The 44,078-nt window shown below is 58.2% G+C and carries 37 protein-coding genes, 1 tRNA gene and 1 pseudogene; 16 read left to right on the top strand and 23 right to left on the bottom strand.

The window, feature by feature from the left end; translation table 11 throughout:
* Positions 1 to 318: RHS repeat domain-containing protein (locus AP059_RS02205; protein ID WP_131811511.1), on the top strand; the 318-nt coding region annotated here is incomplete at its 5' end.
* Positions 276 to 528, top strand: a pseudogene (locus AP059_RS21860) (transposase domain-containing protein); the annotation flags it as partial. The gene AP059_RS02205 and the pseudogene AP059_RS21860, both read left to right, overlap by 43 nt.
* 319 nt (positions 529 to 847) lie before the next feature.
* Here AP059_RS21860 and AP059_RS02195 read toward each other — a convergent pair.
* The 5 genes from AP059_RS02195 to dapA all read right to left on the bottom strand — a co-directional run bounded on the left by AP059_RS02195 (position 848) and on the right by dapA (position 4,545).
* Positions 848 to 937, bottom strand: a tRNA-Ser gene (locus tag AP059_RS02195).
* A gap of 92 nt (positions 938 to 1,029) precedes the next feature.
* Positions 1,030 to 1,743: a phosphoribosylaminoimidazolesuccinocarboxamide synthase gene (gene purC, locus AP059_RS02190; protein ID WP_059761667.1), complete on the bottom strand. Its 714-nt coding sequence runs from the start codon at positions 1,741 to 1,743 to the stop codon at positions 1,030 to 1,032.
* A 28-nt stretch (positions 1,744 to 1,771) separates the two neighbouring features.
* Positions 1,772 to 2,530: an MBL fold metallo-hydrolase gene (locus tag AP059_RS02185; protein WP_048398787.1), complete on the bottom strand. Its 759-nt coding sequence runs from the start codon at positions 2,528 to 2,530 to the stop codon at positions 1,772 to 1,774.
* A gap of 3 nt (positions 2,531 to 2,533) precedes the next feature.
* A complete protein-coding gene (bamC, locus tag AP059_RS02180; protein WP_059761666.1) occupies positions 2,534 to 3,649 on the bottom strand; it encodes an outer membrane protein assembly factor BamC in 1,116 nt (371 codons plus the stop codon).
* A gap of 17 nt (positions 3,650 to 3,666) precedes the next feature.
* Positions 3,667 to 4,545, bottom strand: coding sequence for a 4-hydroxy-tetrahydrodipicolinate synthase (gene dapA, locus AP059_RS02175; RefSeq protein ID WP_059761665.1), 879 nt, complete (start codon positions 4,543 to 4,545; stop codon positions 3,667 to 3,669).
* 326 nt (positions 4,546 to 4,871) lie between these two features.
* Here dapA and AP059_RS02170 point away from each other — a divergent pair, with 326 nt between their 5' ends.
* Positions 4,872 to 5,432 carry a glycine cleavage system protein R gene (locus AP059_RS02170; RefSeq protein ID WP_048365183.1) on the top strand — a complete coding sequence of 187 codons (561 nt, stop codon included), beginning with the start codon at positions 4,872 to 4,874 and terminating at the stop codon, positions 5,430 to 5,432.
* 12 nt (positions 5,433 to 5,444) lie between these two features.
* Entirely contained in the window at positions 5,445 to 5,918 is a 474-nt protein-coding gene (locus AP059_RS02165) for a peroxiredoxin (protein WP_059761664.1), read from the top strand.
* A 49-nt stretch (positions 5,919 to 5,967) separates the two neighbouring features.
* Here the strand turns inward: AP059_RS02165 and queF are convergent, their stop codons facing one another.
* Positions 5,968 to 6,798, bottom strand: a complete 831-nt coding sequence (gene queF / locus AP059_RS02160; RefSeq protein ID WP_059761663.1) for an NADPH-dependent 7-cyano-7-deazaguanine reductase QueF — start codon at positions 6,796 to 6,798, stop codon at positions 5,968 to 5,970.
* Between the two features lie 81 nt (positions 6,799 to 6,879).
* A complete protein-coding gene (copI, locus tag AP059_RS02155; RefSeq protein ID WP_059761662.1) occupies positions 6,880 to 7,416 on the bottom strand; it encodes a copper-resistant cuproprotein CopI in 537 nt (178 codons plus the stop codon).
* A 151-nt stretch (positions 7,417 to 7,567) separates the two neighbouring features.
* Here copI and AP059_RS02150 point away from each other — a divergent pair, with 151 nt between their 5' ends.
* Positions 7,568 to 8,248 (top strand): heavy metal response regulator transcription factor, encoded by a 681-nt coding sequence (locus AP059_RS02150; RefSeq protein WP_059761661.1) that lies wholly within the window; start codon positions 7,568 to 7,570, stop codon positions 8,246 to 8,248.
* The gene (locus AP059_RS02145) at positions 8,248 to 9,612 is read left to right on the top strand and encodes a heavy metal sensor histidine kinase (RefSeq protein ID WP_059761660.1); all 1,365 of its coding nucleotides are present in this window, start codon (positions 8,248 to 8,250) and stop codon (positions 9,610 to 9,612) included. The genes AP059_RS02150 and AP059_RS02145 overlap by 1 nt, the downstream gene beginning before the upstream one ends.
* A gap of 66 nt (positions 9,613 to 9,678) precedes the next feature.
* On the opposite strand, the gene AP059_RS02140 is transcribed toward AP059_RS02145, so the two are convergent.
* The 3 genes from AP059_RS02140 to AP059_RS02130 all read right to left on the bottom strand — a co-directional run bounded on the left by AP059_RS02140 (position 9,679) and on the right by AP059_RS02130 (position 12,927).
* A complete protein-coding gene (locus AP059_RS02140) occupies positions 9,679 to 10,923 on the bottom strand; it encodes a lipoprotein-releasing ABC transporter permease subunit (protein ID WP_059761659.1) in 1,245 nt (414 codons plus the stop codon).
* 62 nt (positions 10,924 to 10,985) lie between these two features.
* Positions 10,986 to 11,669, bottom strand: a complete 684-nt coding sequence (lolD, locus tag AP059_RS02135; RefSeq protein ID WP_165599907.1) for a lipoprotein-releasing ABC transporter ATP-binding protein LolD — start codon at positions 11,667 to 11,669, stop codon at positions 10,986 to 10,988.
* A gap of 7 nt (positions 11,670 to 11,676) precedes the next feature.
* Positions 11,677 to 12,927 (bottom strand): lipoprotein-releasing ABC transporter permease subunit, encoded by a 1,251-nt coding sequence (locus AP059_RS02130; RefSeq protein WP_059761657.1) that lies wholly within the window; start codon positions 12,925 to 12,927, stop codon positions 11,677 to 11,679.
* Positions 12,928 to 13,021: 94 nt separating this feature from the next.
* Between AP059_RS02130 and AP059_RS02125 the strand changes: the two genes are divergently transcribed.
* Together AP059_RS02125 and AP059_RS02120 are read left to right on the top strand one after the other, a co-directional pair.
* Complete coding sequence (locus AP059_RS02125) at positions 13,022 to 13,609, top strand: PilZ domain-containing protein (protein WP_059761656.1); 588 nt, start codon at positions 13,022 to 13,024, stop codon at positions 13,607 to 13,609.
* 38 nt (positions 13,610 to 13,647) lie between these two features.
* Positions 13,648 to 14,370 carry a glycerophosphodiester phosphodiesterase gene (locus AP059_RS02120; protein ID WP_048365173.1) on the top strand — a complete coding sequence of 241 codons (723 nt, stop codon included), beginning with the start codon at positions 13,648 to 13,650 and terminating at the stop codon, positions 14,368 to 14,370.
* A gap of 42 nt (positions 14,371 to 14,412) precedes the next feature.
* Here the strand turns inward: AP059_RS02120 and sthA are convergent, their stop codons facing one another.
* A complete protein-coding gene (gene sthA, locus AP059_RS02115) occupies positions 14,413 to 15,807 on the bottom strand; it encodes a Si-specific NAD(P)(+) transhydrogenase (protein WP_048365172.1) in 1,395 nt (464 codons plus the stop codon).
* Positions 15,808 to 16,129: 322 nt separating this feature from the next.
* Between sthA and AP059_RS02110 the strand changes: the two genes are divergently transcribed.
* Together AP059_RS02110 and AP059_RS02105 are read left to right on the top strand one after the other, a co-directional pair.
* On the top strand, positions 16,130 to 16,693 hold the full coding sequence (locus tag AP059_RS02110) for a chalcone isomerase family protein (RefSeq protein ID WP_059761655.1): 564 nt from the start codon (positions 16,130 to 16,132) through the stop codon (positions 16,691 to 16,693).
* Positions 16,694 to 16,846: 153 nt separating this feature from the next.
* Positions 16,847 to 18,136, top strand: coding sequence for an MFS transporter (locus AP059_RS02105; protein WP_059761654.1), 1,290 nt, complete (start codon positions 16,847 to 16,849; stop codon positions 18,134 to 18,136).
* A gap of 160 nt (positions 18,137 to 18,296) precedes the next feature.
* Here AP059_RS02105 and AP059_RS02100 read toward each other — a convergent pair whose 3' ends face one another.
* Entirely contained in the window at positions 18,297 to 19,760 is a 1,464-nt protein-coding gene (locus AP059_RS02100; protein WP_048365169.1) for a glyceraldehyde-3-phosphate dehydrogenase, read from the bottom strand.
* A 287-nt stretch (positions 19,761 to 20,047) separates the two neighbouring features.
* Between AP059_RS02100 and mfd the strand changes: the two genes are divergently transcribed.
* The gene (gene mfd, locus AP059_RS02095; RefSeq protein WP_059761653.1) at positions 20,048 to 23,497 is read left to right on the top strand and encodes a transcription-repair coupling factor; all 3,450 of its coding nucleotides are present in this window, start codon (positions 20,048 to 20,050) and stop codon (positions 23,495 to 23,497) included.
* 24 nt (positions 23,498 to 23,521) lie between these two features.
* A complete protein-coding gene (locus AP059_RS02090; RefSeq protein WP_059761652.1) occupies positions 23,522 to 26,224 on the top strand; it encodes a DEAD/DEAH box helicase in 2,703 nt (900 codons plus the stop codon).
* Positions 26,225 to 26,319: 95 nt separating this feature from the next.
* On the opposite strand, the gene AP059_RS02085 is transcribed toward AP059_RS02090, so the two are convergent.
* The 3 genes from AP059_RS02085 to AP059_RS02075 all read right to left on the bottom strand — a co-directional run bounded on the left by AP059_RS02085 (position 26,320) and on the right by AP059_RS02075 (position 28,959).
* A complete protein-coding gene (locus AP059_RS02085) occupies positions 26,320 to 27,057 on the bottom strand; it encodes an S-methyl-5'-thioinosine phosphorylase (protein ID WP_059761651.1) in 738 nt (245 codons plus the stop codon).
* Positions 27,058 to 27,069: 12 nt separating this feature from the next.
* Positions 27,070 to 28,068, bottom strand: a complete 999-nt coding sequence (nagZ, locus tag AP059_RS02080; protein ID WP_173426965.1) for a beta-N-acetylhexosaminidase — start codon at positions 28,066 to 28,068, stop codon at positions 27,070 to 27,072.
* 183 nt (positions 28,069 to 28,251) lie between these two features.
* Positions 28,252 to 28,959, bottom strand: a complete 708-nt coding sequence (locus AP059_RS02075; protein ID WP_059761650.1) for a TetR/AcrR family transcriptional regulator — start codon at positions 28,957 to 28,959, stop codon at positions 28,252 to 28,254.
* Between the two features lie 260 nt (positions 28,960 to 29,219).
* On the opposite strand from AP059_RS02075, the gene lexA reads away from it, so the two are divergent.
* On the top strand, positions 29,220 to 29,828 hold the full coding sequence (lexA, locus tag AP059_RS02065) for a transcriptional repressor LexA (RefSeq protein ID WP_048365162.1): 609 nt from the start codon (positions 29,220 to 29,222) through the stop codon (positions 29,826 to 29,828).
* 13 nt (positions 29,829 to 29,841) lie between these two features.
* The gene (gene sulA, locus AP059_RS02060) at positions 29,842 to 30,315 is read left to right on the top strand and encodes an SOS-induced cell division inhibitor SulA (protein WP_059761648.1); all 474 of its coding nucleotides are present in this window, start codon (positions 29,842 to 29,844) and stop codon (positions 30,313 to 30,315) included.
* A gap of 72 nt (positions 30,316 to 30,387) precedes the next feature.
* On the opposite strand, the gene AP059_RS02055 is transcribed toward sulA, so the two are convergent.
* The 7 genes from AP059_RS02055 to AP059_RS02025 form a co-directional block, all read right to left on the bottom strand.
* Positions 30,388 to 30,621 (bottom strand): hypothetical protein, encoded by a 234-nt coding sequence (locus tag AP059_RS02055; protein ID WP_019408701.1) that lies wholly within the window; start codon positions 30,619 to 30,621, stop codon positions 30,388 to 30,390.
* A gap of 118 nt (positions 30,622 to 30,739) precedes the next feature.
* The gene (locus AP059_RS02050; protein WP_059761647.1) at positions 30,740 to 31,261 is read right to left on the bottom strand and encodes a DUF6586 family protein; all 522 of its coding nucleotides are present in this window, start codon (positions 31,259 to 31,261) and stop codon (positions 30,740 to 30,742) included.
* Positions 31,262 to 31,622: 361 nt separating this feature from the next.
* Complete coding sequence (gene topA / locus AP059_RS02045; RefSeq protein ID WP_059761646.1) at positions 31,623 to 34,250, bottom strand: type I DNA topoisomerase; 2,628 nt, start codon at positions 34,248 to 34,250, stop codon at positions 31,623 to 31,625.
* Positions 34,251 to 34,364: 114 nt separating this feature from the next.
* Positions 34,365 to 34,601, bottom strand: a complete 237-nt coding sequence (locus tag AP059_RS02040; RefSeq protein WP_059761645.1) for a DUF1653 domain-containing protein — start codon at positions 34,599 to 34,601, stop codon at positions 34,365 to 34,367.
* Between the two features lie 87 nt (positions 34,602 to 34,688).
* A complete protein-coding gene (fadA, locus tag AP059_RS02035) occupies positions 34,689 to 35,864 on the bottom strand; it encodes an acetyl-CoA C-acyltransferase FadA (RefSeq protein ID WP_048365157.1) in 1,176 nt (391 codons plus the stop codon).
* 27 nt (positions 35,865 to 35,891) lie between these two features.
* Positions 35,892 to 38,039 (bottom strand): fatty acid oxidation complex subunit alpha FadB, encoded by a 2,148-nt coding sequence (gene fadB, locus AP059_RS02030; RefSeq protein ID WP_059761644.1) that lies wholly within the window; start codon positions 38,037 to 38,039, stop codon positions 35,892 to 35,894.
* Between the two features lie 413 nt (positions 38,040 to 38,452).
* Entirely contained in the window at positions 38,453 to 38,890 is a 438-nt protein-coding gene (locus AP059_RS02025) for a hypothetical protein (protein WP_048365155.1), read from the bottom strand.
* A 106-nt stretch (positions 38,891 to 38,996) separates the two neighbouring features.
* On the opposite strand from AP059_RS02025, the gene AP059_RS02020 reads away from it, so the two are divergent.
* Positions 38,997 to 39,452 carry a universal stress protein gene (locus tag AP059_RS02020; RefSeq protein WP_059761643.1) on the top strand — a complete coding sequence of 152 codons (456 nt, stop codon included), beginning with the start codon at positions 38,997 to 38,999 and terminating at the stop codon, positions 39,450 to 39,452.
* A 75-nt stretch (positions 39,453 to 39,527) separates the two neighbouring features.
* Here AP059_RS02020 and AP059_RS02015 read toward each other — a convergent pair whose 3' ends face one another.
* Entirely contained in the window at positions 39,528 to 41,441 is a 1,914-nt protein-coding gene (locus AP059_RS02015; protein WP_059761642.1) for an ATP-binding cassette domain-containing protein, read from the bottom strand.
* Positions 41,442 to 41,657: 216 nt separating this feature from the next.
* Between AP059_RS02015 and AP059_RS02010 the strand changes: the two genes are divergently transcribed.
* Positions 41,658 to 43,586, top strand: a complete 1,929-nt coding sequence (locus AP059_RS02010) for a transglycosylase SLT domain-containing protein (protein ID WP_048398755.1) — start codon at positions 41,658 to 41,660, stop codon at positions 43,584 to 43,586.
* Positions 43,587 to 44,078 lie beyond the last annotated feature (492 nt).

Raw genomic sequence — 44,078 nt, 5'->3', positions numbered from 1 at the left:
GAACGCCCGGACGGCCGTCTCGACCGCTATGAGCGCGACAGCGCCGGCCAGATCATCGCTTACACCGACCCCGCCCAGCAGACCACCCGTTACCAGTACGACCTCAGTGGCCGCTTCAAACAGCGCACCGATGCTCAGGGCTATACCGTCCGTTTCAGCTACGACGCCTATGGCCGACTGAAAAAGCTGACCAACGAAAACAACGAAGCCTACGCCTTCGGCTGGGATGCGCTGGATAGGCTGATCGCCCAGAGCGACCTCGATGGCAGTGGGCGCTCGATAACAACGCCGCTGAACGCGCTATCCGCCTCTTCGTGATCGGACGCAAGAACTGGCTGTTTAGCGACACGCCCAAAGGCGCAACGACCAGCGCTCAACTATACAGCCAGGTCGAGACTGCCAAAGCCAACGGCCAAGAGCCCTATGCGTGGCTTCGCCACGCACTTGAAGGCCTGCCAACGGCGACGTCGCTTGGAGATTACGAAGCCTTTGCTGCCTTGGAACTGCGAAACTCGACTTCACAGCTAAGCGCTTTACCCATCTTTAGCCCGGCGGGGTTTATGGAGCGCTTACTATTAATCGCGCAGTTAAACCATGCAGTACGTGGCAAACATGGACTGTTTGAAAAACACAGATGGTTTGCAGAAAATACTGCACGCCCCGTCAATCAAATCGTTCTGACCCGTCTAAACATAGGGGCCATAGCATCATCATGCCCCTTCTTAATGGGCATGCCGTCGGGTACGTGATTTTTGGTACAGCGGAAGGGGAATCTGCGGCTTTTTTACGTACAACCAAAAAACAAAAAAGCCCCTGAAACCATTGATTTCAGGGGCTTTCATTTGTATGGCGGAGAGATAGGGATTCGAACCCTAGGTACTGTCGCCAGTACAACGGATTTCGAATCCGTCCCATTCGGCCACTCTGGCATCTCTCCAACGGCGCGCATCATAACAGCTGTTTTGATTTAGGCAAACCTTATTTTCAAAAAAACTGCGTGCTATCAGATGCTTGCGCGTTTTTTACGGTTTAAAGCGGTACACCCAGACGCTGTGCAACTTCTTCGTAGGCTTCGATCACGCCGCCCAGACCCTGGCGGAAGCGGTCTTTGTCCATTTTCTTGCCGGTGGCCTTGTCCCACAGGCGGCAGCCGTCCGGGCTGAATTCGTCGCCCAGCACGATGGAGCCATCGTGGAAAACACCAAACTCCAGTTTGAAGTCGACCAGCATCAGGCCAGCCTCATCGAACAGTTTGTTAAGTACGTCGTTAACCTTGAGCGACAGTTCTTTCATGCGAACCAGTTGCTCGGCCGTGCCCCAACCAAACGCCACGACGTGGGATTCGTTGATGAACGGGTCGCCCTTGGCGTCGTCTTTGAGGAACAGCTCGAAGGTGTAGGGGTTGAGCTTCATGCCCTCTTCCACACCCAGGCGCTTGACCAGACTACCTGCCGCGTAGTTACGCACAACGCACTCGACGGGGATCATGTCGAGTTTTTTGACCAGGCATTCGTTGTCGCCCAGCAGTTTGTCGAATTGAGTCGGTACGCCGGCTTCTTCGAGTTTCTGCATGATGAAGGCGTTGAACTTGTTGTTCACCATACCTTTGCGATCAAGCTGCTCAATACGCTTGCCGTCGAACGCCGAGGTGTCGTTGCGAAACAGCAGGATCAGGCGGTTTTCGTCATCGGTCTTGTAAACCGATTTCGCTTTACCGCGATAGAGTTCTTCACGTTTTTCCATGATGGGCTCCGCATGCTAAGTAGGTGGGCTAGGCGATTGTGCGCCAGTCGAGCCCTGAATCTTGATCGGCCAATTGCAGCCAGTCCGGGTCGCACCCCAGGGTGTCGACAAAACATTGCCGGGCCAGCTGCGGCAGGTTGTTCTTGCTGCTGAGGTGAGCCAGTACCAAGTGTTGCAGGTCTTGCCAGCCCAGCTCGGCCACCAGGCTTGCAGCCTGATGGTTGTTCAAATGTCCTTCCTGGCCGCCTACCCGCTGCTTTAAAAAGTACGGGTAGTGACCACGGGCAAGCATGTCGCGACAATGGTTGGCTTCGATCATCAACGCATCCAGGCCCCGGTAACTGTCCAGTACCCCGTCACAGTACGACCCCAGATCGGTCAACAAGCCAAAGCGTCGCTGACCATCACTGAAGACGTATTGCGTGGGCTCTTGGGCATCATGCGCAACCCGGGTGACGCTGATGCTCAACGCGCCTATCTGCAACGTCTCGCCACCTGCCACGAAGCCTGCAGGCTCAAGCGGTTTGCGCATCCCGCGCTGGGTGCCACGGCTCATGTACACCGGCAAATTGTAACGCCGAGACAGTAAACCCACGCCATGCACGTGATCGGCATGTTCGTGGGTTACCAGAATCGCGCTCAGTTGGTGTGGGCTAACCCCCAACCGAACCAGACGGCGCTCGGTTTCTCGCAAGGAGAAACCGCAATCGACCAGTACATACGTGCTGTCGCTGGCTATCAGCGTGCCATTCCCTTGGCTACCACTGCCGAGAACGGCAAAACGCATAGGTCAGCCCAGGTTGTCTTGGATCACGCCCAACACTTTGCGCGCCATTTCTGGCGAGGCAACGGTGTTGATGTTTTCTTCGACCGTCACCTGTACTGCATCGCCAACCTTGCTCAGGCGAACCTGATAACGCTGAGCACGGGCTTCAACTTCTTCCTTGTCCGGTTTGCTGCCAAAAAGACCGGCGAAGAAGCCAGGCTTCTCGTCTTTCTTCTGGGCTTTTTCGGCCAGGTTGATGTAGTAAAGGCCCAAGGTGCGGTTGATGTCTTCAACGCGCCATTCGCCTTGCTCAAGCGCGCGACCAACACTGGACCAGGCACGGTCCAGGTCTTCGTTGAGGGTCAACACCGGGTTGCCGCTGCCGTCTTCGCTCAAGGTGACGCGTGTCGGGGTGTCGAAGTCTCGTGCCGCCAGCAGCGACACAGTGCCGCCCTTGTCCGCGCTGCGGCTCATGCTGATCAGCATTTCGTCGACCAGCGCCGCGTCCAGACCGGTGTTAACCGAGCGGTTGGTGAAGTCGACATTAGCCGTGCTGCCCGCAGGACGGTTGGCACTGACCACATACACTTCGCTGGTGTTGCGCTGCACGCCTGGCTCGATGCGCACCCGCAGACGGGTTTCGCTGTCGGCGGCCAGACCGCTGCTGCCCAAGTGGCGCGCCATCGGAGCAGACAACTCGCTCGCGCCCTGCCAGGTCGTCGTGAACTCGCCGGTTTGCGGGCGCTGCTCGTCAATGCGAAAGCCATTGTCCTGGAAGAATTGCAATGCCAGAGGCCACACCTCGGACGGAGCACGCTGCGCCATCAGCCAACGGCTGTCACCGCTTTTTTGCAGGCTGAAATCGCTTGCACTGGAGGTCGCTACCAAAGGTTGCGGACGAGGTACTTCAAACTCACCCTTGACGTTGTCATTGGGCACGTTGCTCGGGATCGGCAACAGTGGCACCAGGCGCTTGTCAGTCTGGACACCCGGCGGCAACTGCATGGGCGCAGTTTGTTGCGCTTCCAGGTAATCGCTGCCACGGTCCCGGAAGTAACCCTCTGGACCCCACAGCCAACCGCAGCCGCTGGTGCTTGAAATAATCACGGCTAGTGCGGAAAGTCCGGCCAATCGCTTCATGCGTAGTGCTTCCTCAATTAAACCAATACGCCGCATTGGCGCAGGGCCTGACGCAGCGGTTCGTGGCAGGCTTCGCTGAGCCAGGTGAGCGGCAGACGGATACCGTCCGGCATCAAGCCCATCTCATGCAGCGCCCACTTCACGGGGATAGGGTTGGATTCGATAAACAGGGTTTTATTGAGCGGCATCAGCTTTTCGTGGATTTCACGGGCTGTGACTGCGTCGCCGGCCATTGCCGCTGCACACAGGTCACTCATGGCACGCGGCGCAACGTTGGCGGTGACCGAGATGTTGCCCTTGCCGCCGAGCAGGATCAGCTCAACCGCGGTGGCGTCATCGCCCGAGTACACCAGAAAGTCGCTGCTGACACCGGCCAGGATGTCTTTGGCGCGTTGCAGGTCGCCGGTGGCTTCCTTGATACCGATGATGTTTGGCACGGTCGACAGGCGCACGACCGTGGCAGGCAGCATGTCGCACGCCGTACGGCCCGGCACGTTGTACAGGATCTGAGGAATGTCGACCGCTTCAGCGATGGTCTTGAAGTGCTGATACAAGCCTTCCTGGGTCGGCTTGTTGTAATACGGCGTGACCAGCAGGCACGCATCAGCGCCGGCTGCCTTCGCGTTGGTGGTCAGCTCGATCGCTTCACGCGTCGAGTTGGCGCCCGTACCGGCGATCACCGGAATACGTCCTGCGACTTGTTTGACAACGTGACGAATCACTTCGATGTGTTCGTTCACATCCAGCGTTGCCGATTCACCTGTAGTGCCAACGGCAACAATGGCGTTGGTGCCCTCTTGCAGGTGAAAGTCCACCAGTTTGCTCAGAGCGTCCCAATCCAGGCGACCTTGTGCATCCATAGGTGTGACCAGTGCCACCATACTGCCCGCAATCATGCAACCGCTCCTGCCGGAAAAAGAGAGCCGTAATGGTACTGGCGCCTTGACCCTTGCACAAGCAACAGCGCGCCCGATGAGCATTCCCCTTCGCGCCGCTTTTCGCTACCCTTCAGCCTTTGATGGGTACTGATGTGTGCATGAGCCTGTTTCCCTGATCCTTGTTACGCGCCCAAAGCCCCGCCCAAGCGCCACCACGCGTGGTTTGCAGCCAGTGCAAATCGTAGGTGACGGCCTTTTTGTGGAAGCTGGGCGAGTCACGACTACCCGGGCCAGGCCACCCCTGCACCGCACGTACCGACCACTCATCGTTTTAGGAAGGCTGAATGTCCACCCCCTCAGTTCGCGAACAATTCCTTGTCATCAGTGCCCTTGGCGCCAACCCCATGGAGCTGACTAACGTCCTGTGCCGTGCCAGCCATGAAAATCGCTGCGCCGTCGTGACCTCACGCCTGACTCGCCACGGCGAGTGCAGCGCACTGGTCCTGGAAGTCACAGGTAGCTGGGATGCGCTGGCGCGCCTTGAGGCTGGCTTGCCAGCACTGGCTAAAAAACACGCTTTCACCGTCAATGTGGTGCGCAGCGCCGCGCTGGAAACCCGCCCGCAAGCTCTGCCCTACGTGGCCTATGTCAGCTCGGCTTACCGCCCTGACATCATCAATGAGCTGTGCCAGTTCTTCATCGACCACAACGTCGAGCTCGAAAACCTGACCTGTGACACCTACCAGGCCCCACAAACCGGCGGCACCATGCTCAATGCCACGTTCACCGTGACGCTGCCGGCAGGCGTGCAAATCAGCTGGTTGCGCGATCAGTTCCTGGATTTCGCCGATGCGCTAAATCTGGACGCACTGATCGAACCGTGGCGTCCGCAGAACCCAATGTAAGGAAACCGCCTCATGGCCGTTGCAATTGACCAACCCGTAAGCGGCTTCCAGATCCCGGCCACCAGCGACAAAACCGTCGCGCTGTCGGATCTCAAGGGCAAGCAGGTGGTGATTTACTTCTACCCAAAAGACAGCACACCGGGTTGCACCACCGAAGGCCAGGGCTTTCGCGACCATTACGCGCAGTTTCAGGCCGCCAACACTGAAGTGTTTGGCGTGTCGCGTGACAGCCTCAAGTCCCATGAGAACTTCAAGGCCAAGCAAGGTTTCCCGTTCGAGTTGCTGAGCGACAAGGATGAGGCCCTGTGCCAGCTTTTTGAGGTGATCAAGCTGAAAAAGCTGTACGGCAAAGAGTACCTGGGCGTGGATCGCAGCACGTTCTTGATCGACAAGGACGGTGTATTGCGTCACGAGTGGCGCGGGGTGAAAGTGCCAGGGCATGTTGAAGCCGTGCTGGAGCAGGCGAAGGCGCTGAATAACGGCTGAGGCGCTTTACCCTAACCCTGCGCAGAGGGTTAGGGTGAGGGCTTTGCTTTTACTGACGCACCAGTCGCACGTTTTTGAACGCCACGGTTTCGGTTGAGCGGTACGGGTTGATGTCCAGCCCGCCGCGACGCACGTAACGTGCGTACACGGTCAGTTTTTCGGGCTTGAGCAGGCGTTGCAGGTCAAGAAAGATCCGCTCCACGCATTGTTCATGGAAGTCCGAGTGCTGGCGAAAGCTCACCAGGTACGCCAACAAACTGGCATGGTCCAGCGCCGCCCCACGGTACTCGACCACCACGGTGCCCCAATCAGGCTGGCTGGTGACCGGGCAGTTGGATTTGAGCAAGTGGCTGTAGACGCTTTCTTCGACAATCCGCGAAGCGTCACACGCCAACAACTCAGGACGCGGCTGCGCATAGTCGCTGACCGTGATGTCCAGATCATCAATGCACACACCCGGCAAAACACCTACGCCATCGGCCTGCACGTCATCCAGGCTGCGTACTCGCACGCTGACAGGCTTGCCAGAAGCGACTGACAAGTCGGCCTGCAAGGTGGCGACAAGGCTTGGCGTGTCGGCAAACACGCTCTGATTCAACGAGTTCAGGTACAGCTTGAACGATTTGGACTCAACGATATTGGGCGAGTCGGCAGCAAAGCAGAACTCACCAATGGCCACAACCGGCTTGCCCGAGGGCAGCAGCCACGACAGCTCAAAACAGGTCCAATAATCGACCCCGACATAAGGCAACGTTTCGGCGCTTAGCCCCAGCTCTGCCCATTTCGCCGCACGCGGGATCGGGAACAGCAAGGAGGGGGTGTAGGTACTGATGTATTCACTGGACTTGCCCAGCGGCGAATGTTCGGCTGCGGGATGCATGACAAAAACCTGGCTAGAAAAACCCGGCAATTCTAGCGGGTTTACGCCCCGCTTTCAGCGCCCGCAGACGAACTTCCCGATTTAAGGGTCAACTTTAAGCGTGCCCACCATGCCTGCCTGATAGTGGCCGGGGATATTGCAGGCAAATTCAAGGTTGTCCGCCTGGCTGAACGTCCACGTCAGCTCAGCGGTTTTACCCGGTTCGACCAGCACGCTGTTCGGGTCGTCATGCTTCATACCGGCCATGCCCATCGCGCCATGCCCCATCGCGCTGTGATCCATGCCATCGTGGCTCATGCCAGTAGGCGTCATCGCTCCGCTCTGCTGCATCTTGAGCATTTCTTTCTGATGCGCGGCATGCATCGCGGCATCGCCCAGGTTGAATTCGTGCAGCAATTGGCCTTTATTCACCAGCACAAAGCGCACCGTCTCACCGGCCTTGACTTGCAGGGCCTTGGGCGTGAAGGCGATATCCGTCATGTCAACTTCTACCGTGCGCGTCGCATTTGCCGCCGACGCAGGCTGGCCAAACGTGTAAGTGCCCGCGGGTGAGGCAAGAGCCGAAACACTCAGCACCAGTAAACCACCCGCGAGAGCTAAACGATTTCGTAGGGTCATGCGAACTCCTGAAAACTACTATTCAAACGTTGCCTGACTTTAAAGCACGGCGCTGGCAGCCAACTGACCGTAAGATTACAACTTTGTCAGTTTAGCCCTGCACCCTAAAGGCCACTGTATAAGGCTGAGGTTAATTGCTGATGGGTCGCCCATGAAACTGCTGATTGTCGAAGACCAGACCAAAACAGGCCAATACCTGCGTCAGGGCCTAAGTGAAGCAGGCTTTAGCACCGAACTCGCCACCGATGGCATCACCGGCCAGCACCTGGCCCTGACCGGTGATTATTCGCTGCTGATCCTCGATGTGATGTTGCCTGGACGTGATGGCTGGCAAATCCTGCAAGCGGTGCGCAGCGCGGGGCTGGACATCCCGGTGCTGTTTTTGACCGCGCGCGACGCCGTTGAAGACCGCGTACATGGCCTTGAACTGGGCGCCGATGATTACCTGGTCAAACCGTTCGCCTTCTCTGAACTGTTAGCGCGGGTGCGCAGCCTGTTGCGCCGTGGCAGCAGCACGACGCAGGAAACCAGCCTGCAACTGGCAGATTTGCGGCTGGACCTGATCCGTCGCCGCGTCGAACGTAATGGCCAGCGCATCGACCTCACTGCCAAGGAGTTTTCGTTGCTGGAGTTGCTGCTCAGGCGTCAAGGCGAGGTGCTGCCCAAATCATTGATTGCCTCACAGGTGTGGGACATGAATTTCGACAGCGACACCAATGTCATCGAAGTGGCCATTCGCCGTCTGCGCCTGAAAATCGACGACAGCCACGAACAGAAGCTCATCCACACCGTGCGCGGCATGGGCTACGTGCTTGAAGAGCGTGCCGATTGATGCGTCGCCTGTCACTGAGCAGCCGTCTGGCCTTGCTGTTTGCAGGCTGCACAGCCGTGGTTTCACTGTTTGCCGGCGTACTGTTTGGGCGCGCCAGCGAAGTGCATTTCGTCGAACTGGACCAGCAACTGATGGAAAGCCGCCTGGCAGGGCTACGCAGTACCCTGCACGGGGCCAGTACCCTGGAACAATTCACCCAACGCCTACCCCTGTTGTTGCAGGACCTCAGCCATCAACCCGACTTGAGCGTTCGGGTGCGCGGCCCCGACGGCCACGTGTGGTTCGACAGCTCAACGCAACTGCCTGACGAACTGCCGACAATACCGGGGCTGGTCAGCCTGCAAATCAGTGGCACCGATTACCGCGTGCTTAACCCGACGCCTGACTCACCCGGCGCACCCCGTCTGACCTTGCTGCTGGACATCACCCACCACCAGCATTTCTTACAGCGCATGCAGCGCCTGATCTGGATGACCGTCAGCCTCTCGGCGCTGGCCACCGCGATTCTCGGCGCCTGGGCAGCCCGTAGCGGCTTGCGCCCTTTGCGCCGCATGAGCGCGATTGCCGCCAGCGTCTCGGCCGACTCACTCAACGCACGCCTGCCGCAAGCACAGATGCCCGCCGAACTGGCCGAACTGGCCAATGCCTTCAACGCCATGCTCAGCCGACTGGACGCTTCATTTCAGCGGCTCTCGGCCTTTTCAGCCGACATTGCCCACGAACTGCGCACCCCGCTCTCAAACTTGCTGACACACACCCAAGTCACCCTCACCCGCCCGCGCGACATAGATGCCTACCGCGAAGCGCTGCACAGCAACCTCGAAGAGCTGCAATGGATGGCGCAACTGGTCAACGACATGCTGTATCTGGCCAAAGCGGACCATGGCTTGCTCACCCCCAAACGCGAGCCGCTGGACGTGGCCCATGAAGTTGACGCGCTGTTGGAGTTCTACGCGCTGTTGGCCGAGGATTCGCACATTCAGTTGAGCCACACAGGCAACGGTCAGATAGCAGGCGACCGCAGCATGCTGCGTCGCGCCCTGTCCAACCTGCTGGATAACGCTTTGCGCTACACACCGGCGGGCGGCGCGATCAAGGTGTTGATCAGCGGATCAGCGTCCAGTGTCAGCATCACGATTGAAAATACAGGGCCAGGCATCCCCGCTGAGCAGGTGCCACGCTTGTTCGACCGATTTTATCGGGCAGACCCGGCGCGCCGCGAAGGCAGCAGTGAACATGCCGGGCTGGGACTGGCAATTACCCAATCGATCATTCGCGCCCATGGTGGGCAGATTCGCTGTGAGTCGCAGGAAGGATTGACGCGGTTTGTGGTAGAGCTGCCCGCAAAACCAGCGATTTCGTAGGCGCTGGCGAAGACGGCGATCTTTTTGAAGGTCAAAGGTCGCCGTCTTCGGGGTAGAAGCAGCCGGTCAGGAATAACGCAACGCGTGCGCCGGTTGGATTTTGGCGGCCCGATACGCCGGGTACAGCGTCGCCAAAAAGCTCAACACAAACCCCGCCGTGCAGATGAGCGCCACGTCACCGCCTTGCAGTTCAGACGGCAGGTTACTGACGAAGTACACGTCAGAACTGAAGATGTGCTGCCCTGACACGCGCTCCATCCAGCCCACCAGCTCGCTGACATTCAACGCAGCAATCACCCCCAGCACACCACCGATCAGCGTACCGACAATGCCAATCACCGTGCCCTGAACCATGAAAATCGCCATGATCTGGCGCGGCGTAGCGCCGATGGTACGCAGGATCGCGATATCGGCGCCCTTGTCGTTCACCACCATGATCAGCGTGGCGATGATGTTGAACGCAGCCACGGCAACGATCATCAGCAGCAGCAAACCAATCATGGTTTTTTCCATTTTCATGGCGCTGAACAGGCTGCCCTGGGTGTGGGTCCAGTCATCAGCCCGGTAGCCCTCACCCAGACCTGCGGCCACATCGGCCGAGACTTTGGGCGCAGCGTACAAATCCTTGACTGCCAGGCGCACGCTTTGCACCTGGTTCGGCGCCCAGCGCTGCATCGCGGCGGCGTCTGCGACGTGGATCAGGCCCATGGAGCCATCCAGCTCAGCGCCGACCTTAAAGATGCCCACCACGTTCAAGCGCTGCAAGCGTGGGGTAATGCCGCCCGGTGCGGTGCTGGCCTCGGGCACGATCAAGGTGATTTTGTCGCCCACCCCCAAACGAAAGCGCCGCGCAGTGATGTCGCCGAGCACCACGCCATATTCACCGGGTTTAAGGTCTTCCATGCGACCTTGCACGATGTGCTGGGTCACGATGGACACCTCACCTTCGAGCGCCGGATCGACACCGCTGATCTGGATCGGCTGCATCGAGCCTTTGTAGGACAGCATCCCTTCCATTTCGGTGAACGGCACCGCCGCCGTCACTTCAGGGTTTTTCATCGCCGCTTCAGCCACCGGCCGCCAGTCATCAATCGGCTTTACGCCTACGATGGTGGCGTGCGGCACCATGCCGAGGATGCGGTTACTCATTTCACGCTGGAAGCCGTTCATCACCGACAACACCACGATCATGGCCAAAACGCCCAAGGCGAGACCGATCATCGAGGTCATGGAAATAAACGACACAAAACGATTGCGGCGCTTGGCGCGGGTATAGCGCGTGCCGATAAAAATCGATAACGGTCTGAACATTCGCGGGCACCGTATAAAAATAAAAGACCCGACGCCGGTCAAGGCGTCGGGTTGGGGGCCGATTAAATCGTGGTCAAGCGACCTTCTTGAAGGTGCAACACGCGATCCATCTGGCGGGCCAGGTTCATGTCATGGGTCACCACCAAAAATGCGGTGCGCATCGAGGTGCTGAGTTCCAGCATCAGGTCCTGAATGCCTTGCGCGGTGTGCGAATCGAGGTTGCCCGTCGGCTCATCGAGCATCACCAGCCCCGGATTGTTGACCAGCGCACGGGCGATGGCCACGCGTTGGCGCTCGCCACCGGAGAGTTCAGCCGGTTTGTGCTCCAGACGGTGGCTCAGGCCCACGCGGGTCAGCAGGGCTGTCGCCCGCTCACGCGCCTCGGGAATCGGTGTTTTGCCGATCAACAGCGGCATGCACACGTTTTCCAGCGCGGTGAACTCGGGCAACAGATGGTGAAATTGATACACAAAGCCCAACGAACGATTGCGTAACTGACCACGGGCCTTTTCGCCCAGCGCCGACAATTCTTCACCCGCCAACCAGACACTGCCGCGGGAAGGTGTGTCGAGGCCACCGAGCATATTGAGCAACGTACTTTTGCCCGAACCCGAGGTACCGACAATGGCCACGCGCTCGCCGGGGTGCAGTTCAAGCTGCAAGCCCGACAACACCACCACCGACTCCGGGCCTTCGTCGTACGACTTGCTCAGGTCGCGGCAACTCAACACTGCTTGTTCTTTCATGCCCAACTCACTCATAACGAAGCGCCTGCGCAGGCTGGGTGCGTGCAGCACGCCAGGCCGGGTACAAGGTCGCGAGGAAACTCAGAACCAATGCCGCACCGCACACCATCAACACGTCTTGTGCCTGCAATTGCGACGGCAAGTAGTCGATGAAGTACACGTCGGCGTTGAGAAACTTGTGCCCGATTAGGCCTTCAAGGCCCGAAATCGCCGCGCTCACATTGAGCGCCGCCAGCATGCCCAGCACCGCGCCGATGGCCGTGCCGACCACGCCAATCACCGTGCCCTGCACCATGAAAATCGCCATGATCGTGCCGGGAGTGGCGCCTAATGTGCGCAAAATCGCGATATCGCCCTTTTTGTCATTCACCACCATCACCAGCGTGGAAATGATGTTGAACGCGGCCACGGCCACAATCAGCAGCAACAGCAGACCGATCATGGCTTTTTCCATGCGGATCGCTTGATACAGATTGCCGTGGGTACGGGTCCAGTCGCGGGCGTAGTAGCGGTCTTCGCCCAACTGCTGGGCGATGTCCCATGCGGCACGCGGGGCCTGGAACAGATCGTCGAACTTGAGGCGCAAGCCCTGGACCTGATCGGGTTTCCAACGCTGCAAGCGCGCCAGATCCTGCAAGTTGGTGATACCCAGATAGCCGTCGATCTCACCGGCGCCGACATGGAAAATGCCCTGCACGGTGAAGCGCTTCATGCGCGGAAACATGCCCGCCGGGGTCACCGTGACTTCCGGCGCCACGAACGTCAGCTTGTCGCCAATGGCCACGCCGAGCTTTTTGGCGGCCTTGTCGCCAATGACAATGCCGAAACTGCCGGGCGTCAGGGCGTCGAGCTGACCCTGCAACATGAACTGGTCAATGATCGACACCTTGCGCTCTTGCGCGGGATCGATGGCATTGAGCAGCACTTTTTGCACATTGCCGTCATGGGTCAGCAGGCCTTGCATCTGGGTGTACGGCGCCACCGCCGCCACCTTCGGGTTCTGCTCGACCTTGGCGGCCAATGATTGCCAGTCGCTGATCGGTTGATCACCGACGATGGTCGCGTGGGGCACCATGCCCAGCACGCGGGTGCGCATCTCATGATCGAAGCCGTTCATCACCGAGAGCACAACGATCATCACGACCACGCCGAGAGCGAGTCCGATCATTGAAGTCAGAGAAATGAACGACACAAAATGATTGCGACGCTTTGCACGGGTATAACGCGTGCCGATAAATACGAAGAGAGGTCTGAACATGTCGGGGCTTGTTCGAGGGAAAAGAAGACGTCCTTGTGGCGGGGCCTGGTAAGCAGCTTTACACTCAGACCACAGCCGCCACCATGGGTTCGCCATGTCGACATTAGATGAAGCAGATCGCCGCGAATACTACCGTATCGATGATGTGATCGCACTGGAAATAACCCCGCTTTCGGCCCCCGAAGCCGCGAGCGATGAAGTGTTGCAGGATGCTTCGCCTTTATTCAATTTACTCAGCGAGTTGCACCTGAGTGAATTCGAGGCCCAGCACCTGCTGCGCCAGATCAGCGAGCGCGACCGTACGATCTCCAGCTACCTCAAAACCCTGAACAAACGCATCGACCTGCTCAGCCAGGTCGTTGCGCAAACCGTGCTGGGCAAAATCGGCGAACTGCAACCGGTCAAGCTGTCCGAAGGCGGCATCGAATTTCGCCACGCCAAAGCCTGCCCGGCGGGCAGCCATCTTTCGATCAAGATGGTGCTCATGCCTCAAGCGCTAGGGTTGCTGCTACGGGCTAAAGTCACTCACTGCGATGCGCGCGACGGCCATTACGAAATCGGCACGGAATTCGAAGCCATCACCGATGCGCAACGCCAGCTATTGGCGCGCTACATTTTGCAAAAACAAGCGCAGGCACGCCGCCTGGCCCTCGAACAAAACGAAACCGGCGAAGAAGAGTAAACACCTCTCAACGCTGCGACTTGTAGGAAGGAGCAATTGTGACCCTGATTTATGGCCATCGCGGCGCCAAAGGCGAAGCACCCGAAAACACCCTTGCCAGCTTTGAGCAATGCCTCAAGCACGGCGTTCGTCGCTGCGAACTCGACCTGCACTTGTCCAAAGATGGCGAGTTGATGGTCATCCACGACCCGACCCTCAAGCGCACCACCGACCGACGCGGCAAGGTGATCGAGCATACGGCCGCCGACCTCGCGACCTACGACGCACGCAAAGGCGGCCCGGGCTGGGTGCATCCATGCCCGATTCCACGGCTTGAAGAGCTGTTCGAAAAATGCAACTTCGAGCATTGGCAGCTTGAAGTTAAAAGCGCCTCACGTACCCGCGCAGCCACTACGGTGCTGGCGATCCGCGAAATGGCCCAGCGCCATGGCCTGATGGACAAAGTCACCGTGACCTCAAGCTCGCGCGAAGTGCTCAAGGCGGCCATCGAGTTGACGCCGGATTTATCCCGTGGGCTGGTTGCCGAATACGCTTGGCTCGACCCGCTGAAGGTCGCGCAAAGCTATGGCTGCGACATGCTGGCGTTGAACTGGACGCTGTGCACGCCCGAGCGTCTGGAAAAAGCCCAGCGCCAGGGCTTGCATGTGTCGGTATGGACAGTCAACGAGCCTGCGCTGATGCGCAGACTCGCTGATTTCGGCGTAGACAGCCTGATTACAGACTTTCCCGGTTTGGCCACTGCCACCCTTGGGAATGGCTGAAATCGGTCTCCCCGGCCGGCTCAGGCCACCGGCCGGAGCCGCTCAAAAAAGCCGGTTAAGGCCGTCGTAAGCGGCTACCCGATAGGCTTCAGCCATGGTCGGGTAGTTGAACGTGGTGTTGACGAAATACTTGAGGGTATTGAGCTCGCCCGGCTGATTCATGATCGCCTGACCGATGTGCACGATCTCCGATGCCTGATAGCCGAAGCAATGCACGCCCAGCACTTGCAGGGTTTCGCGGTGGAACAGGATTTTCAGCATGCCTTGCGGCTCACCGGCAATCTGCGCACGCGCCATGCCTTTGAAAAACGCCTTGCCCACTTCGTACGGCACTTTTGCCTGGGTCAGCTCTTGCTCGTTCTTGCCGATCGAGCTGATCTCCGGAATGGTGTAAATGCCGGTTGGCACATCATTCACAAAGCGCCAGCTGCCGTTGTCGACGATGCTGCCCGCTGCCGAGCGACCCTGGTCGTGCGCGGCACTGGCCAGGCTTGGCCAGCCGATTACGTCACCGGCGGCGAAGATGTTGGGCACCGTGGTGCGGTAGTTTTCATCGACGCTGATCTGGCCACGGCCATTGGCCTTGATGCCGATGTTTTCCAGGCCCAACTGATCGGTGTTGCCGGTACGGCCGTTGCACCAGAGCAAGGCATCGGCCTTGATCTTCTTGCCCGACTTAAGGTGCAGGATCACACCGTTTTCAACCCCTTCAACCCGCTCGTACTCTTCGTTGTGACGCACGGTGATGTTGTTGTTGCTGAAGTGATAGCTCAGCGCCTGCGAGATCTCGGAGTCGAGGAAGCTGAGCAGTTGTTCACGGTTATCCACCAGCTCAACCAGCACCCCCAGACCGCTGAAGATCGAGGCGTACTCACAACCAATCACGCCAGCACCATAAACGATCAGCTTGCGCGGGGTGTGACCCAGGCTGAGGATGGTGTCGCTATCGTAGATACGCGAGTGGGTGAAATCGATATCGGCCGGGCGATAAGGGCGCGAACCGGTGGCGATGATGACCTGCTTGGCCATCAGCGTTTCGACCACACCGTTGGCGCACACCACTTCAATGGTTTGCTCATCGGTGAAGCTGCCGGTGCCAAAGAACAGGTCAACGCGGTTGCGGGCATAGTAGCCAGTGCGCGACGTCACCTGTTTGGAGATTACTTTTTCAGCGCTTTTCAGCACGTCCGGGAACGAGAACCAGCGCGGTTCACCAATGGCCCGAAACATCGGGTTGGTGTTGAACTGCATGATCTGCCGAACCGAGTGACGCAAGGCTTTGGACGGGATAGTGCCCAAGTGCGTGCAGTTGCCGCCAACCTGGCGCCGGCTGTCAACCATTGCCACCTTGCGCCCTGCTTTTGCGGCGTTCATTGCCGCACCTTCTCCTGCCGGGCCAGAACCCAGTACCACTACGTCGTAGTTGTAGACAGCCATGCGTACTCCTCAGAACGGGCCGCGGCGCATTTTTAGGCGCCTGCGGCTAAATCATGACGCGGCCAGCGCCATGAAGGATCAAAACGTGGGGCACAGTCTATAGAAGCCTGAACGCTGCGAACATTAACCCTTGGTCTGGTCGTTGGCTATTTTTGTATTCACTACATCGGCGACTGAGCTTCACTCTTCGATGTAGTCGCTGCCGTAGGCTGCGAAGGGTTGCGCAGCAACCCGTATTCCTGGAAACGCCACTGAACCCCTCGCAGCCTTCGGCGGCGATTACAGCCCGGCGAACAAACCCATCGATCAGAGCACATCCATCATGCGCAAGTTATTGATCGTATTGTTGCTGCTCCATAGCGCCGCCAGCCCGGCAGACGAGGCTGCACGATTTAAGGAAGCCAACTTCCCCGCCCTGGCACAAGCCGACACAACACCAATGGTACGTAAAGGCCAGATCGTACTGACCTACCTATGGGCCGACATTTACGCCGCCGCCCTGTTCACGCCACCCGATATCAGCGCGCAGCAGGCTTTTGATCAGCAGCGCGACCTGCGTCTTGAGCTGTTTTATTTGCGCGACCTGGCTCACAGCGACATCACCCAGGCCTCAGCCGCCATCCTCAAACGCCAACAATCAGCGGCCACCCTGAGCGCCATCGACAGCCCGCTGAAAAAGCTGCAAGCGAGCTTTTCAGACATCAAGCGCGGTGATCGGTATGCACTGGACTACGACCCGGCGCGCGGTCTGAATCTGGAACGCAACGGCAAGGTCATCTTCAACAGCCCCGACCCCGAACTGGCAAAGGCCTATCTCGGTATTTGGCTCGCGCCCCACGGCTTACCTGAAAAGCTGCGCCAGACGCTGATGGCACAAACGCCCTGAGCATTGGGTAGTTACAACAATTGTTGCCTACATTTTCAGTTACACATATGGTTACAAAACTGTTTGCGGTAGGCCCGAAGGTCTCTAGCTGGCAGTGCGGACGAGTAAAAACATGGATTACGCATAAGAATAGATAACAGCGGGTGATTTCTGATGGCCTCGAGTGCAGGTAACGGCAAGGCGATTTTTCGCGTTGTCAGCGGTAACTTCCTAGAGATGTTCGACTTCATGGTCTTTGGCTTTTACGCCACGGCCATTGCCAAAACCTTCTTCCCAAGCGATAGCGCTTTCGCCTCCTTGATGCTCGCGCTGGCCACCTTTGGTGCCGGCTTTTTAATGCGCCCACTGGGTGCGATCTTTCTCGGCGCTTATATTGACCGTCACGGCCGCCGCAAAGGGTTGATCATCACCCTGGCCCTGATGGCGATGGGCACTGTGCTGATCGCCTGCGTACCCGGCTACGCCACCTTGGGCGTAGCGGCGCCGCTGCTGGTTTTGCTGGGCCGCTTGCTGCAAGGTTTTTCCGCGGGTGTGGAGCTGGGCGGCGTATCGGTGTATTTGGCAGAAATTGCCACACCCGGCCGCAAGGGCTTTTTCGTCAGTTGGCAGTCTGCGAGCCAGCAAGCAGCGGTGGTATTTGCCGGGCTGTTGGGTGTGGGCCTTAATCATTGGCTCAGCCCGCAAGACATGGGCGATTGGGGCTGGCGAATTCCGTTTCTGATTGGCTGCATGATCGTGCCGGTGATCTTCGTCATTCGTAAATCGATGGAAGAAACCCCCGAGTTTGAAGCACGCAAACATCACCCTACCCTGCGTGAAATCGTGCGTTCCATCAGTCAGAACTTTGGCTTGGTACTGGGCGGCATGGCACTGGTGGTCATGACCACGGTGTCGTTTTACCTGATCACGGCCTACACCCCGACCTTCGGTAAAGCAGAGCTGAACCTCACCGACCTGCAAGCACTGCTCGTCACCGTGTGCATCGGGCTGTCGAACTTTTTCTGGCTGCCGGTCATGGGCGCACTGTCTGACAAGATCGGTCGCAAACCCCTGCTGTTGGGCGCAACCATTCTGGCGATTCTGACTGCCTATCCTGCACTGTCATGGCTGGTGGCCAACCCGAGCTTCAGCCACCTGCTGATTGTCGAGCTGTGGTTGTCCTTCCTGTATGGCTCGTACAACGGTGCAATGGTGGTTGCCCTGACCGAAATCATGCCGATTGAAGTCCGCACCACCGGCTTTTCGCTGGCTTACAGCCTGGCCACAGCGACGTTCGGCGGGTTCACTCCGGCGGCCTGCACCTACCTGATCCACGTACTGGACAACAAGGCCGCTCCCGGCCTGTGGCTGACCGGCGCAGCAGTACTGGGGCTGATCGCGACCGTGGTGTTGTTCCGCGGCGACAAGCACCAGTTGCGCACAGCGGTACCGACCAATGCCTGATCTGTAGTCGCTGCCGCAGGCTGCGTTTGGGGCTGCGGTGAGTTGAAGAAAACGGGTTGCTCCGCAACCCTTCGCAGCCTGCGGCAGCGACTACATGGTTTTTGCAGCACACACAAAAACGCCCCGAACCAGTCGGGGCGTTTTCAGTGGCAAGCGTTGCTTAGCGTGGAAACGCTGGCGGGTTGACCCCGGCCATGTCTTCCATGACGCGCACAACCTGGCAGCTGTAACCGAACTCGTTGTCGTACCACACGTACAGCACAACGCGGTTGTCATTGCAGATGGTGGCTTCAGCATCGACCACACCGGCGTGACGCGAACCTACGAAGTCAGTGGACACCACTTCCTGCGAGCTCACGAAGTCGATTTGCTTGTGCAGATCGGAGTGCAACGCCATGTGGCGCAGGTACTCGTTCATTTCTTCACGAGTCGCCGGCTTCTCAAGGTTCAGGTTGAGGATGGCCATCGACACGTTCGGCGTAGGTACACGGATCGCGTTACCGGTCAGCTTGCCCGCCAGCTCAGGCAGTGCCTTGGCCGCAGCGGTCGCAGCACCGGTCTCGGTGATTACCATGTTCAGCGCAGCCGAACGGCCACGACGATCGCCCTTGTGGAAGTTGTCGATCAGGTTCTGGTCGTTGGTGTACGAGTGAACCGTTTCTACGTGACCATTGACGATGCCGAACTTGTCGTTGACCGCCTTGAGCACCGGCACGATGGCGTTGGTGGTGCAGGATGCCGCCGAAACGATCTTGTCGTCTGCGGTGATTTCGCCGTGGTTGATGCCGTGAACGATGTTCTTCAGCTTGCCTTTGCCCGGCGCGGTCAATACCACGCGGTCAATGCCAGGGCACTGCAAGTGCTGGCCCAGGCCTTCAGCGTCACGCCACACCCCGGTGTTGTCCACCAGCAATGCGTTTTGAATGCCGTACTGGGTGTAATCCACCTCAGTCGGGTTCTTCGCGTAGATCACCTGGATCAAGTTGCCGTTGGCGGTGATGGTGTTGTTTTCTTCATCAACCACAATGGTGCCGTCGAACGGACCGTGCACCGAGTCACGACGCAGCAAGCTTGCGCGTTTGACCAGGTCGTTGTCGGCGCCTTTACGCACCACGATGGCACGCAGACGCAGACCGTCGCCGCCACCGGTTTTTTCGATCAGGATGCGCGCCAGCAGGCGGCCAATACGACCGAAGCCATACAGCACAACGTCTGTACCTTTACGGGCGCCAGCGTTTTGCTGACCCACCACCTCGGCCAGTTCTTCGCGCACAAACTGCTCGGCCGTACGGCCATTGCCGTGGGCTTTGAACTTGACGGCCAATTTGCCCAGGTCTACCGAAGCAGCACCGAGCTTGAGTTCGCTCATCGCTTTGAGCAGCGGGAAAGTTTCGTGCACGGACAATTCGATGTCATCGCTCTGGCGATGACGCGCAAAGCGGTGAGCTTTGAGAATCGCAATGACTGAACGGTTGATCAGGCTGCGGCCATAGATCGAACTCACCACGTTGTTATTGCGGTAGAGCTGACCAATCAGCGGAATCATCGCTTCTGCGAGTGCTTCACGGTCGATCCATTCACCAAGACACTGGTCGGGCTTCTGAGTCACGGGAACCTTCCACATGTAGGGGCTGAAAAAAGGGGCTACATTATGCCGCTGCGCCAGATCAGGGGCAATGTGCGCCTGTCACACAGCCCTGACTGAAACGATTAAGCACCCATATTTATAGGCGAAAAAAATCTCCGCACAGAGAATTCGCCCACTTTTGAGCGACTTAATGAAGGTTCTGGCACTGACTTTTGCCCTTCAAACGCTGGAATTAAGCCCCAGCAACAGACGGCAACTGACAGCCAGCCCCTTGGCCCGCTACAATCGGCCTCTTTGCCGCAACGCTTGGAGCTCAACCTTCCGTGCCCGTCCTGCGACTACCCAAACTGCCTGCTACGGCAGGTAAACAGCACTGGGGCAACCTGCCCGGTGCCGCCCTGAGCCTCGCCATTGCCGAGGCTGCCAGCGCCGCGAAGCGCTTCACCCTGCTGCTGACCGCCGACAGCCAAAGCGCCGAGCGCCTTGAGCAGGAGCTGAGGTTTTTCGCCCCCGAACTGCCCGTGCTGCATTTCCCTGACTGGGAAACCCTGCCTTACGACCTGTTTTCGCCGCACCAGGACATCATTTCCCAGCGTATTGCCAGCCTGTACCGGCTGCCTGAACTGGATCATGGCGTTTTGGTAGTGCCGATCACCACGGCCCTACACCGCCTGGCACCGACCAAGTTTTTGCTCGGCAGCAGCCTGGTACTCGATGTCGGGCAAAAGCTGGACGTGGAGCAGATGCGCACCCGACTGGAGGCCAGCGGCTACCGTTGCGTCGACACGGTGTACGAGCACGGCGAGTTTGCGGTACGCGGCGCCTTGATCGACCTGTTCCCCATGGGCAGCAAGCTGCCTTACCGGATCGATCTGTTCGACGACGAAATCGAAACCCTGCGCACTTTCGATCCTGAAAACCAGCGTTCGATCGACAAAGTCGACTCGATACGCCTGTTACCTGCGCGCGAATTCCCGCTGCAAAAAGATGCAGTTACACGCTTCAAGGCACGCTTTCGCGAACGCTTTGATGTCGACTTCCGTCGTTGTCCGATTTTTCAGGATTTAAGCAGCGGTATTACGCCTGCCGGTATCGAGTACTACCTGCCGTTGTTCTTCGATGAAACCTCGACCCTGTTCGACTACTTGCCCGGCGACACCCAAGTGTTCTCGCTGCCCGGCATCGAACAGGCGGCCGAGAATTTCTGGTCGGATGTGCGCAACCGCTACGAAGAGCGCCGTGTCGACCCTTCTCGTCCTTTATTGCCGCCCGCCGAACTGTTTTTGCCCGTCGAAGACTGCTTCGCCCGCCTGAAGAACTGGCCGCGCGTAGTCGCCAGCCAGGACGATCTGGACACCGGCAGCAGCCGCGAGCGTTTCCCGGCTCAATCGCTGCCTAACCTTGCGATTGAAGCCAAGGCCAACCAACCGCTGGCCGCACTCTCGGGTTTTCTGGAGCAGTTTGAAGGCCGCGTGCTCTTTACCGCCGAGTCCGCCGGGCGCCGCGAAGTGCTGCTCGAATTGCTTGAACGCCTTAAGTTGCGCCCCAAAACCGTCGACAGCTGGCCCGACTTCGTCGCCAGCAAACATCGCTTGGCCATCACCATTGCGCCGCTGGACGAAGGCTTGTTGCTGGACGATCCGGCACTGGCGCTGATCGCCGAAAGCCCGCTGTTTGGCCAACGCGTGATGCAACGTCGTCGTCGCGAAAAACGCGCTGATGCCAACAACGACGCGGTGATTAAAAACCTTACCGAGCTGCGCGAAGGCGCACCCGTGGTACACATCGACCACGGCGTGGGTCGCTATCAAGGGCTGGCCACGCTCGAAATCGACAATCAGGAAGCCGAATTCCTGACATTGCAATACGCCGAAGGCGCCAAGCTTTACGTACCGGTGGCGAACCTGCACCTGATCGCCCGCTACACCGGCAGCGATGACGAGCTGGCGCCGCTGCACAGGCTAGGGTCCGAAACCTGGCAAAAAGCCAAACGCAAAGCCGCCGAACAAGTGCGCGATGTTGCCGCCGAGCTGCTCGACATCTATGCTCGCCGCGCCGCCCGCGAGGGCCATGCCTTTGATGACCCGAAAGCCGATTACGCAACCTTCAGTGCCGGGTTCCCGTTTGAAGAGACGCCCGACCAACAGACCGCCATCGAAGCAGTGCGCGCCGACATGCTCGCGCCCAAGCCGATGGACCGCCTGGTGTGTGGCGATGTGGGCTTCGGTAAAACCGAAGTGGCCATGCGCGCCGCTTTTATTGCTGTACACGGTGGCCGTCAGGTCGCGATTTTGGTCCCGACCACGCTTCTGGCCCAGCAACACTACAACAGCTTTCGCGACCGCTTTGCCGACTGGCCAGTACGGGTCGAGGTGATGAGCCGCTTCAAGTCTGCGAAAGAAATCAATGCCGCAGTGGCTGATTTGGCCGAAGGCAAAATCGACATCGTGATTGGCACGCACAAACTGCTGCAAGACGACGTCAAAATCAAAAATCTCGGTTTAGTGATCATCGACGAAGAACACCGCTTTGGGGTTCGGCAAAAAGAACAGCTCAAGGCCCTGCGCAGCGAGGTCGATATTCTGACCCTCACCGCGACGCCTATCCCACGCACGCTGAACATGGCGGTGTCGGGCATGCGCGATTTGTCGATCATCGCCACGCCGCCCGCGCGCCGTTTGTCGGTGCGCACCTTCGTCATGGAGCACAACAACAGCACCGTCAAAGAGGCGTTGTTGCGTGAGTTGTTGCGGGGCGGTCAGGTGTATTACCTGCACAACGACGTCAAAACCATCGAAAAATGCGCGGCCGAGCTTGCTGAACTGGTCCCTGAGGCCCGCATCGGTATCGGCCACGGCCAGATGCGCGAACGTGAACTCGAACAGGTGATGAGCGACTTTTATCACAAGCGTTTCAACGTGCTGATTGCCTCGACCATCATCGAAACCGGCATCGACGTGCCGAGCGCCAACACCATCATCATTGAGCGCGCAGACAAATTCGGCCTGGCGCAACTGCATCAACTGCGCGGCCGCGTCGGGCGCAGTCACCACCAGGCTTATGCGTACCTGCTGACGCCACCGCGCCAGCAAATTACCGGCGACGCCCAAAAGCGTCTGGAAGCCATCGCCAACACCCAGGATCTGGGGGCAGGTTTTGTACTGGCCACCAACGACCTCGAAATCCGTGGCGCAGGCGAACTGCTGGGCGACGGCCAAAGCGGGCAGATCCAGGCCGTGGGCTTTACCCTGTACATGGAAATGCTCGAACGCGCCGTCAAGTCGATCCGCAAAGGCGAGCAGCCGAACCTCGACCAACCACTGGGTGGCGGCCCGGAAATCAACCTGCGCGTGCCAGCGTTGATTCCCGAGTCCTATTTGCCCGATGTGCATGCGCGGCTGATCCTCTACAAGCGCATCGCTTCAGCGACGGACGAAGAAGGCCTCAAGGACTTGCAAGTCGAAATGATCGACCGCTTTGGCCTGCTCCCCGAGCCGACCAAAAATCTGGTGCGCATCACCCAGCTCAAATTGCAGGCCGAGCAACTGGGCATCAAAAAAGTCGATGCCGGCCCGCAAGGCGGACGCATTGAGTTCGCGTCTGACACCCCGGTCGACCCGCTGGTCTTGATCAAGCTGATTCAAGGCCAACCGAACCGTTACAAGTTCGAAGGCGCGACGCTGTTCAAATTCATGGTGCCAATGGAGCGCCCCGATGAACGCTTCAATACGATCGAGGCGTTGTTTGAACGCCTGACACCGAAGTCTTCCTGATGGGATGCGCACAATGAAACACCCATGCCCTTAAGCCAGACACCACGACTGACCAAACCGCTGGCGCCGACATGGGTCAGCCGGTTTAAAGAACAAAGCCTTGAGCGTGGCCGCCGCTACGCGAGGGAAAACCGCGTCCGAATCGCTCAAATCGGTGACAGCCTGATCACCTCCAGCTGTCAGGGTTCGAGCGAACACCCCTACCGCCAGACCATTCGCTTACGCGAGTCAGCCAAAGGCTCGCTGCTGCTGGTGAGCGCTGAATGCACCTGCCCCGTGCGCACCAACTGCAAGCACACTGCTGCCGTATTACTGAAGATTGAAGACACCTTGAACTACCCCGCCGCCGCCCAGGATGCCGAACTCCTGGAAAAACTTCAGGCCGTACTCGACTCGCGCCGCCCTGCCAACCTGCCCGAGCAACAGATCGACGATGTACAACCGGTCCCGCGGTTATGGCTGGCCAGCGCCGAGTTCAGCGCCTTTGAGCCGCGCAACGGCAAAATGCAGCGCTACATCCAGCACCGCGCCGCGTTGTCGTTCAATTACCGCGAGACTTACGTGTCGGGGCAGAAAAACGCGGACGTCTTGATTCGCCACGAAGACCACATTCTGCGCATCAAACGCCACCCCGAAACCGAAAACCTCTACCGCGAACAGTTGCGGGCCCTGGGCTTCAAGATCGCCACGCGTCAGAGCAAAGCCTTGCCCGAAAGCGCAGGCGAGCTGTTTGAGCTGGTCAATGACAGTGCCTGGCTGAACTTCACGCTCAACCAGCTGGACACCTTGCGCGAGCATGGCTGGGAAGTGCAGATCGATGAACACTTCGGCTTTGATCTGAGTCCGGTCGAAGACTGGTACGCCAACGTCGATGAAGCGCCGGAGCGGGACTGGTTCGACCTGGAGTTGGGGATTATCGTCAATGGACAGCGCCTGAGCCTGCTGCCGATTCTGCTTAACCTGATGCGCTCGCACACTGAAATACTCAGCCCTGAAAAGCTCGCCAAGCGCCGCGATGACGAGCTGATTCTGGTGAATATCCCGGCCATCCCAAACAGCACGCAAATGCCGCTTCAAGTGGCGTTGCCCTATGGGCGCTTGAAACCGGTGCTGGCAACTCTGGGCGAGTTTTATCTGGGCGAGCCGGGCGCCACCACCTTGCGGATTAAAAGCGCCGACGCACCACGGCTCAATGCCCTGGATGCACTGCCGTTGCGCTGGGAAGGCGGCGAGCAGATTCGTGGCTTTGCCCAGCGCCTGCGCGACATCAAAGACTTCAGTGTCGAGGCGCCACAAGGGCTGAATGCCACGCTCAGACCGTATCAACTCGAAGGATTGAGCTGGATGCAGTCACTGCGCCAACTTGAAGTCGGCGGCATTCTGGCGGACGACATGGGTTTAGGCAAAACCCTGCAAACTCTGGCGCACATTCTGTGCGAAAAGAACGCAGGTCGGCTGGATCGCCCGGCAATGGTGGTGATGCCCACCAGCCTGATTCCGAACTGGGTGGACGAAGCGGCGCACTTCACGCCACAACTCAAGGTGCTGGCGCTGTACGGCGCCAGTCGCAAAAAACACGTCGAGCACCTCAACGATTACGACGTGATCCTGACCACCTATGCCCTGCTGCCCAAAGACATTGAGCTGCTGGCTAAAGTGCCGTTGCACATCCTGATCCTCGACGAAGCGCAGTACATCAAGAACCCCAACAGCAAAGCCTCGCAAGCTGCGCGCGAGCTGGTGGCGCGCCAACGCCTGTGCTTGAGCGGTACACCGCTGGAGAACCACTTGGGCGAGCTGTGGGCACTGTTTCACTTTTTGTTACCCGGCTGGCTGGGCGACGTCAAAGCCTTCAACCGCGACTACCGTGTGCCGATTGAACGTCACGGCAGCGATGAGCGTTTGCAGCACCTGAACGCGCGGATCAAACCGTTCCTGCTGCGTCGAACCAAAGAGCAAGTGGCCACCGAATTACCCCCAAAAACCGAGATCATCCACTGGGTTGATCTCAACGAAGCGCAACGGGACGTGTACGAAACCATGCGCTTGGCGATGGACAAAAAAGTGCGCGATGAAATTACGCGCAAAGGTGTAGGCCGCAGCCAGATCATCATCCTGGAAGCCCTGCTCAAACTGCGCCAGGTGTGCTGCGACCTGCGCCTGGTCAGCGATAACCCGCCAAAAAAAGGCAGCACCTCGGGCAAACTCGACAGCTTGATGGTGATGCTCGAAGAACTGTTTGCGGAGGGGCGACGCATTCTGCTGTTTTCCCAGTTCACCTCCATGCTGGGCCTGATCGAGGCCGAGCTGAAAAAGCGCAACATTGATTACGCCCTGCTCACCGGTCAAACGAGGGATAGGCGCACTCCCGTCAAAGACTTTCAGAGCGGTAAATTGCAGATATTTCTGATCAGTCTTAAGGCGGGTGGTGTAGGCCTGAACCTGACCGAAGCCGACACCGTGATTCACTACGACCCCTGGTGGAACCCGGCAGCAGAAAACCAGGCCACCGACCGCGCTTACCGGATAGGGCAGGAAAAACCGGTGTTTGTGTACAAGATGATTGCCCGCGGCACCGTCGAAGAAAAAATCCAGCACTTACAGCAGGAAAAATCAGATTTGGCGGCCGGCGTGCTGGATGGCCGTATTGCGGGGGACTGGAAACTGCAAGACGACGACATCGACGCCCTGTTTGCGCCACTGCCACCCAAAGTCGAAAAGCGTTGAAGCCTGTCAATCGCCTCTGAAGTCGCTGGCGCAGGCCCTTCGCCTGGGGGCTGCTACGCAGCCTATCGCAGCCTGCGCCAGCGACTACAAAACCCTTATCCCGCCAACACCCGCGCCAAAGTGGCTTTGACCTTACCCATGCCGTCGTGCAGCGCCTGCTCGATTTCGGCCATGGTGATGATCGCCGTCGACTTGCCCGCCGCCGGGTTAACCACCAGTGCCAAACAGGCGTAATCCAGTTCCAGCTCACGGGCCAATGCCGCTTCCGGCATACCGGTCATGCCGACAATGTCGCATCCATCGCGCTCAAGACGAGCGATTTCAGCCACCGTTTCAAGACGCGGGCCTTGGGTCGCCGCATAAACGCCGTGGCTGCTGTAGGAACATCCCTCGCCAGCCAGCGCGTCAATCAATTGCTCACGCAACGATTCGGTGTAGGGATAACTGAAGTCGATATGAGTCACGTGCTCCAGATCGTCTGCGAAATAGGTATGTTCGCGACCACTGGTGTAGTCGATCAGTTGATGCGGCACACAAAAATGCCCCGTGCCCATCGCCATGTGGATACCGCCCACCGCATTCACTGCCAAAATCGCTTCGGCGCCCGCCTGCTTCAATGCCCACAGGTTCGCGCGATAGTTCACCTGATGGGGTGGCAGGCGATGCGGATGGCCGTGACGCGCCAGAAACAAGACGTCGCGACCGGCGAATTCACCTATCTGGATATCAGCCGACGTCGGGCCATAAGGCGTGTCCAATGCCAACGAGCGCTTGATGGTCAACCCCTCAAGCTGGGTCAGGCCCGTGCCGCCGATAATTGCGTAAACCGTCATTGAGCCGATCCTTTAATCAATCAATTGAGCATCTTTGAGCGCACCCACCGCCACCAGCCAACGCGGGTCCTGCCGGTAGTCAGTGCTGGCAAACGCCTGGCTGCGCATGCGCGCGATACGCGGCGACGGTGTCACCTTCATGCGCTGGGCAGCGCTGAGCGCCAACTCGGCGGCCGCACGGTCGTTGCACACCAGCCCCATGTCGCAACCCGCCGACAAAGCCGCCTCGATACGACTGGCCGCGTCGCCCACCACATGGGCGCCTGCCATCGAGAGGTCATCGCTGAAGATCACGCCATCGAACCCCAACTCACCTCGCAAGATGTCTTGCAACCAGCGACGAGAGAAACCTGCGGGCTGGCTGTCGACTTGCGGGTAAATCACATGGGCGGGCATCACCGCCGCCAATTGCTGGCTCAGCCGTGCGAAAGGCACCAGATCATGGGCACGAATCTGCTCCAGCGTGCGCTCATCTGTTGGAATGGCTACATGCGAATCAGCCTCTGCCCAGCCATGTCCCGGAAAATGCTTACCGGTGGCCGCCATGCCAGCGTCATTCATGCCGCGGATAAAGGCTGCGGCCAATGTCGCGGCGCGTTCAGGATCGCCCTCGAACGCACGGCTGCCAACCACGGCGCTGCGCTGGTAATCCAGATCCAGTACCGGGGCAAAACTCAAGTCCAGGCCCACGGCCAAAACTTCGGTGGCCATGATCCAGCCGCATTGTTCGGCCAAATACTCGGCGTTCGGGTTATCTGCAATCGCGCGCATCGCCGGCAAGCGTACAAACCCTTGGCGCAGACGCTGCACCCGACCGCCTTCCTGATCAACGGCCAGCAGCAGGTCGGGGCGAATCGCACGAATCGAAGCGCTCAGTTCGCGAACCTGGCGCGGATGCTCAATGTTGCGCGCAAAAATGATCAAACCGCCCACTTCAGGCTGGCGCAGCAATTGCCGGTCTTCAGCCGTCAGCCAAGTACCGGCGACGTCCACCATCAAGGAGCCTTGCAAGGCAGAACTCATGGAAAATCCTTTAGAGAAAGAGTGCACTTATTGCCCACCGGACATGCACGGGCGCAACCTTACGCGCCGCCCGTTCAGGCAACCGTAATGCACGTACAAAGGGGAATAAGTCAGGAGTGAGCATGGCGCCAAGCTTAGCGGAACTCGACTGCCACGCCCACCCGCAGCCGATCAAACCTTGGCGGCAATCTGCGAGGTTTTGTTACGGGCGCGCATTTGTGCGCTGGCCATCACAGGGTCAACAACCCCGCTTTCGGCGCGCATGCCAGCAGCCAGGAAAGGCACCATCAAACGCATGACTTGCTCGATCGAGGTGTTAACACCGAAGTCTGTCTCGGCAATGGCGCGCAACGCCTTGATCCCGGACATGCTGAATGCCGCGGCACCGAGCATGAAATGCACGCGCCAAAACAACTCGATAGGAGGAATCTGCGGCGCGGCTTCGTTAACCAGCAACATATAGCGGCGGAACACTTTGCCGTACATGTCTTCAAGGTAGCGCCGCAAATGGCCTTGGCTCTGGCTGAAGGCCAGACCCAGCAAACGCATGAAAATGGAAAGATCGTTACCACTGCGCGGCTGGATCACCAACGCCTGCTCCACGAGCATTTCCAGCAGTTCTTCCAGGCTGGGGCGATTGTCCGGCTTGGCCTGGCGTCGCTCCAGCTCGCGGTCGAGGTTGGCGCAAAACGGACCCAGGAAACGCGAAAAAACCGCCTGAATCAGCGCTTTTTTAGAACCGAAGTGGTAATTGACCGCAGCCAGATTGACTCCGGCCTTGCTGGTGATCAGCCGCAGTGAAGTCTCGGCAAAACCTTTTTCCGCGAACAGCTGCTCAGCAGCATCAAGGATACGTTCAACGGTTTCCGACTGGGCCATGTCTACTCCGGCTGACAAACACTTAAACAGTTGTTTGAAACATACGTTTCAGTTTGTTAAAAGTCAAGATAGGGCATTCGTTTTGCGACTGGCCAGTTCCGCATTTAACCACAGCCTCGGCCCGCGTGGCCTGTGCTGATAAAGTAGCGTCCATCAGGCTCAGGCATGACCGTCCAGCGGACGGCCTGAAATGGATCATTGCCAATGCGCCTTCACTGTATATAATCCCAGTCACTGTATAAAAAGACAGAGCGATCAACATGCTAAAACTGACGCCACGCCAAGCTGAGATCCTGGCCTTTATCAAACGCTGCCTGGATGACAACGGTTACCCGCCTACCCGTGCCGAAATTGCACAAGAGCTGGGTTTCAAGTCACCCAATGCCGCCGAAGAACACCTGAAAGCATTGGCCCGCAAAGGTGCCATCGAAATGACACCGGGTGCCTCGCGCGGTATTCGCATACCTGGCTTTGAAGCCAATGCTGACGAATCCACGTTGCCCATTATTGGCCGCGTCGCCGCCGGCGCGCCCATTCTGGCGCAGGAACATGTCGAAGAGTCGTGCAATATCAACCCGACCTTCTTCCATCCGCGCGCCGATTACCTGTTGCGCGTCCAGGGCATGAGCATGAAGGATGTCGGCATCTTTGATGGCGACTTGCTTGCGGTTCATACCTGCCGTGAAGCACGCAACGGGCAGATCGTGGTGGCACGTATTGACGACGAAGTGACCGTCAAGCGCTTCAAGCGCGAAGGCAGCACAGTCTGGCTAATCGCTGAAAACCCGGATTTCGCGCCCATTGAAGTCAATCTCAAAGAGCAGGAACTCGTTATCGAAGGCCTGAGCGTCGGCGTCATACGCCGCTAAAGAAGGAGGCGCCATGCAGTTCCCGCACCCATCGCTACCAGCACAACTGCCTTTGTTCGAGGCATTCATGGCCCAGCCCATGCCACAAGCGATCAAAGCAGTACTTGATTCACCTTGGCGCGCAGAACCAGAGGTTTTCAGTGAGCTGTCGTTACGCGGTGCTGCCGAGAACTGCCTGAACCTTTTAGCGCCCATGCTTCGCGAACTCAGCGAGCAACAAGATGCGCGCTGGTTGACGCTGATTGCGCCACCCGCCAGCCTGACTCAAAGCTGGTTGCGCGATGCGGGACTTAATCGCGAACGCATACTGCTGCTGCAACCCAATGGCAATAAAAGTGCGTTGCAATTAACGTGCGAAGCACTGCGCCTGGGCCGTAGTCACACCGTCGTGAGCTGGATAAACCCGCTCAACTCGGCCGCCCGTCAACAATTGATCGGCGCAGCATTGATCGGTCACGGGCAAAGTCTGAATATTCGACTGGGCTAACCAGACGCTGCTGCCACAGGGTCGCCACCGAACGCATTCACTCATCTGTGGCAGGCTTGCATCTGTGGCCACTCAATGAAGAATGCGCGGCCCTTCGTCTTTTTCCAGCTCGCCTTCGGCCAGCCGACCCGCCATTTGCACACCCACGCTGAGCATGGCTTTGGCCACCTCTACGTGCTGCCCCTGAAGAAAAGCCTTGGCATCTTCAGAGAAGTTCAGCGTCACCAAAGACCCTTCGTCCTCAGCCCGACGCAACTCGATGCGGCCGTCAGGCAACTCGACAATTTCTAGAAAGGACGTTGGCATAAAAGTTTGTTCTCCACGAAAGCGCGGGATTATATCAGTCATCCCAACAGAATTTGCCAGGATCTATGGCGCTTTCATGACGGAGTGATGAATGACTGTGCAGTTCCAGATGCGACTTTTAGCACTCATTGAGACCATCGCGAAAGCGGATTGCCATTTTTTTCAGGTTTTGACGCCACTCCTCAAGCGTTTCGCGACTCAACGTTTGCGGCACGTCTTCCTCCAGACTGACCACCTCGATCAACGGCTGAAACACATCTGCCTTGACCTTTTTAGGTGCCTGCAACGGCTGATACAGCGCGGCATGGGCCGCTACCAGCTGTGCAAGCCAAGTGTTGGGAGCGCGCGCCAATTCAACCATTTCAGCCAGCTCGGGGATTGCTTTGGCATCCAGCACTTCCTGCGTCAGCAAAAGCTCCACTCTAGGTGCGCTGCCCTGGGGCAAACGATAGAAACCGGCAATCTCGTGGCATAAGCCAAGCAGTGCGCCATACAAATGAAACACTGCCGACTCTCGCTCAGCCTGCACCAAAGCTTGTGCATTCATGGCCCGACCCTCAGCCGCCTTGTGCATGGCCTCCAGCGCCAAGCCCGTGAAATATATTTTTTGATTGGTACGGGTATAGAGTTCGTAAGCCATTGGGGCATTCCACAACGAAGGGTTAAGGCAGATCGAGCAGTCTCAGGGACAGAGGTGGGCAGACGCAAGGGTTTAGCAGCGCCACGCTTGTGGTGCAGGTGCTGTCGAGGCATGAGCAGCGATCGGGCACAAAATGGCCGTGACGTAATGACTGCGGTGTAACTGACGCACAGGGTTGGATGGTTTTACGACCGCTGCGCGCCCGAACGCAGCCTCGTGCTACTCGTCAGCGGCTACATGTTTTTCACCCGCGATGCTTCGCTGGCAATAAAGTCTCTACGCCAACCGCTGAAGCGCTGCATAAAAAACCGCGCAAGTCCTACAGACCTTGCGCGGTTTTTTACTCTGCGTTCAGCTCAGATCAAGCGTCTTTTTCTTTACGCTTGTCTTCAACCTTCCAGCTCTTGCCATCGTAGAACGCACGCCACCCTGTCGGCTTGCCATCCACTTCAGTCTGCACGTACTGCTCTTTGGTTTTGCGACTGTAGCGGATCACTGCCGGGCGACCGTCGGGGTCTTTCTTCGGCGCATCACACAGGAAGTGGTACTTAGGATCGATTTCGTCCTTGTGCGGCACAATTTCGATCACCAACGGGGCACGGGTCTCACGATTTTTAGGGAACTGGCTGGCCGCCAAGAACAGACCAGAAGCACCGTCACGCAAGATGTAGGTGTCATTCACCTTCTCGCACTTGAGTTCCGGCATTTTCACCGGGTCCATCTTGGGCGGCGCCGCTTCACCGCTTTTGAGCAATTTGCGGGTGTTTTTGCACTCCGCATTGGTGCAACCGAAGAACTTGCCGAAACGACCCGTCTTGAGCTGCATCTCGCTGCCGCATTTGTCACATTCCAGGCTCGGACCTTCGTAGCCTTTGATGCGATAGCTGCCCTCTTCGATTTCATAACCCGCGCAATCCGGGTTGTTACCGCAGATGTGCAGCTTGTGCTTCTCATCCAGCAAGTAAGCGTCCATCGCGGTGCTGCAAATCGGGCAGCGGTGCTTGCCCAGCAACACCAACGACTCGGACTCACCCTCGTCATCAGCGGCGATTTCATCACCCGGCACCAGGTTGACCGTCGCCTTGCAACGCTCTTTAGGCGGCAGGCTGTAGCCCGAACACCCCAGGAACACGCCCGTCGATGCGGTACGAATCTGCATCGGACGTCCGCATTCTTTACACGGAATATCGGTCATGACCGGCTGATTGGCACGCATGCCACTGTCCGGGTCTGCGGCGATTTCAAGTTTCTTCTTGAAGCTGCCGTAGAACTCGTCCAGCACGTTTTTCCAGTCACGCTCACCGTGCGCCACGTCGTCGAGGTTTTCTTCCATGCCGGCGGTGAAACCGTAGTCCATCAGGTCAGAAAAACTTTCAGACAACCGCTCGGTAACGATATCGCCCATTTTTTCGGAGTAAAAACGGCGGTTGTGCAAGGCCACATAACCACGGTCCTGAATGGTCGAGATAATCGCGGCGTAGGTCGAAGGACGACCGATACCGCGTTTTTCCATCTCTTTGACCAAACTGGCTTCGGAGTAACGCGCCGGTGGCTTGGTGAAGTGTTGAGTCGGATCAATATTGATCAACTTGAGCACATCGCCCTGCGCCATGTCAGGCAATACGTCGTCGTCACCCGGCTTGGTGATTTGCGGCATCACGCGGGTATAACCGTCGAACTTGAGGATGCGGCCTTTGGCACGCAGCTCGAAATCACCGGCTGCAACGCTGACCGTGGTCGACAGGTACTTGGCCGGCAGCATCTGGCAAGCCACGAATTGGCGCCAGATCAGCTCGTAAAGGCGCTCAGCGTCGCGCTCCATGCCCGACAGCTTGCTCGGGTGCATGTTTACGTCAGAAGGACGAATGGCTTCGTGAGCCTCTTGTGCGCCTTCCTTGCTGCTGTACACGTTCGGTGCAGGCGGCAGGTAGGACGCGCCAAATTCACCTTCAATGTAGGTGCGTGCCATCTCGACCGCATCAGCCGACAAGTTGGTGGAGTCGGTACGCATATACGTGATGTAGCCCGCTTCATACAGACGCTGAGCCATCATCATGGTTTTCTTCACCCCGAAGCCCAAGCGGTTGCTCGCGGCCTGTTGCAGGGTGGAGGTAATGAAAGGTGCCGACGGCTTGCTGCTGGTCGGCTTGTCTTCGCGCTTGACGATGGTGTAGCTGGAAGCCTTGAGCTTTTCCAGCGCGGCCATGGCCTGGGTTTCGTTCAGCGGCTTGAACGCTTCGCCTTTTTCACGCGCGACGTCAAAGCGTACTTTTGCACCCTTGGCGGTGCCGAGGTCTGCGTGAACTTCCCAGTACTCTTCTGGGTTGAACGCACGAATCTCGCGCTCTCGCTCCACGACCAGCTTCACGGCCACCGACTGCACACGACCCGCCGACAAGCCACGGGCAATTTTTGCCCACAACAGCGGCGACACCATGTAACCCACCACGCGGTCGAGGAAACGACGTGCCTGCTGGGCATTTACCCGATTGATGTCCAGTTCACCCGGCTTGGAGAAGGCTTCCTGAATCGCTTTTTTGGTGATTTCGTTGAACACCACGCGCTTGTAGCGGCTGTCGTCCCCACCGATGGCTTCGCGCAGGTGCCATGCAATGGCTTCCCCCTCGCGATCCAAGTCGGTTGCGAGATAGATGGTGTCAGCATCCTTGGCGAGCCGGCGCAGCTCTTCGATGACCTTTTCCTTGCCAGGAAGGATCTCGTACTTGGCTTTCCAGCCATGCTCGGGATCGACGCCCATGCGCGAGATCAGCTGCTTTTGAGCTTTCTCTTTCGGCGACAGGGCCGGCGCTTCGCCCGCCGCAGCCTTACCGCGCTTGGCAGCAGGTTCTTTGCTGGCGCTAGCCGAACCGCTGGTGGGCAGGTCTCGGATATGGCCGATACTCGACTTCACCACGTACTCGTTACCCAAGTACTTGTTGATGGTCTTGGCCTTAGCCGGGGATTCCACAATGACCAGCGATTTGCCCATGGATCAGAAAGTTCCTGAATTCTAGAAGTGAAAGGCGGTTCGCGCCTGACGCGGCACCGCTATATATAGTGGCAACAAGATGAGGTCAAGCGCAGGGTGCTGCGCGACGTCGCCTTATGGCCGGGAAAAAAGGCTCGTTTCAGCCTGAATCAAGGCAAAGCGCGGCACTTGTGTGCCGTCTACCGTGACCGTCTGCAAAAACATGCTCAGCGGGCGTACCCAAAAACCGCATTCACCATACAGGGCTTGATAGAAGACCACGTCCTCTTCGGTTTCAGAATGGCGAGCCACATTGAATACCCGATACTGCGGCCCTTTGTAATGCTGATAGAGCCCAGGTTGTAGCGGCATGTTGCGGCACCTTGCAAATAAAAAAAATAAAAACACCTAAAAAACAAAAACCGGGGCACTTGGCCCCGGCTTCTATCAACGTAACGCTTAGACGCGTTCGAAGACAGTTGCAATGCCCTGGCCAAGGCCAATGCACATGGTGGACAACCCGAAGGTACCGCCATTTTGCTTCATCACATTGAGCAACGTACCGGAGATACGCGCTCCCGAGCATCCAAATGGATGGCCCAAGGCGATGGCACCGCCGTGCAGGTTAACCTTCTCATTCATCTTGTCGAGCACTTTCAAATCTTTCAGCACTGGCAGGGCCTGTGCAGCGAAGGCTTCGTTGAGCTCAATGAAGTCGATATCGGCCATGCTCAGACCTGCGCGCTTCAATGCTTTTTGTGTCGCCGGTACAGGACCATAGCCCATGATTGCCGGGTCCACACCTGCAACGGCCATCGAACGAATGACGGCCAGCGGCTCAAGACCCAGGTCTTTTGCACGCTGAGCGGACATCACGATCATGCACGAAGCACCATCAGTGATCTGCGACGACGTACCCGCCGTCACGGTGCCGCCTTTAGGGTTGAACGCAGGTTTCAACGCCGCCAGACTTTCCATCGTCGTTTCCGGACGAATGGTCTCATCGTAATCGAAGGTTTTCAGGAAGCCGTTCTCATCGTAGCCCTGCATCGGGATGATTTCGTCTTTGAACTTGCCTTCAATCGTCGCCTTGTGGGCGAGTTGATGCGAACGAACACCGAAAGCGTCTTGCTGCTCGCGAGTGATGCCATGCATTTTGCCCAGCATTTCTGCGGTCAAACCCATCATGCCCGAGGCTTTGGCAGCGTACAGCGACATGTGCGGGTTTGGGTCAACGCCATGCATCATGCTCACGTGACCCATATGCTCGACGCCGCCGACCACGAAAACGTCACCGTTACCGGTCATGATCGCTTGCGCTGCCGTGTGCAAGGCGCTCATCGAGGAGCCGCACAGGCGGCTCACGGTTTGCGCGGCCGAGGTGTGCGGGATCTGGGTCATCAACGACGCCATGCGCGCGATGTTCCAGCCCTGCTCCAGGGTCTGGTTAACGCAGCCCCAGATCACGTCTTCCACTTCGCCCGGATCAACCTTGCTGTTGCGCTCCAGCACTTTGCTGATCAGGTGCGCAGACATGTCTTCAGCACGGGTGTTGCGGTGCATGCCACCCTTGGAGCGGCCCATCGGGGTGCGACCGAAGTCTACAATCACCACGTCTCTAGGATTCAAGCTCATAATTTCACTCTCACTCTAATGGGGCGCTTAACCGAAGAAGCTCTGGCCGTTTTTAGCCATTTCACGCAGCTTCGCCGTCGGGTGGTACAGCGCGCCCAGTTCAGCGTACTGATCAGCCAGGGCCACGAACTCTGCTACACCGACCGAGTCGATGTAGCGCAGGGCGCCGCCACGGAATGGAGGGAAACCGATGCCGTAGACCAGGCCCATGTCGGCCTCGGCTGCGGTTTCTACGATGCCGTCTTCCAGGCAGCGTACGGTTTCGAGGCACAGCGGGATCATCATCCAGTTGATGATGTCTTCGTCAGTCACTTCGCGCTGTTCGTAAACGATCGGCTTGAGCACTTCAAGTACGCTCGAATCCACCACTTTCTTCTGCTTGCCGCGCTTGTCAGCCTCGTAAGCATAGAAACCCTTACCGTTTTTCTGGCCCAGACGCTTGGCTTCGTACAGCGCGTCGATCGCTGAGCGACGATCATCTTTCATACGGTCCGGGAAGCCTTCAGCCATCACATCACGCCCGTGGTGACCGGTGTCGATGCCGACCACGTCCATCAGGTACGCCGGGCCCATTGGCCAGCCGAATTTTTCCATGACTTTGTCGATGCGCACAAAATCAACGCCTGCACTCACCAGCTTGGCGAAACCACCGAAGTACGGGAACAGTACGCGGTTGACCAGAAAACCTGGGCAATCGTTAACCACAATCGGGTTTTTGCCCATTTTCTTGGCATAAGCAACCGTGGTTGCAACCGCCAGATCGCTGGACTTCTCGCCACGAATCACTTCCACCAGCGGCATCATGTGCACCGGATTGAAGAAGTGCATCCCTACGAAGTTTTCCGGGCGCTTGAGGGCTTTGGCCAACAGGCTGATGGAAATGGTCGAGGTGTTGGACGCCAGGATTGCATCGTCCTTGACGTGGTTTTCCACTTCAGCCAATACCGCTTGCTTGACCTTCGGGTTCTCGACAACGGCTTCAACCACCAGGTCGACGTGACCGAAATCACCGTACGACAACGTAGGACGAATACCGTTGAGCACTTCAGCCATTTTCGCCGGGGTCATACGACCTTTATCAACGCGGCCAACCAGCAGCTTGGCGGCTTCCGCCAGGCCCTGCTCGATACCGTGCTCGTTGATGTCTTTCATCAGGATCGGCGTACCTTTGGAGGCCGACTGATAGGCAATACCGCCGCCCATGATGCCTGCACCGAGCACGGCAGCCTGCTTCACGTCTTTGGCGATCTTGTCGTAGATCTTGGCTTTTTTCTTCAGTTCCTGATCGTTCAGGAACAGCCCGATCAGGCATTGCGAAGCGGAGGTTTTGGCCAATTTGGCAAAACCGGCAGCTTCCACTTCCAGCGCCTTGTCGCGACCGAAGTTCGCCGCTTTCTGGATGGTTTTGATGGCTTCAACCGGGGCCGGGTAGTTCGGGCCGGCTTGACCAGCCACGAAACCTTTGGCGGTTTCAAATGCCATCATTTGTTCGATTGCGTTCAGCTTGAGCTTTTCAAGTTTCGGCTGACGCTTGGCCTTGTAGTCCAGCTCGCCACTGATAGCACGCTTGATCAGGTCCAGCGCAGCTGCCGCCAGTTGTGCCGGTGCAACCACCGCATCAACGGCACTGACTTTCAGCGCATCTTCAGCACGATTTTCTTTGCCCGAGGCAATCCACTCAACAGCGTTATCAACGCCAATCAGGCGCGGCAGACGCACGGTGCCGCCAAAGCCTGGGTAGATGCCCAGCTTGACTTCTGGCAGGCCGATTTTGGCGCTGTCGGCCATGACACGGAAGTCCGCTGCCAGGCACATTTCCAGACCACCGCCCAGTGCAATGCCGTTAATAGCCGCTACAGTTGGAACGTTGAGGTCTTCGAAGTCACTGAAGATTTTGTTGGCTTGCAGGTTGCCCGCGATCAGCTCGGCATCCGGCAGCTTGAAGTTTTCGACGAATTCGGTGATGTCCGCGCCGACGATGAACACGTCTTTGCCGCTGGAAACAATAACGCCCTTGACCGAAGCATCTGCCTTGATCGCATCTACCGCCTGACGCAATTCGTTCAGGGTTAGACGGTTGAACTTGTTGACGGACTCACCCTTGAGGTCGAACTTCAGTTCGACGATGCCACTTTCAAGAGCCGTAACCGTGATGGCTTTACCTTCGTAAATCATCAACTGATCTCCAGGATATGGAAGCTGAACAGTACACGTCGCACGCTAGCGTCTGGCTGGCAATGACGACACCGTCAATGCTCACGCCAATCCACCTGGCACACCCGCCGACGCGATATTCGGGGTTATGCAAACGCTGCCTGCATGGCAAACGCTCGATTCATACGCCCGTTTGATTTGGGTGTCGACACCTTCACGGAAAAGCGATCGATTGTCAATTGTCCAAAACAACGATGACAAAACGACCTTGCGTCTAAATGCCGGATCGTCTGCAACTGTAACCTTTAACGCATCATGCACGCCGGTGTCCGGCGCCGAGGCCGTCGCAAACCCCTTCAAGCCCATGTTTAAGGCTGCCTCACCGTCATTCGGTTCACGGGCGCTGAGTAATCGTACGGCGCCCGCGGCAACGGCTACGCCAATGCTTTAAGTGTTTCGTCTATGGCGACCAACACCTCAGGCTCACCCTTCTCACCCCAATACAACGCGATCATTTGGGTGCTGGCCTCGACCTTGTAGACGTTCGCAGGCAGCTTTCGAAATTGCGCCAGCAGGCGCTCATCGACGCATTCTTCACGCCATTGATTGACCCACATTCGCGGCGCAGATTGCCAATAGCACCACACATCAGGCTTAGTGCTGCGACGCGGACGATGAAATTGTGCGCATGACCCCGGCGGTTCAGGCTCAAGCCAGTGCGGCCATTCTTGAGGGGTCAGTTGCATGGCAAGCCCCATGCGTCGGGCCTCCATGCGCAAGGCCATGCGCCCACTCTGGCGGCGCGAAGGTCGCAGCCACGCCAGCGGGCTCAAAACCAGTGCCAGAATTGACACCACTATCCATACCGTCATATGTGTACTCTCATTAGCTTTAATTAACGCGTTAACCCTGACGTGAACCCAGGCTGTGCAAAAGAGCCATACTCACTCTCAATGACCCTTTACAGGAGCGCACCACATGCCCACACCACCCAAGCCCTACTCGCATATTTTGGTTGCTGTCGACCTGACTGACGAATGCGACCCGGTGATCTATCGGGCCAGCGCCAGTGCGGCAGCCAATGGCGCCAAGCTGTCACTGATTCATATCGTTGAACCCATGGCCATGGCCTTCGGCGGCGATGTGCCAATGGACCTGTCCCAGTTGCAGCAACAGCAGTTTGAGCAAGCCAGTCAGCTTCTGGAACGCCTGATCGGCATGTACCCGCAACTGTCCAAAGACAACTGCAAGCTCCAATATGGCCAGCCGCGCCATGAAATCCACGGCTTTGCCAAAGAACACGGCTGCGACTTGATCGTGGTCGGTAGCCACGGCCGCCACGGTTTGGCGCTGCTACTGGGCTCCACCGCTAACGACGTATTGCATGATGCGCCCTGCGATGTCTTGGCCGTGACCCTGAAACAAACGAATTAAGGCAGCGCCCAACCACAAAAAAGCCCGGCCCCTCGAAGAGAAAGGCCGGGCTTTTTCAGTTCAGCAACCGCTCAATCAGGCATCCAGCTCAGCCCAACGCTCAACCAACTGCTCAAGCTCAGCCTGCAAGGCTTCAAGCTTGGCAATCACTTGCGCCGTTTCAGCCGCTGGACGCTGATAGAACGCCGTGTCAGCCATTTCTGCCTCCACGCCGGCAATCGCCTGCTCTTTAGCATCGATTTGGCCTGGCAACGCTTCCAGCTCGCGCTGCAACTTGTAGCTCAGCTTCTTTTTCGCCGGTGCAGGTGCCGCTGCTGCTGGCGCCGCCGCCGGAGTGACCACCGCCGAGTTCAAGTCCGCCTTGCCCGACTTGCTCTCGGTCACGCCCAACAGACGCGGCGAGCCGCCTTGACGCAGCCAGTCCTGATAACCGCCCACGTATTCGCGAACCTTGCCTTCACCTTCAAAGACCAAGGTGCTGGTCACTACGTTGTCGAGGAATGCCCGGTCGTGACTGACCATCAACACAGTGCCCTGGAAGGTCAGCAACACCTCTTCCAGCAGCTCAAGCGTTTCGACGTCAAGGTCGTTGGTTGGCTCATCGAGTACCAGCAAGTTCGCCGGTTTGCTGAACAGTTTGGCCAGCAACAGACGTGCACGCTCACCACCCGACAGCGCCTTGACCGGCGTGCGGGCACGCTGCGGGCTGAACAGGAAGTCACCCAGGTAGCTGAGTACGTGGCGGCTCTGACCGTCAATGTCGATAAAATCGCGGCCTTCGGCCACGTTGTCGATGACGGTTTTTTCCAGGTCCAACTGGTGACGCAACTGGTCGAAGTAAGCCACGTCAATGCGCGTGCCTTCCTCAATCTTGCCGCTGGTAGGCTGCAAACCGCTGAGCATCAGCTTCAGCAATGTGGTTTTGCCCGTACCGTTGGCGCCCAGCAGACCGATGCGGTCGCCGCGCTGCAACACCATCGAGAAGTCCTTGATCAGGAACGGACCGTCGGGGTGCGCAAAGCTGACGTTTTCGAGGACCATCACTTGCTTGCCGGACTTGTCTGCCGTATCCAGCAGAATGTTGGCCTTACCGGTGCGTTCACGACGCTCGCTGCGTTCAACACGCAGCGCCTTGAGGGCCCGAACTCGGCCTTCGTTACGGGTACGGCGCGCCTTGATGCCTTGGCGAATCCACACTTCTTCTTGCGCCAGACGCTTGTCGAACAGCGCGTTGGCCGTTTCTTCAGCCGCCAGAGTGGCTTCTTTGTGGACCAGGAAGCTGGCGTAGTCGCCGTTCCAGTCGATCAGGCCGCCACGGTCCAGCTCCAGAATCCGGGTGGCCAGATTTTGCAGGAATGAACGGTCGTGGGTAATAAACAGAACCGCGCCCTGGAAGTCCTTGAGGGCCTCTTCCAGCCAGGCGATTGCGCCGATGTCCAAGTGGTTGGTCGGTTCGTCGAGCAGCAGCAGATCCGGTTCGGAAACCAGTGCTTGCGCCAACAGAACACGACGACGCCAGCCGCCGGACAACTCAGCGAGGGTCTTGTCAGCAGGCAATTGCAGACGGCTCAGGGTGCTGTCTACCAATTGCTGCAAGCGCCAGCCGTCACGGGCTTCGAGGTCTTGCTGGACGTGCATCAGTTTGTCCAGGTCGGCATCGGTCACGATGTTCTGGCTCAGGTGATGGTACTGAGCAAGCAGCTCACCCACACCGTCCAGACCTTCGGCGACCACGTCGAACACAGTCCGCCCGTCGGCTACCGGCAACTCTTGCGGCAATTCGCCAATCTTGAGGCCGGGTGCGCGCCAAACAGAGCCGTCGTCGGGCTTTTGATCACCTTTTACCAGCTTCATCATGCTGGACTTGCCGGTGCCGTTGCGGCCGATGATGCACACCCGCTCTCCACGGGCGATCTGCCAGGACACCTTGTCCAACAACGGCGTAGAGCCGAAAGCAAGGGACACATCGCTGAATTTGAGCAGGGTCATGAGTTTCTCCAAAAACTGGGCGCGCATTCTACCTGATTTGCGCCCCAAGGCGGCCGGCTATTTATTGTTCAGGCCCCGCTTGCCTCCATTTAGTAGCAAGTTTCGCCGATTGACCGGCAAGGCTTTCACGCGCGACTGGCAAAAGGCTAAGCTACGACGCTATCAGTGCCGGGCGCCCCCTGCACTTGCCACGTTTTTTATCTGTACGGAAGCCACATGCGCAGTCGCCTCTTCAACTTTTTATCCTGCCTGCTTCTCACCAGCTGCGCCGTGCAAGCCGCACAGGCCGCAGACTTGACCCAACAACGCCAACTGTACGACGAGGCCAAGCGCGCCTTGGCCAAAGGCGACTCCGGCCCCTACTTTCGCAATGCCGACGCCCTGCGCAGCTACCCGCTGACGCCTTATCTGGCCTATGACGAGCTGACGGCCCGCCTTAAAGGCGCCAGCAATGTCGAAATCGAACAGTTCCTGGCCCAACACGGCGATCTGCCTCAAGCCAACTGGATGAAACTGCGTTGGCTGCGCTGGCTGGCCGAACGCGGTGACTGGGCGACGTTTGCCAAGTATTACGACTCCAAGCTCAACTTCACCGAACTCGACTGCCTGAACGGCCAGTACCAGCTCGCCCATAACCAAAAAGCAGAAGGCTATGCCAGCGCCGAAAAACTGTGGCTGGTGGGCAAAGCCCAACCGGCGGCATGCGACGCGTTGTTCAGCCAATGGGCGGCCGAAGGCCAATTAACCGAGCAAAAACGCTGGCAGCGCGTGAAACTCGCGGCCGAAGCGCGCAATTACGGGCTGGCCAACACATTGGCCAATGGCCTCAACACCCTGGGCCCGCAAGCCCGGCTGATGATTGAAGTGGCGCAAAAGCCTGACCTCCTGAGCCAGCCTTCGCGCTTTACGCCAGCCAGTGAAGCCATGTCTGACGCTGTCGGCCTGGGACTGCGCCGCCTGGCACGCCAAGACCCGGAAAAGGCCGCGGCACTGCTCGACACCTACGCCACCAACATGCATTTCTCGCGGGACGAAAAAGTCGCCATCGCGCGCGAAATTGGCCTGACGTTCGCCCGCCGCTACGACAGCCGTGGCCTGGACATCATGACCCAATACGACCCCGAGCTGCGTGACAACACCGTCACCGAATGGCGCCTGCGTCTGCTGTTGCGGTTGGCACGCTGGGAAGATGCCTACCAGTTGACCCGCAAACTCCCCGAAGACCTGGCCACCAGCAATCGCTGGCGCTACTGGCAGGCCCGCAGCCTGGAACTGGCCGAGCCAAAAAACCCGCAAGCGCAGGTACTGTTCAAGAGCGTGGCCCGCGAGCGTGATTTCTACGGTTTTCTGGCTGCAGATCGGGCACAAACCCCCTACCAGCTCAACAACAAACCGCTGGTACTCAGCCCGCAACTGATCAACAAAGTGCGCAATACCCCGGGCGTACAGCGCGCGCTGGAGTTCCATGACCGCGGCCAAATCGTGGATGGCCGACGTGAGTGGTATCACGTCAGCCGCCACTTCAACCGTGACGAAATGGTGGCCCAGGCCAAGTTGGCCTATGACCTGAAGTGGTACTTCCCGGCGATTCGCACCATCAGCCAGGCCAAGTATTGGGACGATCTGGACATCCGTTTCCCGATGGCTCACCGCGACACGCTGGTGCGCGAGGCCAAGGTGCGTGGTTTGCACTCCAGTTGGGTGTTTGCCATCACTCGCCAGGAAAGCGCCTTCATGGATGATGCCCGCTCAGGCGTGGGCGCCAGTGGCCTGATGCAATTAATGCCCGCCACTGCCAAAGAGACCGCCAAAAAATTCAGCATCCCGCTGGCCTCACCGCAACAAGTGCTAAACCCGGACAAAAACATCCAGTTGGGCGCGGCTTACCTGAGCCAGGTACACGGCCAGTTCAACGGTAACCGCGTATTGGCTTCAGCGGCATACAACGCAGGGCCGGGGCGCGTTCGCCAATGGCTGCGCGGCGCAAACCACCTGGGCTTTGACGTGTGGATTGAAAGCATTCCATTCGATGAAACCCGCCAATACGTGCAAAACGTGCTGTCTTACTCGGTGATCTACGGCCAGAAGCTCAACGTGCCACAGCCACTGGTGGACTGGCACGAGCGCTATTTTGACGATCAGTGATCGTAAACCCTATGAGTGCGGTTGAATGACTTTACGAGCGCTTCGCGCCCGGACGCAGCCTCGCATTACTCGTCAGCGACTACACGGCAAGTTGGTGTAGCCATTGGCGAAGGCGACGTCTGAGTGCGCAGCGATCGTAAACCCGTTGAATGCGGTTGAATGGCTTTACGGCCGCTTCGCGCCCGGACGCAGCCTCGCATTACTCGTCAGCGACTACACGCAAGTTGGTGTAGCCATTGGCGAAGGCGACGTCTGAGTGCGCAGCGATCGTAAACCCGTTGAATGCGGTTGAATGGCTTTACGGCCGCTTCGCGCCCGGACGCAGCCTCGCATTACTCGTCAGCGACTACGCGCAAGTTGGTGTAGCCATTGGCGAAGGCGACGTCTGAGTGCGCAGCGATCATAAACCCGATGAATGCGGTTGAATGACTTTACGACCGCTTCGCGCCCGGACGCAGCCTCGCATTACTCGTCAGCGACTACACGCAAGTT

Origin of the sequence: Pseudomonas sp. TAA207, assembly GCF_001529285.1 — a bacterium.
Classification (GTDB): domain Bacteria; phylum Pseudomonadota; class Gammaproteobacteria; order Pseudomonadales; family Pseudomonadaceae; genus Aquipseudomonas; species Aquipseudomonas weihenstephanensis.
Note: the sequence above shows the minus strand (reverse complement) of the source record. Positions and strands in the feature narration are given on the sequence as shown.

What these genes read in the sequence shown, in the direction of transcription:
- purC (WP_059761667.1), bottom strand. Translation starts at nt 1,743, where the DNA reads ATGGAAAAACGTGAAGAACTCTATCGCGGTAAAGCGAAATCGGTTTAC.
- AP059_RS02185 (WP_048398787.1), bottom strand. Translation starts at nt 2,530, where the DNA reads ATGCGTTTTGCCGTTCTCGGCAGTGGTAGCCAAGGGAATGGCACGCTG.
- bamC (WP_059761666.1), bottom strand. Translation starts at nt 3,649, where the DNA reads ATGAAGCGATTGGCCGGACTTTCCGCACTAGCCGTGATTATTTCAAGC.
- dapA (WP_059761665.1), bottom strand. Translation starts at nt 4,545, where the DNA reads ATGATTGCGGGCAGTATGGTGGCACTGGTCACACCTATGGATGCACAA.
- AP059_RS02170 (WP_048365183.1), top strand. Translation starts at nt 4,872, where the DNA reads ATGTCCACCCCCTCAGTTCGCGAACAATTCCTTGTCATCAGTGCCCTT.
- AP059_RS02165 (WP_059761664.1), top strand. Translation starts at nt 5,445, where the DNA reads ATGGCCGTTGCAATTGACCAACCCGTAAGCGGCTTCCAGATCCCGGCC.
- queF (WP_059761663.1), bottom strand. Translation starts at nt 6,798, where the DNA reads ATGCATCCCGCAGCCGAACATTCGCCGCTGGGCAAGTCCAGTGAATAC.
- copI (WP_059761662.1), bottom strand. Translation starts at nt 7,416, where the DNA reads ATGACCCTACGAAATCGTTTAGCTCTCGCGGGTGGTTTACTGGTGCTG.
- AP059_RS02150 (WP_059761661.1), top strand. Translation starts at nt 7,568, where the DNA reads ATGAAACTGCTGATTGTCGAAGACCAGACCAAAACAGGCCAATACCTG.
- AP059_RS02145 (WP_059761660.1), top strand. Translation starts at nt 8,248, where the DNA reads ATGCGTCGCCTGTCACTGAGCAGCCGTCTGGCCTTGCTGTTTGCAGGC.
- AP059_RS02140 (WP_059761659.1), bottom strand. Translation starts at nt 10,923, where the DNA reads ATGTTCAGACCGTTATCGATTTTTATCGGCACGCGCTATACCCGCGCC.
- lolD (WP_165599907.1), bottom strand. Translation starts at nt 11,669, where the DNA reads ATGAAAGAACAAGCAGTGTTGAGTTGCCGCGACCTGAGCAAGTCGTAC.
- AP059_RS02130 (WP_059761657.1), bottom strand. Translation starts at nt 12,927, where the DNA reads ATGTTCAGACCTCTCTTCGTATTTATCGGCACGCGTTATACCCGTGCA.
- AP059_RS02125 (WP_059761656.1), top strand. Translation starts at nt 13,022, where the DNA reads ATGTCGACATTAGATGAAGCAGATCGCCGCGAATACTACCGTATCGAT.
- sthA (WP_048365172.1), bottom strand. Translation starts at nt 15,807, where the DNA reads ATGGCTGTCTACAACTACGACGTAGTGGTACTGGGTTCTGGCCCGGCA.
- AP059_RS02110 (WP_059761655.1), top strand. Translation starts at nt 16,130, where the DNA reads ATGCGCAAGTTATTGATCGTATTGTTGCTGCTCCATAGCGCCGCCAGC.
- AP059_RS02105 (WP_059761654.1), top strand. Translation starts at nt 16,847, where the DNA reads ATGGCCTCGAGTGCAGGTAACGGCAAGGCGATTTTTCGCGTTGTCAGC.
- AP059_RS02100 (WP_048365169.1), bottom strand. Translation starts at nt 19,760, where the DNA reads ATGTGGAAGGTTCCCGTGACTCAGAAGCCCGACCAGTGTCTTGGTGAA.
- AP059_RS02090 (WP_059761652.1), top strand. Translation starts at nt 23,522, where the DNA reads ATGCCCTTAAGCCAGACACCACGACTGACCAAACCGCTGGCGCCGACA.
- AP059_RS02085 (WP_059761651.1), bottom strand. Translation starts at nt 27,057, where the DNA reads ATGACGGTTTACGCAATTATCGGCGGCACGGGCCTGACCCAGCTTGAG.
- AP059_RS02075 (WP_059761650.1), bottom strand. Translation starts at nt 28,959, where the DNA reads ATGGCCCAGTCGGAAACCGTTGAACGTATCCTTGATGCTGCTGAGCAG.
- lexA (WP_048365162.1), top strand. Translation starts at nt 29,220, where the DNA reads ATGCTAAAACTGACGCCACGCCAAGCTGAGATCCTGGCCTTTATCAAA.
- sulA (WP_059761648.1), top strand. Translation starts at nt 29,842, where the DNA reads ATGCAGTTCCCGCACCCATCGCTACCAGCACAACTGCCTTTGTTCGAG.
- AP059_RS02055 (WP_019408701.1), bottom strand. Translation starts at nt 30,621, where the DNA reads ATGCCAACGTCCTTTCTAGAAATTGTCGAGTTGCCTGACGGCCGCATC.
- AP059_RS02050 (WP_059761647.1), bottom strand. Translation starts at nt 31,261, where the DNA reads ATGGCTTACGAACTCTATACCCGTACCAATCAAAAAATATATTTCACG.
- topA (WP_059761646.1), bottom strand. Translation starts at nt 34,250, where the DNA reads ATGGGCAAATCGCTGGTCATTGTGGAATCCCCGGCTAAGGCCAAGACC.
- AP059_RS02040 (WP_059761645.1), bottom strand. Translation starts at nt 34,601, where the DNA reads ATGCCGCTACAACCTGGGCTCTATCAGCATTACAAAGGGCCGCAGTAT.
- fadA (WP_048365157.1), bottom strand. Translation starts at nt 35,864, where the DNA reads ATGAGCTTGAATCCTAGAGACGTGGTGATTGTAGACTTCGGTCGCACC.
- fadB (WP_059761644.1), bottom strand. Translation starts at nt 38,039, where the DNA reads ATGATTTACGAAGGTAAAGCCATCACGGTTACGGCTCTTGAAAGTGGC.
- AP059_RS02025 (WP_048365155.1), bottom strand. Translation starts at nt 38,890, where the DNA reads ATGACGGTATGGATAGTGGTGTCAATTCTGGCACTGGTTTTGAGCCCG.
- AP059_RS02020 (WP_059761643.1), top strand. Translation starts at nt 38,997, where the DNA reads ATGCCCACACCACCCAAGCCCTACTCGCATATTTTGGTTGCTGTCGAC.
- AP059_RS02015 (WP_059761642.1), bottom strand. Translation starts at nt 41,441, where the DNA reads ATGACCCTGCTCAAATTCAGCGATGTGTCCCTTGCTTTCGGCTCTACG.
- AP059_RS02010 (WP_048398755.1), top strand. Translation starts at nt 41,658, where the DNA reads ATGCGCAGTCGCCTCTTCAACTTTTTATCCTGCCTGCTTCTCACCAGC.